General features: G+C 27.2%; 44 protein-coding genes, 1 other RNA gene and 1 riboswitch (2 of these 46 running past the window's edge). Of the genes, 4 read left to right on the plus strand and 41 right to left on the minus strand.

The genetic code is table 11. The features are described from left to right. The 10 genes from potE to KQI36_RS04930 form a co-directional block, all read right to left on the minus strand. A protein-coding gene (gene potE / locus KQI36_RS04885; protein ID WP_010293464.1) for a putrescine-ornithine antiporter crosses the window boundary here: on the minus strand, nt 1-1,248 show its 5' portion. Its footprint begins 87 nt before the window's first position; 1,248 of the gene's 1,335 nt are visible here — the first part of the coding sequence; it begins with the start codon at nt 1,246-1,248; its stop codon lies off the left edge, out of view. Between the two features lie 92 nt (nt 1,249-1,340). Beyond that, nucleotides 1,341-3,596 (minus strand): ornithine decarboxylase, encoded by a 2,256-nt coding sequence (locus KQI36_RS04890; protein ID WP_216449867.1) that lies wholly within the window; start codon nt 3,594-3,596, stop codon nt 1,341-1,343. A 192-nt stretch (nt 3,597-3,788) separates the two neighbouring features. Further along, complete coding sequence (locus KQI36_RS04895) at nt 3,789-4,934, minus strand: PucR family transcriptional regulator (RefSeq protein ID WP_216449868.1); 1,146 nt, start codon at nt 4,932-4,934, stop codon at nt 3,789-3,791. Between the two features lie 818 nt (nt 4,935-5,752). Then, entirely contained in the window at nt 5,753-6,412 is a 660-nt protein-coding gene (locus tag KQI36_RS04900) for a class II aldolase/adducin family protein (protein ID WP_216449869.1), read from the minus strand. Nucleotides 6,413-6,455: 43 nt separating this feature from the next. Continuing rightward, nucleotides 6,456-7,508 carry an S-methyl-5-thioribose-1-phosphate isomerase gene (gene mtnA, locus KQI36_RS04905; protein WP_216449870.1) on the minus strand — a complete coding sequence of 351 codons (1,053 nt, stop codon included), beginning with the start codon at nt 7,506-7,508 and terminating at the stop codon, nt 6,456-6,458. 106 nt (nt 7,509-7,614) lie between these two features. Beyond that, nucleotides 7,615-8,823 carry an S-methyl-5-thioribose kinase gene (gene mtnK, locus KQI36_RS04910; RefSeq protein ID WP_216449871.1) on the minus strand — a complete coding sequence of 403 codons (1,209 nt, stop codon included), beginning with the start codon at nt 8,821-8,823 and terminating at the stop codon, nt 7,615-7,617. 193 nt (nt 8,824-9,016) lie between these two features. Continuing rightward, nucleotides 9,017-9,673 (minus strand): ABC transporter ATP-binding protein, encoded by a 657-nt coding sequence (locus KQI36_RS04915; RefSeq protein WP_216449872.1) that lies wholly within the window; start codon nt 9,671-9,673, stop codon nt 9,017-9,019. A 16-nt stretch (nt 9,674-9,689) separates the two neighbouring features. Continuing rightward, on the minus strand, nt 9,690-12,293 hold the full coding sequence (locus KQI36_RS04920) for an ABC transporter permease (protein WP_216449873.1): 2,604 nt from the start codon (nt 12,291-12,293) through the stop codon (nt 9,690-9,692). Nucleotides 12,294-12,364: 71 nt separating this feature from the next. Further along, the gene (locus KQI36_RS04925; RefSeq protein ID WP_216449874.1) at nt 12,365-13,618 is read right to left on the minus strand and encodes a sensor histidine kinase; all 1,254 of its coding nucleotides are present in this window, start codon (nt 13,616-13,618) and stop codon (nt 12,365-12,367) included. Between the two features lie 8 nt (nt 13,619-13,626). After that, nucleotides 13,627-14,319: a response regulator transcription factor gene (locus KQI36_RS04930; RefSeq protein ID WP_216449875.1), complete on the minus strand. Its 693-nt coding sequence runs from the start codon at nt 14,317-14,319 to the stop codon at nt 13,627-13,629. An 812-nt stretch (nt 14,320-15,131) separates the two neighbouring features. Here KQI36_RS04930 and KQI36_RS04935 point away from each other — a divergent pair. Further along, complete coding sequence (locus tag KQI36_RS04935; protein ID WP_216449943.1) at nt 15,132-16,235, plus strand: DEAD/DEAH box helicase; 1,104 nt, start codon at nt 15,132-15,134, stop codon at nt 16,233-16,235. Nucleotides 16,236-16,583: 348 nt separating this feature from the next. Here KQI36_RS04935 and KQI36_RS04940 read toward each other — a convergent pair whose 3' ends face one another. The 4 genes from KQI36_RS04940 to KQI36_RS04955 all read right to left on the minus strand — a co-directional run bounded on the left by KQI36_RS04940 (nt 16,584) and on the right by KQI36_RS04955 (nt 20,442). Then, nucleotides 16,584-17,765, minus strand: coding sequence for a macrolide family glycosyltransferase (locus tag KQI36_RS04940; protein ID WP_216449876.1), 1,182 nt, complete (start codon nt 17,763-17,765; stop codon nt 16,584-16,586). Between the two features lie 37 nt (nt 17,766-17,802). Further along, nucleotides 17,803-18,228, minus strand: coding sequence for a helix-turn-helix domain-containing protein (locus tag KQI36_RS04945; protein ID WP_010293484.1), 426 nt, complete (start codon nt 18,226-18,228; stop codon nt 17,803-17,805). A 597-nt stretch (nt 18,229-18,825) separates the two neighbouring features. Beyond that, on the minus strand, nt 18,826-18,933 hold the full coding sequence (locus tag KQI36_RS04950; protein ID WP_216449877.1) for a MetS family NSS transporter small subunit: 108 nt from the start codon (nt 18,931-18,933) through the stop codon (nt 18,826-18,828). Nucleotides 18,934-18,960: 27 nt separating this feature from the next. Then, complete coding sequence (locus KQI36_RS04955; RefSeq protein ID WP_216449878.1) at nt 18,961-20,442, minus strand: sodium-dependent transporter; 1,482 nt, start codon at nt 20,440-20,442, stop codon at nt 18,961-18,963. A 554-nt stretch (nt 20,443-20,996) separates the two neighbouring features. Here KQI36_RS04955 and KQI36_RS04960 point away from each other — a divergent pair. After that, the gene (locus KQI36_RS04960; protein WP_216449879.1) at nt 20,997-21,407 is read left to right on the plus strand and encodes an LAGLIDADG family homing endonuclease; all 411 of its coding nucleotides are present in this window, start codon (nt 20,997-20,999) and stop codon (nt 21,405-21,407) included. A gap of 315 nt (nt 21,408-21,722) precedes the next feature. Here KQI36_RS04960 and ssrA read toward each other — a convergent pair. Both ssrA and KQI36_RS04970 read right to left on the minus strand, forming a co-directional pair. Then, nucleotides 21,723-22,054: a transfer-messenger RNA gene (ssrA, locus tag KQI36_RS04965) on the minus strand. 215 nt (nt 22,055-22,269) lie between these two features. Beyond that, entirely contained in the window at nt 22,270-22,710 is a 441-nt protein-coding gene (locus KQI36_RS04970) for a hypothetical protein (RefSeq protein ID WP_216449880.1), read from the minus strand. Nucleotides 22,711-23,629: 919 nt separating this feature from the next. Here KQI36_RS04970 and KQI36_RS04975 point away from each other — a divergent pair. Both KQI36_RS04975 and KQI36_RS04980 read left to right on the plus strand, forming a co-directional pair. Further along, nucleotides 23,630-24,073 carry a MarR family winged helix-turn-helix transcriptional regulator gene (locus tag KQI36_RS04975; protein WP_010293499.1) on the plus strand — a complete coding sequence of 148 codons (444 nt, stop codon included), beginning with the start codon at nt 23,630-23,632 and terminating at the stop codon, nt 24,071-24,073. Between the two features lie 263 nt (nt 24,074-24,336). Beyond that, nucleotides 24,337-25,518 (plus strand): amidase domain-containing protein, encoded by a 1,182-nt coding sequence (locus KQI36_RS04980; RefSeq protein WP_216449881.1) that lies wholly within the window; start codon nt 24,337-24,339, stop codon nt 25,516-25,518. Between the two features lie 72 nt (nt 25,519-25,590). Here KQI36_RS04980 and smpB read toward each other — a convergent pair whose 3' ends face one another. The 25 genes from smpB to KQI36_RS05105 all read right to left on the minus strand — a co-directional run. After that, nucleotides 25,591-26,061 (minus strand): SsrA-binding protein SmpB, encoded by a 471-nt coding sequence (smpB, locus tag KQI36_RS04985; RefSeq protein ID WP_216449882.1) that lies wholly within the window; start codon nt 26,059-26,061, stop codon nt 25,591-25,593. A 143-nt stretch (nt 26,062-26,204) separates the two neighbouring features. Further along, on the minus strand, nt 26,205-26,588 hold the full coding sequence (locus KQI36_RS04990) for a DUF6385 domain-containing protein (RefSeq protein ID WP_216449883.1): 384 nt from the start codon (nt 26,586-26,588) through the stop codon (nt 26,205-26,207). Nucleotides 26,589-26,657: 69 nt separating this feature from the next. Continuing rightward, complete coding sequence (locus tag KQI36_RS04995; protein WP_216449884.1) at nt 26,658-28,430, minus strand: TPR domain-containing glycosyltransferase; 1,773 nt, start codon at nt 28,428-28,430, stop codon at nt 26,658-26,660. A 79-nt stretch (nt 28,431-28,509) separates the two neighbouring features. Continuing rightward, on the minus strand, nt 28,510-29,970 hold the full coding sequence (locus tag KQI36_RS05000; protein ID WP_216449885.1) for a beta strand repeat-containing protein: 1,461 nt from the start codon (nt 29,968-29,970) through the stop codon (nt 28,510-28,512). 404 nt (nt 29,971-30,374) lie between these two features. Next, a complete protein-coding gene (rnr, locus tag KQI36_RS05005; protein WP_216449886.1) occupies nt 30,375-32,513 on the minus strand; it encodes a ribonuclease R in 2,139 nt (712 codons plus the stop codon). A gap of 1,180 nt (nt 32,514-33,693) precedes the next feature. Further along, entirely contained in the window at nt 33,694-34,410 is a 717-nt protein-coding gene (locus tag KQI36_RS05010; RefSeq protein WP_216449887.1) for a pseudouridine synthase, read from the minus strand. Between the two features lie 572 nt (nt 34,411-34,982). Continuing rightward, a complete protein-coding gene (locus tag KQI36_RS05015; RefSeq protein ID WP_244991470.1) occupies nt 34,983-35,675 on the minus strand; it encodes a lytic transglycosylase domain-containing protein in 693 nt (230 codons plus the stop codon). Between the two features lie 283 nt (nt 35,676-35,958). Beyond that, a complete protein-coding gene (locus KQI36_RS05020) occupies nt 35,959-37,965 on the minus strand; it encodes a triple tyrosine motif-containing protein (protein WP_216449888.1) in 2,007 nt (668 codons plus the stop codon). A gap of 397 nt (nt 37,966-38,362) precedes the next feature. Continuing rightward, nucleotides 38,363-38,797, minus strand: a complete 435-nt coding sequence (locus KQI36_RS05025) for a YaiI/YqxD family protein (protein WP_216449889.1) — start codon at nt 38,795-38,797, stop codon at nt 38,363-38,365. Further along, the gene (locus KQI36_RS05030; RefSeq protein ID WP_216449890.1) at nt 38,724-40,154 is read right to left on the minus strand and encodes a glucose-6-phosphate isomerase; all 1,431 of its coding nucleotides are present in this window, start codon (nt 40,152-40,154) and stop codon (nt 38,724-38,726) included. Before KQI36_RS05030 ends, KQI36_RS05025 begins: the two co-directional genes overlap by 74 nt. Nucleotides 40,155-40,297: 143 nt before the next feature. Further along, nucleotides 40,298-42,334: a methyl-accepting chemotaxis protein gene (locus tag KQI36_RS05035; protein WP_216449891.1), complete on the minus strand. Its 2,037-nt coding sequence runs from the start codon at nt 42,332-42,334 to the stop codon at nt 40,298-40,300. Between the two features lie 243 nt (nt 42,335-42,577). Beyond that, a complete protein-coding gene (locus KQI36_RS05040) occupies nt 42,578-43,288 on the minus strand; it encodes a Fic family protein (protein ID WP_216449892.1) in 711 nt (236 codons plus the stop codon). A gap of 339 nt (nt 43,289-43,627) precedes the next feature. Further along, a complete protein-coding gene (guaA, locus tag KQI36_RS05045; protein WP_010293564.1) occupies nt 43,628-45,157 on the minus strand; it encodes a glutamine-hydrolyzing GMP synthase in 1,530 nt (509 codons plus the stop codon). A gap of 406 nt (nt 45,158-45,563) precedes the next feature. Then, nucleotides 45,564-47,015 carry an IMP dehydrogenase gene (gene guaB, locus KQI36_RS05050; protein WP_010293565.1) on the minus strand — a complete coding sequence of 484 codons (1,452 nt, stop codon included), beginning with the start codon at nt 47,013-47,015 and terminating at the stop codon, nt 45,564-45,566. 257 nt (nt 47,016-47,272) lie between these two features. Next, a riboswitch (purine riboswitch) is annotated at nt 47,273-47,370 on the minus strand. A gap of 182 nt (nt 47,371-47,552) precedes the next feature. Further along, on the minus strand, nt 47,553-49,232 hold the full coding sequence (locus KQI36_RS05055) for a hypothetical protein (protein WP_216449893.1): 1,680 nt from the start codon (nt 49,230-49,232) through the stop codon (nt 47,553-47,555). Next, nucleotides 49,229-50,110: a prepilin-type N-terminal cleavage/methylation domain-containing protein gene (locus KQI36_RS05060; RefSeq protein ID WP_216449894.1), complete on the minus strand. Its 882-nt coding sequence runs from the start codon at nt 50,108-50,110 to the stop codon at nt 49,229-49,231. Before KQI36_RS05060 ends, KQI36_RS05055 begins: the two co-directional genes overlap by 4 nt. Before the next feature lie 4 nt (nt 50,111-50,114). Continuing rightward, nucleotides 50,115-50,579, minus strand: coding sequence for a type II secretion system protein (locus KQI36_RS05065; RefSeq protein WP_216449895.1), 465 nt, complete (start codon nt 50,577-50,579; stop codon nt 50,115-50,117). 13 nt (nt 50,580-50,592) lie between these two features. Then, a complete protein-coding gene (locus KQI36_RS05070) occupies nt 50,593-51,315 on the minus strand; it encodes a hypothetical protein (RefSeq protein ID WP_216449896.1) in 723 nt (240 codons plus the stop codon). A 1-nt stretch (nt 51,316) separates the two neighbouring features. Then, a complete protein-coding gene (locus KQI36_RS05075; RefSeq protein ID WP_216449897.1) occupies nt 51,317-51,853 on the minus strand; it encodes a PilN domain-containing protein in 537 nt (178 codons plus the stop codon). Between the two features lie 2 nt (nt 51,854-51,855). Next, nucleotides 51,856-52,944 carry a pilus assembly protein PilM gene (gene pilM, locus KQI36_RS05080; protein ID WP_216449898.1) on the minus strand — a complete coding sequence of 363 codons (1,089 nt, stop codon included), beginning with the start codon at nt 52,942-52,944 and terminating at the stop codon, nt 51,856-51,858. A 12-nt stretch (nt 52,945-52,956) separates the two neighbouring features. Then, the gene (locus KQI36_RS05085) at nt 52,957-53,703 is read right to left on the minus strand and encodes a prepilin peptidase (RefSeq protein ID WP_216449899.1); all 747 of its coding nucleotides are present in this window, start codon (nt 53,701-53,703) and stop codon (nt 52,957-52,959) included. A gap of 58 nt (nt 53,704-53,761) precedes the next feature. Further along, nucleotides 53,762-54,190, minus strand: a complete 429-nt coding sequence (locus KQI36_RS05090) for a prepilin-type N-terminal cleavage/methylation domain-containing protein (RefSeq protein WP_216449900.1) — start codon at nt 54,188-54,190, stop codon at nt 53,762-53,764. 85 nt (nt 54,191-54,275) lie between these two features. Further along, nucleotides 54,276-54,695, minus strand: a complete 420-nt coding sequence (locus KQI36_RS05095) for a type II secretion system protein (RefSeq protein ID WP_216449901.1) — start codon at nt 54,693-54,695, stop codon at nt 54,276-54,278. A 148-nt stretch (nt 54,696-54,843) separates the two neighbouring features. After that, entirely contained in the window at nt 54,844-56,043 is a 1,200-nt protein-coding gene (locus KQI36_RS05100) for a type II secretion system F family protein (RefSeq protein ID WP_216449902.1), read from the minus strand. A 102-nt stretch (nt 56,044-56,145) separates the two neighbouring features. Then, nucleotides 56,146-57,671 carry the 3' portion of a GspE/PulE family protein gene (locus KQI36_RS05105; protein ID WP_216449903.1) on the minus strand. The gene runs 130 nt beyond the window's last position, so 1,526 of the gene's 1,656 nt are visible here — the last part of the coding sequence; the start codon falls outside the window, past its right edge — the gene reads right to left on this strand; its stop codon occupies nt 56,146-56,148.

Raw genomic sequence — 57,671 nt, forward strand, 5'->3', positions numbered from 1 at the left:
TACTATTGATCCATAGAACATAGGTTGAAGTCCTGAAGAATATAATGCATATAAACTATATGCTGAAGCAACTATAGATATAAATGTTGTAATCTTAACTTTTCTATTTGGTACATTTTCTGATTTTAAAATTACATTAACTGCACCCATAGATAATAAATAAGGAATAACATTTGTAACTACTGCTAAATTAACAAGCACATCAAATTGTTTTGATAAAGTTGGACTAATTGTCATTAATGCAAGTAATGATTGAGTTATAGTAATTATAACCATTCCCATTATTGGAGTTCCATTTTTTGTTACTTTTCCAAATACTTTAGGGAAATATCCTTGAATTGCAGATGTTCTAAATACACCAGCAATTGTGAATTGCCATCCTAATAATGAACCAAAACATGATATTACCATCATACCCATTACAATTTTACCGATTGTTGGACTAAACATAGTTGAAAAAGCTAAACCAAATGGTGCATTAGTATTTAATAAGTCTGCATTTGGTACAATACCAGCTATAACATTTGTAGATATAATATATATAATTGCTGCACCTATTGTTCCCCCTAAACAAGCTATTGGAACATTTTTCTTAGGGTTATCAACTGCATCCATATTAGCAGAAGCTGACTCTAATCCTAAAAAGGCCCATAATGTTATTGAAATAGATTTACCTACGCCTTCAAAGAATGAGAAATGGTTAGGATTCCAAGCAGCTGCATAATCTGCTCCACTAAACCAGAACCAACCTACTGTAGAAATTACTAATACAGGGATTATTACTCCCCAAACTGTAAATGAACCAAGTTTACCAGTTATACTTGCACCACCAAAGTTTAATACAGTGGCTAACCATAATGTAAATATAGTCCATACTCCTACAGCTACTGGAGAAAGTTCAACTCCAAGTAATACAGATGCATACCCAACTGCCGAAATTGCTATTGCTATATTTGCTATTACTAAAGATATTCCATATGAATAGTTTGCCATAAAGCTTCCTGATTTACCGTGTGAATACTCAGCATATCCACCCATTCCACCTGAGTTTCTACTAAACATTCCACATTGAGCAAAAGCATAAGCTAATGCCATAGAGCCAAGGCCTGTTACTACCCATGATAGTATAGACATTGTACCTACTTCCGCTAGTTTAGTTGGAAGCATTATTATACCTGATCCCATCATGTTTATTGCAGTTATCATTGTTAACTGAACTACACTCATCTTATTTTTTTCTTTTTTCATAATTCTTCCCCTAATCATCTTTTATTTTAATACGTATACTTAAATTCAAATGAAAATTAGCCCATAGCCTAACTATAGGCTAATTTCAAGAATTAGATAAATTTATTATCTAATACATATCCAAATGCTTTAACTTTACCATCATTTTGCTCTTCAAGATATACACCTTGAATTTCTGGAGCAAATCCTGGGAATTGATTTATTCCGTCTTGTAAAATTGTAAAGTATATTTTAGCAGTTTCACTCCAAACTTCACCTGGAACTACACAGAATACTCCTGGTGGATATGGAAGTGCTCCTTCTAAGGCTATTTCGCCTACTATATCTTCTAATGGAACTAATTTAGCATTATTTCTTATTAAAGCCCATTTAGCATCTTGCGCAGTCATTACTCTACCATTAATTTCATTCTTAGAAGGATGTAATGATGTAGCTGCTACTTCGTCATATGCTACATTTTTATTCTTATCACATACGATTCCTTTGCTTGGTAAATATTCAGCTCTAAACAATCTTTTTTGATATGTTTTAGCATCATTATTTTTATAGAAATCATGCATTTCTTGACATAATTGTCTTATTGTATATCCCTTATAACGATCTATATTTTTATGATATAAGCTTGGTAAAACTTCACTTAATGGAGCATCTTCATTAACTAATTTTTCAAATTTCACAAATTGAGCTACTAAGTTTTGCATTTTAGTTGAAGTTTCTGCTGGAGTTAATAAGAATAATATAGAATTTAAATCATTCTTTTCTGGAATTATTCCTACTTCTCTTAAATAGTTTGCAAGTATAGTTGCAGGTATTCCGAAATCTTCATATTCTCCAGTTTCTGCATTAATTCCTGGTGTTGTTAACATGAATTTATTTGGATCAACAAAATATTGATTCTCTCCGTATCCTTCAAATGAGTGCCATTTTTCTCCTGGTACAAATCTAAAGAAATCAATGTTATTTGCTATTTCTTCTACATCATGATCTTCCCATTTCTTTCCGTTTACTACTGGTGGTATAAATGGTTTTATCATTGAACAATTTTTTAGAACTGATTTTCTTGCTTCAACACCTAATCTTATACAATCAGCCCATAAACGTCTTCCAGCCTCCCCTTCTTGCATTCTAGCATTTACATCTAGAGTTGAATATAAAGGATAGAATGGACTTGTTGATGCATAAAGCATAAATGAGTTATTAAATCTCTTATGATCAACATAACGACGTTGTCCTTTTATATGACTATCTTTTTTATGAATTTGTGATGCTTGTGAAAAACCAGCTTGTTGTTTGTGTATTGATTGTGTTACAAATATTCCTGGATCATTTTCATCTAATTCAAGTAATAATGGTGAACAGTCTCTCATCATTGGGATAAATTGTTCATATCCTACCCAAGCAGAGTCAAATAAAATATAATCACATAGATGTCCTATTTTATCAACTACTTGTCTTGCATTATAAATACTTCCGTCATATGTTCCAAGTTGAATTACTGCTAATCTAAATGGTCTCTTTTCATTTGCTTTATGTGGAGCAACTTTATTTACTTCTGCTCTTATGTATTTTTCATCAAAACAATGAGCATCAATTCCACCAATAAATCCATATGGGTTACGTCCTGTTTCTAAATATACAGGTGTTGCACCATTTTGAACTAAAGCTGAATTGTATATTGATTTATGGTTATTTCTATCAAATAGCACTAAGTCTCCTGGTGAAACTAAAGATCCTACAACAACATTATTTGATGCACTAGTCCCATTCATTACAAAATATGTTTTATCAGCATTGTAAATTCTAGCTGCATTTTGCTCAGCATCAACTGCTGGTCCTTCATGAATTAATAAGTCACCTAAAGCAACGTCTGCATTACATATATCTGCTCTAAAAACATTTTCTCCATAAAACTCATAAAGATATCTACCAGCTGGATGTTTACGGAAATATTGTCCTCCTTGATGTCCTGGACAGTCAAATTGAACGTTTCCTCTATCAACATATTCACTTAAAGCTTTAAAGAAAGGAGGTAATATCTTTTCTTCATATTGCGCTGCTGCACTTTCAATAACTCTAGTATAAAGTTGAGCATCAAAAGCATTTCCATCAATTACACGATATACTTTTTCAGCAAGCTCACTTGATAGCTTGTCTTTGTTTTTTAATACAACAAAGATTGGTGTTCCAAATTTAGTATCATAAGCTGTATTTATTAATTCAATATCTGAATCTGTTAATACTACTGCTGCAACATCTGTAAAATCTGTTTGTTGTGCTAAAACTAATTCTCTTGCAGTCTCAAAATAGTTTCTTGCTTCTTCTGTGTAAGCAATTTTTAATTTTTTCATACTTATTCCTCCGTAAATCTTATTAGTCATACTTGATAATTTCTATGTACCTTTATATTTAAATAATGTTTTTTTCAGTGTTTAAGACACCTAATTTATAAATTCTATTTTTGCTACAGTCATATAATACACCATTATTAATTAGATTGGTTTTGTAATATTTTAAAATAAAAACATAATCCATTGTAAAATTTACAATGGATTATTAAGTAAAGTATATATTCTAACACCTACAGCTAGTTCTTCATAAAAGTGTTCATCTTTGCAATGAGCACTAATTATTTTATTTATTTTATCAATTCTATATCTTACAGTATTACCATGTTGAAATAATTCCTCAGCTGTTGTCTTTATATCTCCGTTATTTTCAATATATTTTATAGCTGTTTTTAGTAGTTCAGTATCATTACTTTTATCATATTTAATTAAAGGATCTATTACTTCATTATAATATTTCTGCACCCATGGGTTGTCCAAAATAGGTATGAAGATTCTATTTAATCCTATTTTTCTAAAAAATGAAACGCCTTTTTTATATGTTTTTGAATGCTTAAATGCATACAAACTTTCTTGTATAGATTTATCTAAATCTGTTAGTTTACTATGTAAATTACTTACCCCTATAATATATTTTTTATGTGAAAAACCTAACCATTCTAACCTTCTTAATATAATATTTTCAATATCATCACTATCTACGTCATTAAATGTATTAATGACTAAATATCCGCCTTTATAATTAATTACCCTACTATAAGGATCTTGCATTTCTTTATGCGAAAATTCACTAAGCCCACTTATTCTACTACTTTTTTTCTTACAATATGCAACAACATTTATTTCTCTAAAATTAACATTTATATTATAAGCAAGTTTTTTTATAGTAACTTCATTTAGGTTATCATATAATATTTTATCTATTTGAAGCGTTAAATTTTGATATTCTTCCTTTATTGTTATAGCTTTATTTACCTCAACTATTATATCTTCAGTAAATGTTTCACTAAATAACATTAAGACAAAATCGTTTTTATTTGCAAGTTCTATTACATCCTCTGGAATATAATCAAAATATATATTCTTAATAGCCAAACAAGTAATACCTATATTAATCATTGTTTTTACACTCTCATATAGTTCACTTATATCATCTTTTATTGCTACTAATGTGCTTAATGCAAAATCTTCTGCTCTAAAATTTTTCTTTATTAAGTCTCCTCTTTCATAATCCCAAACAGCTACATTTTTTATTTCTTTAGACAAACCATTTTTCCCCGCTACTACTTCAAATCCGTCTAGTATCTTAAGTTCTAGGGCTTCTTTAACTGTTATAGCCATAAAACTTTCCCCCCTTTGTTAAATTTTACTTATTATATTGATATAGCTAAACAAACTCCAATTTAAATTTATTCAATAACCTTAAAATATTTTTTACAATATGTAATGTTAAATTCTAAGTTATTCGGAGCATGTCTCACTATTTTGGGTATCCAAGTTTTTGAATGGATAATTTAAAAAGTCAAATTGGAACCCTATATAGATATACAAATTCAAAGTTTAACTTATATATGGAAAAATCCTTATCTATTGACAAACCAACACTTTTTTAAACTGATAATATGTATTAATTTATGAAATTTAAATTAAGAAACTAATAAAAATAATTGCTAAAATTAAAAGAGTATACAGCAAAAACAAAAATACAAATTTAAACTAACATATTGCTCCTTAGTTGTTTATTTTTCACACTAAGTATCAATATGTTATTAATAAATTCTTCCAATTAATAAAGGTATAAGTTAAACTTAGATTTTGGAACACTATAATTAGTTAATATATTTTAGTTAATAATAGTTTTTTTACCAAGTGTATGCTTTACAGTTATAAATTATAAATAAGAAAATTTCTAAAATCAAATAAATGATTTACTTAAGTTAAAAATAAAACTATTCTTTATTTTATTTTTTTTTGAACTATTTAAACTTCTTTTAATATTTTCGTTATTTAGCCGTAAAAATGTATTCAAAATTTTCTTTAATAACTATAATATGAAAAATTATTACATATTATAGTTGTTATAGTTAAAATATAGAAACTCAAAAAAATCCCTAACAACTTTATTAGGGATTTTTATATTTTATAGTAAAGTATATACTTTAATAATTTATTTCATCTGGATATTTCCAAAGTCCCAATTCTTGTTCAGGTATTAATTTTGGTTCCTCTCCCCTATTTATTTGAAGTGCATTATAGTATATTTCTGAAACTTCCTCCACATATGCTGCTTTTAAATACGCATCCTCAATATCTTTAGATGAAACTGTAAGCACACCGTGATTTGCCATTAAACATGCATTATTATTCTTAATTACACCTATAATACTTTTAGCAAGTTCAATTGTACCTGGCCTTTTATAGGGGGATATCTTTATTCTCCCATCTCCACCTATAACATTAACAATTTCATATACTATAGGTGGAATTTCTTTACCTACTACAGAAAAAGCTGTTGCAAATTTTGAATGTGTGTGAACTATAGCTTTTACATCTTGTCTACATTTATATACTTCTATATGCATTAATAATTCACTACTTGGGCTAACTTTTTCATGTACTTCTATTAAATTTAAATCCATATCTACTACACAAATATGATTTTCATTTAATTCTTCCCGTGAAACTGCTGAAGGTGTTATTAAAATATACTCTGATTTTTCATCTTTTATACTAAAATTTCCTGACTTATGTTTGCATAATCCTTGTGAATCTGCATCTTTAGCTATTTTTACTAATCTTTTTTTTAAGTCCTCTAGCATAATACTACTCCTTCATTAATTTATTCAATGTATTTTACAACCATTACTTCTTTAATAATTTTTCTAAGTTTTCTTTAAATGGAGGATATACAATTCCTTTTTCTGTTACAATAGCCGTTATATTTTCATGTTCTGTTACATCAAATGAAGGATTATAAACTTTTACCCCCTTTGGAACTGTCCATAAACCAAATCTGCAGCTAACTTCCTTTGGATCTCTTTCTTCTATAGGAATATCTTTACCTGTAGGTGTATTTAAATCTATACTTGGTGTTGGAGCTGCAATATACATTGGAATTTTAAAATACTTAGCTAAAATAGACACACCATATGTCCCTATTTTATTTGCAGTATCTCCATTAGCTGCTATTCTATCGCATCCCACTATAACAGCGTCTATTTTTCCTTGAGCCATAACTACTGCTGCCATATTATCTGTAATAGTTGTCACATCTATTCCTGCCATATTAAGTTCTAATGCTGTTAACGTAGAACCTTGAAGCCTTGGCCTTGTTTCATCAGAATATATTTTTAAATTCAATCCTTTTTCCTTTGCAAGATACATAGGAGCTGTTGCTGTACCATATTTTGAAGTTGCAAGTTGACCAGCATTACAGTGAGTTAATATTCCCATTCCATCTTTTAATAATGTAAGTAAGTTTTCTCCAATAGTTTTACATATTTCTATATCCTCTTCATGTATAATCCTTGCTTCACTTTTTAATGCTTTCTTTATTTCATTAATAGGTAAACTTTTTAAAGTTTTTGCTTTTTTAAGCATTCTATTTACTGCCCATGAAAGGTTTACTGCTGTTGGTCTACTTGAATTTAAATAATATCCCTGTTTTTCAATTTCCTTGTAGAATTCTTTGAAAGAAGCTTCTGTTGCTTTTTTTGCTGCAAAATACATTCCATAACCAGCAGTAACACCTATAGCCGGTGCCCCTCTAACTACCATTGTTTTTATTGAATCATAAACACCCTCTACCGAATCATACCTTATATATTCTATTGAATTTGGAAGTTTTGTTTGATCTAATAAAACTATATTATCTTTATCATCATCCCACTTAATAGCTAATAATTCTTTTTTCATATAAATTCCTCCTAATATTTTAATCACTATACTTACCAAACTAAATTTTACTTTTTTTACTTTATATAAATTGTAAAACTCTATCTGCAACTATACTTTTATTTATTTAGAAATTTATCTCTTCTATGCATTTTATAAATTCACTAAAATCATTAATTTTATTTCTACTAAGTATTAATTTTTTAGCTATTTTAATTCCTAATATTTGTGCTTTAGCTCTAAGTTTTAAATCTTCTATTTCATCTAAATCTGGAACATGTGCCATTCCTATAATTCTTCTCATAACCTCACATGAACAGAATCCAATAGTTTCATGTAATAATTTTTTTATATATGCATCTTTAGTTCCTTCAATTTCTGTCGTTATATCCTTAGATTCATTTCTCCACAAATAATCAAAATTTTCTAAAAATTCTTTCCATATTTCATTACATAATTCTAGTAAATATTTTCTATAATCCTCTATTTCCTTTTTAGACTTGTCCACTCTTCCTTCCCAAGATATATAATTTAATATTATATTGGCAAACAACAATCCTATATCATAGCTATATGGACCATAAAATGCAAATTCAGCATCAAATATAATCGACTTCTCATCATCTATAAAAATTGAGCCAGTATGCAAATCCCCATGAAGTAATGCTTCTGCTTTAGTCAAAAATATTGTTTTTAACTTAGCTGTTTCTAACCTAAGTTCTTTTGAATTCCATATTTCACTTTCAACAAATTCTTTAATATTTTCATTGATTACATTGTCATCTGCATTCATATACGGATTAGTTAATACTAACCTTTCAGTTATATCACAAAGCTCAGGGTTTATAAATTTTGTCATATTATTCTTCTTTTCTATAGGTCCCATTCCAAAATCAGATGTTAAAAATAAATTTCTAGCCATAAACTTACCTATTTGTTTTGGAAAGTTATTATATTTTTTCATATTCATAAGTCCTTTTCTTAAAATGTTCATATCCCCTAAGTCTTCCATAACAGTTAATGCATATATATCATCATGATGATATACTTTAGGAACATATCCAGGGCACACAGAATTTTGACACTTCATAGCTTCTGCTTCAATTCTGTTCCTATCCAATGTTAATTTCCATCCATCTCCTGCTATTTTTAGATAAGGCAATGCCTGTTTAACTATAATTGTCTTATTCGTATTTACATCCTTTACTCTAAAAACATAATTTAAATTTCCATCTCCAATTTCTTCACTAATAAGTTTATGATTCTTAGGAAAAATTTCAAGTTCTTTAATATACTGTACAATTGATTCATTGTTCATTTCTTTATAAATTTTCATGAAAACCTCCCATTTATCTTAACTTTAAACATCTTATACATATATTAACTCTAACATCCATTACTTTCAATAATTTACATAAAAACAAATATAATATTGTCCCCTAGCAATTTACTATATGTTTCTCTTGACTTTTACTATATCCTAAGATGAATTTTTAACTTATGCATTTATTACAAGTTTCTAAGGTGTATCACCTAATTTCTCCATCTGAAAGAGTAATTATCCTATCTGCTCTTGAAGCTATTTCTAAATTATGAGTTACAACCACTAGTGTTTGTTTATATTTTTTAGACGATACTTTAAGTAAATCCATTACTTCCTTTGAATTGTTTATATCAAGATTTCCTGTAGGTTCATCTGCAAATATAATTGAGGGCTTGTATATTAATGCCCTAGCTATAGCTGCTCTCTGTTGTTGTCCTCCAGATAACTGCGATGGAAGATGACCTTTTCTATCTTTTAACCCTAATAATTCTAACAATTCATTTAGATAATCTTTATCTATTTTTTGATGATCTAGTAATACAGGTAACTGTATGTTTTCCTCTAAGTTTAACACTGGAATTAAATTAAATGACTGAAACACAAATCCTATTTTTCTTCTTCTAAAAACTGCGCGATTATCTTCATCTAGAGTATATATATCCTCATTATCAATAATTACATTACCTTCTGTGGGCTTATCAAGTCCAGCCATAGCATGAAGAAGAGTACTTTTTCCTGAACCACTAGCCCCTACTATAGCTACAAATTCCCCCTGATTAATAGTTATATTTATATTTTTTAGAGCATCTACCTTTGTTTCTTCATTTCCATATGTTCTACAAAGATTTTTTATTATTAACATTAAGCTCCCCCCCAATTTAATTCTCATTATATTGCAATAAATTTTCCTTTTTGATTTTTTTTAATGGAAAATATATTGCTACTATTCCAACCACTATGAAAAACACTATACTTATTAAAGTTTCCTTATAAGGATACACATATGCTATATCATGCCCCATTCTAAACATTGCACTTATTAGTATAGAATTTATTCCACCAATAATAGTTCCATATATTATTCCTATAATTGAATATAACATTCCTTCTAAATACATTATTTTCTTTATACTCTTTCTAGAAGCACCAACCACACTCAAAAGTGATAATTCTTTACTTCTTAAAGTTACATTAGTATTTACTATATTAAATACATTTGCCATACTTATAATAGTTATAAATGCTATAACGCTAAAATAAAAGAGCTTACCAAAATTAATATATTTATCACTTTCATCAGTAAAAATTGTACTTCTTTCAAATTTTTCATTATTATTATCAATATATTTATTCCATTGCTGTGATAGTTCTTTTCCAATATTTACTCTTTTCTTATTACCTAAATTCTCCTTGTAACTTACAACCATGCCTTTAACTTGTGCAGACTGTAATTTATCTAATTCCATTTTTTTATTAACATCATTTTCATTATTTTTAGATAAATTCATATATTTCTTTTCAATTAAATCATTATAAAGCTTCGTAGGCATATATATTGTTGGATACATATCTTCAATACTATCCTTATCAAAGAGAATCACCCTAACTATACCCAAAATTTTCACCTTCATAGCTGATTTTACTGTATTATCATTACTTTTAAATTTATTAGTATATATTAAATTGGATGTGTCAATTAGTATTTCATCTCCTACCTTTAAGTTTGCAATATCCTTCTTCTTGTATCTCACATCACCTAGGTTTTCCCTATCTTGCTCATAACCTATTTGAGTTATATAAACACCTTTTTCTTTTTTCATTTTTTCTTTATTATTGAATGTATTTAAAAGATATGGTGAAATCTGATCAATAGTGTTTAAATCAATTGGTATTATTTCAGATTTCATATTAGTATATTTTTCACCATTAATACTTATTGAATCCCCCTTTATCATTGCTTTATTTTCAGGTATAAAAGTATAAGATTTTACGCCCTGATATATTTTATATATATCTTTTACACCATCAACTTTTTTAGCATTATCTACAAGTAATTTTATTTGTTCACTATTGTTTGTTATTATTTCTTTACTGTTTTGCTCATTATATATATTAGTGAAATAATGATTATACAAACACATATGTTTGTCCATCGGTAATGCTTTGTAAGGTAACTTTTCTATGTTACAAACTAAGCTACTAAATGTAATAAAAAGCGTTATTGAAATTACAATTGAAACTACTGTTGTTCTAAATCTTCCTTTATTAGCTCTTATATTTCTATTTGCAATAATTCCCTCAATACTGAAAAGCTTACTAGTGAAATCAAATTTTTGTGGACTTAATTTCTTAACCTCATAATTTCTATTAGTAAAACAATCTAATGGTGATATTTCTTTTACCTTTCTTACTATAGAAATTATTGATAAATATAATGTAATAATAGTAATTACTACTGTTCCCACAATACTATATATAGAATAATAAGTTTTTATATCAACTTCTTTATTTAAAATCAAATTATTAAATGTTCTAAATAATAATGGCCCTACTGCCATTCCTAAAAGTATTCCTATTGGTATAGCTATTAACCCAATTATAAGAACTTCCTTAAAAATAATTTTTTTTATCTGTTTATTAGTTCCACCTATGGCCTTTATCAGTCCATATTCTTTCATTCTTTCCATAGTAGATATATTAAATGAATTGTATATAAAAATTAATGTTGCAATCATTACAATAATAGCCACCATCAAAAAAGTAATATAATCTATAATAGCACTTTTGCTTCTACCTTCCCCCATCGCAGTTAAAAGTGCTTCATTTTTTTCAACTTTATTAGAATTTATATTAAAATCCTTAACTAAACTGTCTATTTTATTATTTAATTTCCCTACTTCCTTTAGTTTTAAATATACCATTGCATTATCAATTACTATATTATTACTAACAGCATATCCATTAAATATCTTTAAAAAAGCATTATTAGTGGATTGTGAAAAACCTACAATAGTATAAACTCTGTCTCTGTCATCATATAGTTTAACAGCTATTTCATCTCCTATCTTTTTATGCTCTTTATCTTTAAAGTCTGAATTTAAAATTATTTCATTAGCTTGCTTTGGGAATCTTCCTTCCTTTACTTGTACCCCTAACAAACTAAATCCATCATTATTTATTTCATTAATCACTAATGTTTTTTCCCCTAATTGTACATTCCCAAGCTTTTGACAAAATGTTGCCTTATCAACCACTGAATGTACTTTAATCTTTTGAAATTTTTCCTTTTGATTCAATTCAAAATTAACATGATAATCCCCATCTTCTCTAAGCATATTGATAATATTTTGCTGTGAAGAATAAATCATATGACCTGTCCCACTTATAAACATAATAGCTAATATTATTGCAATTATATTAAGAATACTTCTTTTTTTGTTTTGTCTAAAATACTTATTAGATATATCTATATACCTATTCATATTATCCCCCTCACCTTCCTCTATATTTATCAATATACTCCTTAATTCTTACTGTAATATAAATACCTTTCTTACAAATTAGTAAGAAAGGTAACTGTAAATTTACTTCCTTTTTCTTTTATACTTTCAACTTCTAGGAATCCTCCTTGACCTTCTATTATACTTTTAGAAAGTGCTAAGCCTATTCCTATAGAATCTGTCTTCTTCGTCTCTTTTCTACCTTTTCCTTTATAAAATCGTTCAAAAATATGTGGTAAATCTTCTTTTTCAATACCTTCTCCATTATCACTTATGGTAATTTTATGATAAATGGAATTATTTTTATAACAAATAGAAATTTTACCATATTGCTTTGTATGCTCAATTGAATTTTTAAGTATATTGGTTAAAGCCTCACTTGTCCATCCTTTATCATGAATACATGAGCCCTCTTCAAGGTTCATCTTTAAATTTATTTCTTTTTCTTCTATACTTATTAATAATGGCTCTACAGCTTTTTCTATAGTTTCTTTAAAATCATTATTTATTTTATTGTATTCCACTATCCCACCTTCAATTTTAGCAAGCTTTAATAATTTTTTTATAAGCCATTCCATACGGTATACTGAACTTCTCATTTTGCACCCTATCTTTTCTACCTCATCTTTACCTATAGATGAATTATTAGTCAATGCTTCGGTAAATAAACTCATAGATGTTATTGGTGTTTTAAGCTGATGAGATATATTTACTAAAGTATCCTTTAAGAAAACTTTTTCCCTGTTAAGATCCTTTAATGCATTTTCCAATCTTTCTGCCATTTGATTAAAATTGTGTGCTAGTACACTAAATGTTCCTTCTCCCATAAATGAAAACCTCAAAGAAAAATCCCCTTCAACTACTTTTTTTATTCCCTGATTTAGCATTTCAACATACACAACAATTTTCTTATAAAAAAAGAATATAATTAAATATAATGACAACATAAAAATAAGCAACAAAATATTAATATGTAATTTCAACCTTTCATAGGATTCATTTATATTAGGGATTAATTTGATGTCCATGTCTTCCTTATAGCCATAAGACTTCAAAATTTGTTTTCCCTTTTCATAATCCTTATTTTTTACACCTTGTGTAAAAATTGCAGTGACTTTATCTTCATCAATAGCTTGAAAATTTGAAAACAAACCTATTAAAGAATAACTTTCATTAATATAATTCTTTTTAATTTTTTCAAAGCTTATATTAATAATGATATTTAATGTAATTATTAAAACTGTTATGGCTATAACCCATATTAAGCTAAATTGCTTTAAAAAGTTATCTTTATACATACCCTTCATTTTACCTCTTACTCCTCTATAACATTTTTGTTCCACTTGTACCCAAGTCCTCTTAGATTCACTAAATAAGTTGGTTTTGATGGTTCATCCTCAAGCTTTTTCCTAAGTCTTCTTACATACACAGCAGGTGTATTTTCATCCACAAAATCTCCCTGAATATCCCACAGTCTATGGAGAATTTCTTCCTTAGAAACAACCTTATATGGATAACTCATAAAATATAAAAGCAACTTATATTCAACTGCTGTTAAAATAATTTCTTTTTTGTTTTTATGAACTTTTGCGTTCAATGTATTTACTTCTATATCTCCTGAAATTAGCTTTGTTTTTTGAGAATTGTTTGTCCTTCTAAGTACTGCTTTAATTCTTGATAAAAGTTCCTTTACCCTAAATGGTTTCACAACATAATCGTCTCCACCAAGATCAAACCCTAAAACTACATTAACTTCCTCGTCTAATGCTGTTAAAAATATTATTGGTACTTTACTCTTTTCTCTTACATACTTACAAAATTCATATCCATTACCATCCGGTAATCCAATATCTAAAAGAATAAGTTTAAATTCTTCATTAAATAGCTGTTTTGCACTAGACATGTCTCTAGCTCTTACTACTTTTAAACCATCATTTTCTAAATTATACTCAATACCTAATGCAACAGCTTCATCATCCTCTACTAGTAAAATTTTAATATTATCCATACCATCCTCCTATTTTAATAAATATTACTGGCATATTTAGTCTGCAAAATTAATCATAATTTTCTGAAGTTTTATAAGTTAGTTCTCTAAATATTTCTCCTATATTAAATTCATTAATCTTTACTTATCTTAATAGTTTAAATTCCTATCGTCTTTCTTAATGCATTAATTTAATAATTTAAATTTAGATTTTAAATTCAAATCCTCAAATATATTATACAATTTTTGAAATTCATTTGCCTTTAAAACAATAAAAATATATAGGGTTCCAAGTTTGCTTTTAAAACTTTTTATTTCAAAATTTGGATACCCCAAATAGTGATGCTAGCTCGTAACCACCTAAACTTAACACTTAATTATGTATAAAAATATTTTTTTTTAAGCTTTTACTACATTATGTAATAATAAAGATTTTAAATAAGCTATTAATTAAAAATATATTTAGAGTTTCTTTGAAATTTTCACAGACTAGCATTTTAAATTTTTTCATTATTACTTTTTAACCCTATAAATTTGAAATTTTTAGGCTTAGCTTTACGCCTATGCTTGTATCCCTATAACTTTAACCAGTAATTTACTAAAATTGACCTTCTAATTAATAAATAATATTAGTCTTAATTATAAGCTTGTGATATTATTAATAGATGGTTCTAAGATGAATTTTAAAACAAAAATTTCGGTGAATAAATTTAAATTAAAAATTGTATACTTATAGGTATATAAATAAAAAACTTAGACATGTCAAAAATGTAAATAACATTAAGACCTCTAAAAATGTTTTGCCATGTCTTATAAACGAAAGGTATGAAGTGATGAATTTTAAAGAATTAGGAATTAATGATGATATTATAAATATATTAAAAAAATCTGGTATTACAAAACCAACACCTATCCAAGAAGAAAGTATTTCATTCATAAAAGAAGGAAGAGATGTTATAGCTGAAGCTCAAACTGGTACAGGAAAAACTCTAGCATTTTTACTACCAATGTTTGAAAACATATCCCCTAGTCTAAATGCAGTTCAAGGACTTATTGTAACTCCTACAAGAGAACTTGCAATACAAATAACAGAAGAAGCTATGAAATTAAAATCTGCTAAAGATATAAATATATTAGCTCTATATGGCGGAAAAGACATAGGTTCCCAACTAAAAAAACTTAAAGGAAACACTCATTTAATTATTGCAACTCCTGGTAGACTTCTAGATCATCTTGATAAGAAAACTGTAGACCTTTCTAAATTAAAAACCTTAGTTTTAGATGAAGCTGATCAAATGCTATTTATGGGATTTAAAAATGAAGTGGAAAAAATCATAAAAGAGTGTTCTAAAAAACATCAAACATTATGTTTTTCTGCAACTATGGATTCTGCTGTAAAAAAACTTGCATATAGATATATGGATGATCCAATAGTTGTTGCTGTAAAAAAAGAAGAGGTTACTCTTACTAACATTAAACAAAATGTAGTTGAAACTACAGACAGAGAAAAATTAAATTCACTATGTGCTGTATTAAAAGAAGATAATCCTTTTATGTCAATAATATTCTGTAGAACTAAAAGAAGAGCAGATGATCTTGAATTATCTCTTGCTAAAAATGGTTTCCGCTGTGAGAAACTTCATAGTGATGTACCTCAATCTAAACGTGAAAGAATAATGAAAGCTTTTAGAAATGCAGATATTCAATATTTAATAGCTACAGATGTTGCATCTAGAGGATTAGATGTTAGTGGCGTAACTCATATTTACAACTATGATATTCCAGAAAGCGTTGAATCATATATTCATCGTATTGGTAGAACTGGAAGAGCCGGTGAAAGTGGTTATACATGTCTTTTTGTAGATCCTAAGAATGAAAGAATGCTTCAAGAAATAGAAGAAGCTATAGAATTTAAAATTGAAAGACGAGAAATATAAAAAACATATATTTGAAATTAAAAGACCACCTTATTATGTGGTCTTTTTTGATTATATAAAATCTTCATATATCTAAACTATTTTTTACTTAAGGCATATGAAAAAAATAATAATTTAAAGATTCTAAGCATATTTGTCACGAGACAAGCAAATAAAATTAGTCATAGTAGGGCTATCTCTGGATTTTACCTGCTAAGTATTCATTGTAAATAAGTAATACTACTAGCTTATTATTCATTTGATTATGCCTAAACTTTATAGATTTTTATTTGATTTTTTACATTATTAGTATTTTATAACTATTAGTTATTCAAAATAGTTCCATTTTAATATACCCAATACCTATAACTAATTTTGACTGCTCTCATATATAACCTTTAATATCGCATCAGCCCCTCCTTTGGGACCTTCTGAATTCTGAAAGCTACTTGCTATTTTATTTGCATTTTTTTTATATTCATTATTATTTATAACTTGCATCACTGCATCTTTAATATATTTAGATTTATTCCTTTTCAACATAACTCCTGCACCTAAGTAAGCAACTCTCTCTGCTACCATTCTTTGTTCTGAATGCTGTGGAAATAATACCATAGGGACTCCATAATACAAGCTTTCATTAGCGCTATTCATACCACAATGACTAATAAATACATCTGTTTTTTGAAGTACTATAATCTGCTTAACATTATTTTTAACCTTAAAATTATTTGGTATATGTCCTAAATCTTTAATATTAGTACCATTACCAACAGACATAATTACATCAACATCACAATTTTCAAATGCATTTATACAGTTCTTATAGAAATTAATATTTTTATTATTAATTGTGCCAAGTGAAATATATATTAACTTCCTATCCATTTCTTTAGATTCTACAATCACCTTAGGTACTGATGGTCCTATAAAAGAATACTTATCAGAAAAAGTCTCCACCATTGGTTGAAATTCCTTTGATGTATATACGATAGTATTTGTATCATTATCATTTGCAATCATGGAAATGATATTCTTAACATCATATCCACTATTTTGCAAAAGCTTTATTTTTTTATTAATACGATTCATACCTAAAATCATAATTATAAATTCTTTTAAACCTTTTTTCATCAGCTTTGCTGTATTCTCATTAAATGCAAAAGTTGTTGTAGAACATACATATGGAATATTAAGTTTTTTTGCAAATAGCTTTCCCCAAAAGCTTAACGAATCTGATACAATGCAATCTGGATTAAAAACTTTAAGCTCTCTACAAATTTTTTCATCTAAAGCTAAAGTAGTATTTGCAACCATCTCAATTAGTGCCGAGAAATCCTTACCAATTTTTTTTTCATCACTAGGGTGCAATTTGGGAAGATACTCATCACAGCAAATACATTTTGCTCCAGCGCCTTCGATTTTATCTTTGAATTCATTAAAAGAGTAATATAATACTTCATTTCCTCTATCTACTAACTCACGAACTACTTCAATTGTAGGATTAGTGTGTCCATGTGCTGGAATATTGAAAAACACTATTTTACTCATATTTTAACCATCCTTTTTATAAATTTTCACTTTAAAATTATTCTTCCTTCCTTGCTATTCCTATGCTACCTACAAAATTTATCAGATCACGTTGATGAACAATTCCAATTCCTCTTTCCTCATCTCCTAATATCAATAATTTATCTCCTACTTTTATATTAAATATCTCTCTTGCTTCCTTTGGAATAACAATCTGACCACGTTCCCCAACTACAGCAGCTCCAAAAAAATGCTTTCCTTTAGGAGGTACTACAATCCCTGATTCTTCTTCCGAATGATTAACTAAATCATCTATCTTGACATTATACAATTTTGCAAGTTTAACACAACTATCTATATCCGGTGTAGATTCACCATTTTCCCATTTTGCTACTGACTGTCTAGAAACATTAATTTTTTCAGCCACGTCTTCTTGTGTATATTGGTGATTTTTTCTTAACCTCTTTAAATTCGTACTAATCATACTTTTCATACCTCCTATATTTATTGTATTCAAAATATAGCTTAAATTCTATCAACTAAACTTAACATTCACGTATATACTTATATATATTGATTTTTTATTTATCATTCCTAGCTGATTAAATTATACGCTTCTATTACTTCCACCACCTTATGCTTACATAACCCTCTTAGCATTTATTTTTCTTCTATGGTTTAGATTTACTACCATCATTCCATAAGTGTTATTTTCTCTACTCCATTATGTCCTAAAAGCGCTATATACCAGGCTTGAAATTCAAATTCACATCTTTTATAATCTTTAAATTTTTTGTTACTTTATCAATTTTTAATTTCATATTATATATCCTTAAAATAAATAAACCTTTGCCCTATCACTAGTTTATCAATAATGGAATAAAGGTTTATTTATGATTTATTTAGAGTTTATAAAATTTGCAGAAACAGGTACATTAAATGCCTTAGAATATAAAAACTCAAATTCTATTTGTCCACTTGTTCAACAAATCTTACATACTCATTTTGTAATTCTATTGATGGAATGTAAACATATATATTATAAAGACATTATTGAAATCCGTTATAACTAATATATTACTTAATTTGTTTTTCTCTCATTCTTAATAGTTATGGCTAAAGTTACCATAAACCCGCCCCAAAGAATTATTGCTCCTAATATAAAAAATCCTATTGATACACTTGTCATTTACATCATCTCCTTACTACTTATATTCTATAACTTACTATTCTTCCAAGGTTTTTTACTAATTAATAATCCACCTATAATTCCAAGAGCTATAATAGCCCAGCCATACAATAATAAAGATATTAATTCATAACCTCCATAAGGATTTTTAAACTCATTTATAATACTTTGAACTAAGATTATTGTTAATAAAGTAGGTGTTACATATTTTATAATTACATCCCACCACTTACCGATTTTAAAATAAGATATTTTATTTGTATGTTCTCTTATAACCTTAGGCTTAATTACCCATCCTATAACAAAAGCTTCTAATAATCCAACTACAACTATTCCATAATTGTTTATAAAATTATCCATAATATCTAGTAAATATAACCCTGCATTACTTGCAAATACTATGGTTGCAACAAATCCTATTAAACACATGCATGTAACAACTTTTTTACGTGATCCACCAAACTTATCTATTATAGCTGAAGATATTGCTTCTACTAAAGAAACTGATGATGTTATACCAGCAAACACTAGACAAGAAAAAAATAAAACTCCTAATATATTTCCCCATATACCCATTATTGTAAATACCTTAGGGAAAGCTATAAATGCTAATCCTATTCCATCTGTAACAACTTCTTCCATAGGTACCCCTTGACTTGTAGCCATTACACCAAGTATTGAAAATACTCCTATAGCCGATAAAAACTCAAATCCACAGTTAGCAAATGCAGTCATAAATGCACTATTATTTATATCAGTCTTTTTAGGTAAGTAACTTGAATATGTCATCATTATACCGGTACCTATACTTAATGAAAAAAATACTTGTCCATATGCAGATATCCAAACTTGAGGATTTTTTACCTTATTCCAATCTGGTGTAAATAATGTATTTAACCCAACACTTGCACCTTCTAAAGTAACGCCTCTTATAACAATTATTATCATTACTATTAATAGGGCTGGTAATAATATCTTGCTAGCTTTTTCTATCCCTGATTTTATTCCTTTATAACATATAAACCAATTTATAATCCATATTATCCCAATACCTATTAATATAGGCCAAACTATTCCTCCAAAATTAAGCGGTGAATTTGATAAATTTAAGAAATCATTATAAAAAAACGAATTAGAATCCTCACCCCAACCTTTAGTGAAACTCATAGTCATATATTTAACAGCCCAACTTAGTATCATTGAGTAATAGCATAGTATAACTGATGAGCTAATTATTGGCCACCAACCTATCCATTCAAATTTTTTGTTTGCTCTTGCTAAAGAAAGTGGTGTTGAACCTTTAAACTTGTGTCCCATTCCATATTCTAATATTAGAAGTGGTATCCCTGCTGTAAATATGGCACATAAATAAGGTATTAAAAATGCTCCTCCTCCATTTGAATATACTACATAAGGAAATCTCCATATATTACCTAAACCTACTGCTGATCCAATTGCAGCAAGTATAAATCCAATTTTAGTTCCCCATTGCTCTCTATTTTCTTGCATTTCATTTCCTCCTAAGTTAAATTTATTTATTTCGCATCACTATTAGGTCAACAGCCTATTTAGGTCTATTGCTAAAGTTTTGCTATAATATAAAACAAAAGCCCCATAGTTATATATAGAGCTTTTACACCTAGGATATAATTAAAGCCCCATATCAATCTATGAGGCTTTAATTATCAAAAAATATAATAATAGCCTCATAATAATTCTATGAGGCTTACTTTATGTAAAATAAAAATTAGCCGTCATAGATACAATCATCTAGTGTAGCAATTGCATCTATGACAGTAATAAATCTAAATTTATATATCAATAAACACAATTGCTAAATTAATTCGGCTACTAATAAGAGTACTCTATTAAATTTTGATGTTATTGTTGTATTCCAGCTTGTAATTTTCATAATATTTCCTCCGTTCTTTAAATTATTTTTTATTATATTCCTACTATTTATATTTGTCAATATATTTTTATTGACAAATACAAAATAATGAATTTTAAAATACAAATAGTTTAAACTATACTTAAGTAATTATATTATTGGAGTGATTTTAATGAATGAAGTAGAAAAATCTTATATTGCTGGAATTATAGATGGCGAAGGAAGTATTTTATTAGAAAAATTTCATAAGAATCAATTACCTTCTCCAGCTGTAAGTATTGCTTCTACTAGTTTAGAGCTTTTACAATGGATTAAAGATACTTTCGGCAAAGGCACTATAAAAAGAAAGAAAAATTATAACAAGGATTTACATAAAGACTGTTATACTTATTTACTACGATATAATGATGCCTTAATTTTTATAGAAGAAATTTATCCTTATTTAATTATTAATACTAAAAGGAAAAGAGCTCAACTGCTTTTAGATGATTATAAAAGGCTCACACCTAGGAATGGTAGATATTCTGAAGAAATGTTAGATTTAAAACTTAAATTTTATAATGAATTTTTAAGCATAAAATAAAACCCTATCAAAAGATAGGGTTTTATTTTATGGTGGAGGCGAGGGGTCAGCGGCATCCATACTTATCATATGGTCTTGACTATATCTTCCAGTTAAAATTTTCCAACTGGCTTGGCGTATTATAGAAGCTTAGTATAGTTTATATCTTCTATCCTAGTATTCCGTAGTGCAAGCACTTTAGGAACCTATAAGTCGATACAAGGCTGTTGAGTTTCCTCACATACCTCTCGGTATTGCCGTCACCGTCACGTGTTACGGTTTCACCGATAAAGCCAAGTTTTCACTTTGAAATCACTTCCAAAGGCAACTCTTTAACGAATCGAACCCCTGTCCGAAAGTAGACCAATTTGAGCATCTCCGAGTGCAGTCTGCATTTTAACATTCCCTCCAGATAACGCCTGCAGACAGGCTTTACCTTTTAGTAGCTTCATAAATTCCGTCCATAGCTCAAAGCTTTGCTAAGTTCGGTTCCCCACTATTTGACGCCCTATCCTAAGCCGTGGGACTCAAAGGTAGGACGAGCAGCTAACTAGGCTGCTAATGCAAAATTATCTTCTGCGTTTACATTTAGTGCATATTTTATTAACGAGGCCACATGCGTCCCTCGACTCGCTTCTCAAATCCATCTTACCCCCGTCGAAGCCATAACGCCCCCATGTTGTAATTAGATTTAAACGCTTTTTGCATATATTCAATTGTATTATTATTTTAATCCTTTATTTCACTATTGTCAACTGATATGATTTGCCATAATTTTTTCTAATTATATCTATATAGTTTAGAAAAATAAAACTATACATATACTTATTTATTAATTTATATGCATAGTTTTATTTAATATTATATCCTATATTAAAATTTTTTATTTTATATTATTTATCTTTTGTAATTCTAAAATATCCTGAAACTTTTTTACTGTTTTATGAGGATACTTATGAAAAATTACTATTAAACTTGATACTGTTGGCAATAAGTATATAACTATTTCAATTTGACCTAAACAATACCTATTGAAAAAAATATATATCAAATTCCAAATCACTATTTGTAGTGTGTTAAATAAAATTGATATTTTTCTATAACTTTTATACCATTGTTTGTTACGAATTTTTTTTTCAATTTCTATAAATGTAAATATTTTCAAAAGAGCTATGCTGACTATAAAGGTTAAGCTAACTTTATTAATCATCTGAATATTAACTAGTGAGTCTGTTAAAATATAACTTGCTAATTCAGTAAAATTTAAAGTTATTGTTAACAATGTAAGCATAATCAAATTTAACCTATAGATACTTCTCTCCATATAACTCTCCCCTTCTTTCAAACAATAGTACTTATTATACTATCATGCTTTAATTAATTTATGTACTAAACTAAGTATCTATATCTACATAATAATTTTTAATAAGACATATGCAAATAAATAAGATTAAAAGATTGAAAATATATGTAGTTTCTTATTTATTTAACTATGTATAAATTCAATGGCATTTTATGTTTATCATTAATATCTATTTTAATCTATAAAATAGATATTTTTTGTTTCACTATATTATAACAACTTTCAAATAAAATTTATACATTATTTCTTCATTTTTTGTTAAAAATTGTATACGTTACCTTTAAATAGTTTTTAATACAAATCTTTAAAATTACTTAAAAGGTTCCAAGTTAAATTTTAAACTTGTTTACTTATAAAATAATAAAGTTTTAAGTTAATAATTTAAGTTTATTGAGTAAACTTAAATTAAAAATTGTTTACCTATAACTATAGTTATTTCTCTCTCCAAATATTCCCTTATTTATATTTCGTTTGTTATAATTTTTTTTTAATACTTTATATATGAGTTTTTTATTTTTTTAAATAAATTAACTGAATATACTTAAGTTAAAACTTAATCTATTAAAACACTTATCTATATGTTAAAATAATCTTGAATATGGACAATATTAATTTAATTTTTGCTTTTCTTATTTTTAAATAAGCTTGAATTAATATTAATACCATTAACTTTTATATGTATAATGCGAAAAATACTTTACACTATACATATTGCACTTATAAAACTTTATATTTTTATTACCACTATTCAAATTTAAAGCATATGAAATAAAGTAATAATAAATAACTTTATTTATTATTTAATTGAATATGTGTAACTAAAATTCACTTGTTATATTAATTAATCCAACGTAAATATTGTTGTAAAAGGAGAATTACTATGTTTACACAAACTGGAGCAAAATGGCCTGAAAAAACATTAAGTATTAATATATCTATTTTTTATAAAGATTTTCAAAAATACTGTGAAGAAAAATTGAAACCTTTTAAATTAACACCAGGATTATATAATTATCTTTTATTTATATATTATAATCCTGGATGTAATTTAAATGAGATTAGCACTCATTTAAAAGTAGATAAAGCACTTACCACAAAAACTATTAAGAAACTTTTAACATTAGGATATGTAGACAAACTTATTAATGAATACGATAACAGAGCCTTTAAAGTATATCCTACCAAAAACTCTATTAATATGATGGAATATTTAGTTACTATATTCGGACAATGGGAAGAAAAAATAACAGCAAATCTTTCAACTCATGAAGTTAATAACTTCAATGAATTTTTTCTTAAAACTCTTCCTAACTTAAATAGATAATGCTTTTAGTACATATTTAAAATAAAAAAGAGATTAATTTTTTAATTAGTCTCTTTTTTTATTTAGACTATTAAATTTTTATAAATAATAATAAATTCTTTACTTCTTTCAAATACTATAATGAAACCACATACAAATTTTATTGATGATAATAAATTAGGCATATTAAAAAAATTCCCAATAAAAGATTGAAAACATATTTAATAGCAATATTGTCTTATTCTTTACTTGATTATGCCTTAAATAAAAGGAGATTTTTATTTATGAATTTTAAATTTAAAAATAAATTTTCATATGTAGTCTTTATAGTATTTTTAATCTACATATTTTCAAGTAGTACCTGTTATGCTCATTCCCTTTTAGATTCTAATGACGATATAAAAAGCTATATAGAAACACACTTTAAAAATAGAAATAATTCCATACTAGATGGTGACATAAGTTTGGTTAAAAACAATTATGATACATCATCAAATAATGGTAAATATGCTCTTGACCATGAGATACGTAGAATAAAATATCTTAGAGATTGGGCAGGTGAACGTGGAATAAAATTTACAGATATACAATCAAATTGTCATTTTAAAAATTTAAATTGTAATAGTGACTCTTGTGATTTTAGAGTTGATGAAGAATGGATTTTCAAATATGTTTATGAAGATGATATAAATTTAACTGAAAACTTATTTGGAGTAAATTTGTTTCATATGATGAACTTAAAAAAATCAAATAATAATTATATTATTTCTAAAGAGTGGTATTTAGATTGTTTTGAAGATGCATTAAAATCATATGACGGTTGCTACGAAGGTACAACATTAGATAATCCTAAAGATAAAGTTTTCAACTTTGAAAACATAAGAAATAATGATGATATTAATACAAATAGTTCTTCTAAAAATTATAATAAATTTAAAGCTGTAGAATATTCCGACAAATACTGTGGAGTTCCTTCTTTGAGCAATAACCCTGAAAAGTACAATAAAAAATATATTAATTTTACTGGTTCAGGAGGAAATTGTACTAACTTTATATCTCAATGTCTAGGCGACATAGAAGGTGGTAATTTATCTCAAGATTATACTTGGTATACTACTAATAAAACTCATACTCACAAAGATTATTCACCTGCATGGGTTAATGCAGATGCTTTTAAAAATTATCTCTTATATAGTGGTAAAGGTTCATTAATAAAAAAGGGGGCATTTGAAGAATGTTTAAAACTTAATGAATCTACTGGCAAAAAATACATTGATTCTTTAGAACTTGGAGATGTAATTGCATACTCTAAAAAAAATGATATAGATCATAATGCTATAGTTACAGGTTTTGATAGTAAAGGCTATCCTCTCATAAATTCACATACTGTAGATAGATATCATGTTCCTTTTGATCTAGGTTGGGGCGATAAAGATATATTTTTCTTATTAATTCACATAAAATAAAAACTTATTTTACAAAAAATAGATATGTCACCTACAATGATTGATTATATTGTAAGTGTGACATATCTATTTCTAGTACCTCGATCTTTCTTTTAATTGTCTATCAATTTCTCGTTTGTGAGCCTTTTCAAGCATAGAATCTCTCTTGTCATAGCTCTTTTTACCTTTACAAATTCCTAAATTGACTTTAACTTTTCCATCTTTTAAATACAGTGCCAATGGAATTAAAGTATGCCCTTCTTGTTGAAGTAACCCTATAAGTCTTCTTATTTGCTCTTTATGAAGTAACAGCTTTTTCTCTCTAAGTGGGTCAACATTAAATATATTACCTTGCTCATACGGACTTATATGCATTCCAACTATAAAAACTTCTCCGTTTCTAATTTCAGCATAGCTTTCTTTTATATTTGCTTTTCCAGCCCTTATAGATTTCACCTCTGTACCAACAAGAACAATTCCAGCTTCCATACCTTCTTCAACAAAATAGTCATGTCTAGCTTTTCTATTTTCTACTAAGGTTTTAGTCCCTACTCTTTTAGCCATATAAACACCTACTCTCAACTGTTATAAAAATTTACGACTCTTTATTATTTTATGGTATCATAGATTATTTTACATTTCTACTAATTTAATAAATTCTAAATACAATTAATAAATAAAGTAACTAATTGTAATTTTATATCATACTAACCAATTATCTGTTGTTGAATATGAATTCTAAACTTTATATCTCCATCACTTTTTCCTTGAATTCTTATATATTTAGAGTAGTACCTTGGAACAACAATTTCTGTTTCATTTGGGTGAACAGAAATAACAGGTTCATTTATTATATAGTTTTCCCCATCAGGACTAACATAAACAAAAAATTCTTGGCAAGTATCACTTTCATTTGTTATAAAAATACTTGTCTGTTGTGCAAATGCAACTTTTATATTTGGAGTAATTATACATTCATATCCTTCCAACAACAATAATACTTCATAAAATACTGTTTTAAAAAAACATTCTATTTTAACTATTGCTAAACCACATGGAATTTTTAATTTTAAAAAATTATTTTTATCCATATCAACACCCCTAATATTTTATTAAATAAGGAATTTAATAAGATTAAATTCCTTATTTAAATTTAAAATTTATATGAATAAATTTTTGTAAAAAATATCTAATGTTACTTCATCTATAACTTCAAATTCTTTAAAAGATCTTGTAATTTCTTGTACTGCAAGTGAGTTGTATCCATATCTATGGTATAGCTTAGCTAATTCTAATAATACCTTATTGGAGTTTATATAGTTTAAACTATTAAGCATTTTTTCAAATAACTGAAAATTATTAGTTGATAATATTATGTCCAATATATTAATTATTTCACTTAAATACTCTTCTGGTAAATCATCTATTGTTATTTCTTCATTTTTAGCTATTGAATTTATAAGCATTATAGATTTTCTTTTAACATCATTAGTTATTTTATTGAAATCTTCTTCATATATCTCTTTATTAGTTAATATTTTTATAATTATGATATATATAATACCAATCTCATAGTATGGAGATTCTTTCGGAAGCCTTATAAATTGATAATAAGCTTTAATATATTCTTTAGTATTAAATAATGATTTAGCTAAAGAATATACAGCTTGGTCTGTACCAATTTTATTAACTCTACCACTTAAAATTTCTATTACCCCATTATAAAGTTCAGCCTCAAGTAGTATCAAAGATAAAATTATAACCTCACCATTATCATCTAAATTAAAATACACTTTCAACTTATCTACTGTTTCTTTTTCATCCTTTAATAACTTAAAATATGATTTTGCTAAACCAGTATATTCTGGCCAAAAAGATTTATCACATAAAATAGCTTTTTTATAATTTATTATAGCTTCTTCATAATCACCTAAACTATAATATATTTCTGCAATATTATAGTAAGCTCTAAATGTGGCACAACCATTTAAAAATGTTAGATATATAGGTGATTCTCCTTGCTCAATAGCTTTTTCATAAGTTTTTATTGCCATAGTATATTTTTTCTGTTTTTCATAAACTTCAGCTTTATAATATATAAGTTCTGTAAAATCAGGAAAAAGTTTTATACCTTCTTCTATTGCTTCTAATGCTAAATTATATCTTTTTAAAGTAATTAACGCTAAAATCCTTCTTAATATCAATTTATTCCCATATCCTTGAGAAGGATCCATAGCTTTATACCCAGTATTAAAATGTTCCAAAGCCTTTTCTATATTACCTAATGCAAAATATTCATTTCCCATGTTAAAATTAACAAATCCATTAAATGGATCCTTTTTAAGTTCTTCTCTTATTATAGTCATATTACGTTCTCGTTTATTTTGCTCCTGTACAACTGAAGCTATATATCCCCTATGATATATTCTAACCTCCTCTAATGGAAATCTTCCATAATCCATAGGTTTTACTTTATTAGTTATCTGTTCATGTATTGCACCTACATATTCATATTCCCCTGTATTTCTTATAAGTCTTAAATTTAAATTACAAGTATAATTTTTTAAATCTGCTTCTGAGTTTAAACTTAAAGTTTTAAAGAAATGCCCATCATTTTCTGAACTATTAACTATCTCTGTAAATAATTCACCATCTTTTCTTTCAAATTCATCATCACCGTCAAGTATTAAAATCCAATCTTTTGTTGCTTTAGACAATGAAAAATTTCTAGCATTAGCAAAACTATTATCCCACTTATAATAATAAACTTTTGCACCAAAGCTTTTTGCAATTTCTACAGTTTTATCTTTTGAACCAGTATCTACTACTATAATTTCATCTACTAAATCCTTAACACTTTCAAGACATTTTCCTAAAAACCGCTCTTCATTCTTCACTATCATACAAACACTAACAGTTTTTTCTCTTTTCATTTTTCATATCCCCACCTTTAAGGAGCGTGTAGCTTAAAACTACACGCAAACATATTATTTAAATTATGCCTTTAAAACACTATGCTCTTCCAACAAAGGAAACAGTTACTGATAAATCTGTTCCTGAATAACTTAATCTAGCATTATTAGCATATTTAGATGGTACAACTATTGCAGATCCTGATGGTCCTACTGTTACTGTTCCTGCTACCGAATCTGTAACATATACTCCACCAACTGTTGGTGCTAATTGAATTCCTATATAAGCAGTGTTTGTAGCACCATTCTCAATATAATATGCATATTCAGTAAGACTGTTTACAGTTTCAGTTAATACGACACCTGTTCCAGTTCCTGTTATATTGCTAGTAGTATAAGTTGTATAATATCCACTTACTGTTACTGTTCCGGCTGCTACTGTTATAGCATTGGCTACTGTTACTGTTCCACCTGATACTGTTACTGTTCCGGCTGCCACTGTTACTGCATTTCCTACTGTTACTGTTCCAGCTACATCTACTGTTCCATCCACTACTGCCGTTACTGTATTTCCTACATTTACTGTTCCTGTTACAGTTACATCTCCATCTATAACTGCCGTTACTGTATTGGCTACTGTTATTGCATTAGCTACTGTTACGGTTCCTGCTGCCACTGTTATTGCATTTCCTACTGTTACTGTTCCAGCTACATCTACAGTTCCATCCACTACTGCCGTTACTGTATTTCCTACATCTACTGTTCCTGTTACAGTTACATCTCCATCTATAACTGCCGTTACTGTATTGGCTACTGTTATTGCATTAGCTACTGTTACGGTTCCTGCTGCCACTGTTATTGCATTTCCTACTGTTACTGTTCCAGCTACATCTACAGTTCCATCTACTACTGCTGTTACTGTATTTCCTACATCTACTGTTCCTGTTACAGTTACATCTCCATCTATAACTGCCGTTACTGTATTGGCTACTGTTATTGCATTAGCTACTGTTACGGTTCCTGCTGCCACTGTTATTGCATTAGCTACTGTTACGGTTCCTGCTGCCACTGTTATTGCATTTCCTACTGTTACTGTTCCAGCTACATCTACTGTTCCATCTACTACTGCTGTTACTGTATTTCCTACATCTACTGTTCCTGTTACAGTTACATCTCCATCTATAACTGCTGTTACTGTTCCGGCTGCCACTGTTACTGCATTGGCTACTGTTACTGTTCCACCTGATACTGTTACTGTTCCGGCTGCCACTGTTACTGCATTTCCTACTGTTACTGTTCCAGCTACATCTACAGTTCCATCTACTACCGCTGTTACTGTATTTCCTACATTTACTGTTCCTGTTACAGTTACATCTCCATCTATAACTGCCGTTACTGTATTGGCTACTGTTACTGAACCATCTATAGTTACTGTACCAAGCTGAATTATACCATTGGCATCAACTTGAATTGGATGAGTTTGCTGAGTATTAGGATCTACACCATTTGCTAAAACTAGCAACTGTGATGCTACATTATTAAAAACTAAATTATTGGCCATTTATACTCCCCCCGTGCTACATGATTAACATAACTTAACATTTTTACTGCTAAGTTTTGTGATTGCTTTTCTTTCGTTCAGTTTATAATATTCTCTTTATATCAAATTGGTTCATAAACCGAGTTGTTTTTACATCATTTTATTTATATATTTAAATATAGTCTATAAACTTCTACATTTCGCTACATATACATATATGGGAATACAAATTTTTGAATGGATAATTTTTAAAGTTAGCTTTGAACCCTATGTAATAAAATAAGCTAAATAACTAATCTATAAACTTATCAACTAAAAATTTTGTCATTAATTAATTGCTTATGAACATAAAAAAGTCTTAAAATAGATTTTTTCCATTTCAAGACTTTTTTTATTTATATACAGTTTTTCAAATAATTTTTTACTTATTCACTTTTTTCTTCTTCATCTTCTTGCTCTACAATTTCAAAGAAAATTTCATGAGCATCTAAATTTACTCTTGAACAAACAATCCTAACTTCATCACCTAATTTATAAATATTTTTAGTTCTCTCACCTATAAGTTGAAGATTTTTATCATCAAACACATAATAATCATCCTTTAGGTCAGTTATGTGAACTAATCCTTCAACAGTATTTGGAAGCTCTACAAATATTCCAAAGTTAGTTACTGATGATACTATTCCATCAAACTGCTCACCAATTTTTCCACCCATATACTCAGCTTTCTTTAAATCATCTACATCTCTTTCTGCATCAATAGCAATTTTTTCTGTGTCTGACGCTTGTTTAGATGCAACTTCCACTGATTTTCTTAATTTTTTCTCTCGCTTATCATTTATTCCACCATTTAAATATTCCTTTATTATTCTATGAATTATTAAATCTGGATATCTTCTAATTGGTGAAGTAAAGTGACAATAATACTTGGCTGCAAGACCAAAGTGACCTAAACACTCTGGTGAATATTTGGCTTTCATCATAGAACGAAGCAATAATCTACTAACAACGTGTTCTTCCTTTTTGCCTTTAACTTTCTCTAATATGTCTTGAAGCATTCTTGGATGAACTTCTGATGTATTTCTTATGAAATATCCTAAATTATATACAAATTCATTAAAATTCATTAATTTCTCTTCATCTGGATCTTCATGGACTCTATATACAAAAGGAGTATTTAGCCAGAACATGTGCTCCGCTACAGTTTCATTAGCAACTAACATAAATTCCTCTATTATTCTATTTGAAACTGCTCTTTCGTAAGGCTTTATATCTATAGGTTTTCCATTTTCATCTAATATTATCTTAGCTTCGTCAAACTCAAAATCTATAGAACCTCTTCTAGTTCTTCTTGAGCTTAAAATTTCATAAAGCTTTTCCATATTTTTAAAATCTTCATATAGATAATCATATCTTTCTATAGTTTCTTTATCATTGTCTCTTAAAATTTTTGTTACGTCTGTATAAGTCATTCTCTCATTAGTCTTTATTATAGATTCACAAATTTCATGATCAACAACTTTTCCCTCATTATTTATTTCCATAAAACAAGATAGTGTTAGTCTATCAACTTTTGGATTCAAACTACATACTCCATTAGAAAGTTTTTTAGGTAGCATAGGAATAACCCTATCTATTAAGTATACAGAATTTCCTCTTTTTAATGCTTCTTTATCTAAATTTGATTTTTCAGTTACATAGTGAGATACATCTGCTATATGAACACCTAATTTAAAGTTTCCATTTCTTAAAACTTCAACTGATACTGCATCATCTAAGTCTTTAGCATCTTCCCCATCAATTGTAACCATTTTTAAATCTCTTAAATCTTTTCTTCTTTTATACTCATTTTCTGGTATATTTTCATCTATATCTGCCGCTTCTTGTTCTACTTCATAAGGGAATTCTTCTGGAAGATTGTGTTTTCTTATTATAGTTAATATATCCACACCTTTTTCCTCTTTGTAACCTAGTACTTCAACAACTATACCCTCAGCTTTTCTATTATCTTCTGGCCATTTAGTTATTTCAACAACCACCATTTGACCTGTTTTAGCTCCATTCCTTTTTGCCTTTGGTATAAATATATCCTTATTAACTTTATTATCTTTTGGAACAACAAAACCAAAACTTTTACTGTCCTCATATAAACCTACAACAGTTTTGTTTTTTCTTTCTATTACACGCTCTATAAATCCTTCACACTTTTTACCATGATTTTCGTTTTTCAGTATTTTAACTAAAACTCTATCTCCGTTCATAGCTGTATTAACATTATCTGCTGGTATAAATACATCTGGTCTATCATCATCTAATATTACAAATCCAAACCCTCTTTGGTGTGCTTGAAATTTACCTACTTCCATACCCATTTTATCTACCACACCATATCTATCTTTATCATTTTTTATTATTTGCCCATCTTGTTCCATACTATCTAATATTTTTTGAAAATCTTTTATTTCTCTTTTGCCTATTCCAAAAATTTTTCCAAGTTCTTGAGATGTCATAGGCTTATATGCTTCTTCTGCCATAAAACTAAGCAAAACTTCTCTTATATTCATTTTATACCTCCTTAATTTATGATATCTATTTAGAAAATTACATATTTACTTCGCTAAAATTTTATCTATATATTAATTATACACATAAAGCAGCCTAATTATTGATATAAGAAAAAATTTTATATTCTCTCTTTTTAAATTATAGGGTTCCAAATTAAATTTTAAACTTATTTATCAAATGATAAAACTCAAATTAATATTTTATTAATAACTAACAGATTATTTTAGTTAAGAGTTAATAGTGACCAGTTATATTTATTACTATTCACTTTGCTTCTAGTAATTCTAAACGTATTTTTATACTTTAAGAAACTTATGCTCAGTTTCATAAATAATTTTTAATTCTTAACTAACTATATTTGTACTTATTTTTCTCAACTGATAACAAAAATTTGATGTATAAATTTAAGTTCTAGATTGTTTCCCTATACAAGGCTCCAATTTCACCTCTAAAGTTATTATTCTAAAACTTGGATACCTAAATTAATGAGATATGCTCGAAAATATTTTAAATTCAACATTACACTTTGTATAAAAATATTTTAAATATCATTTATTTATATTATCACACTTTTCATCTATTAATATGTTAATTATTTATATTAAGCATTATCAAGTAAATAACACCCTAGTATTCTCACCTATTTCATAAATACTTCTCTAGTAAAATTTATACATAAAAACCTACTATGAATACATTTTATATTATTATTTTGCAACAAATATCCTTAAAATCTTTAATATTTCTTTATTCATCCTATACTTTGTATTTTTATCTTTAAATATTGGAATTTAAACTTTTAAATTTTGTTAATAAAATATGTATTTGTTTACAAAATAAAAATCTTCTAGCTTAAACTAGAAGATTTCTATTTCAAATTATATGATTAAATAATTTGACATATAATAAATACATAACATCCCTTGGGGTTGGGCTGTTATAAATAAATAAAAAGGGGGCTATATATCTCTTTATTTATTTTGCAATTATATTATAGTCTTTTTTAATATTTTATTCAAGTAAATTTGTAAAAAAATTTGAAAAAATCACTTTTTTTATTTATTTCCACATTTTTTTTAAAATTTTACTGTTTATTACATTATTAATTTTCTTTCTATGTATTTTTTGTTAATGTTTTATTAATTCATATGACATATTATTACATATTTTTCTTGCAATTTAAAGGTTCTTTAATATAGCTATTTCTTCTTCAGTTAATTCTCTATATTCTCCTTCTTCTATACTTTCATCTATTTTTAATGGTCCAAAACTTATTCTTCTTAAGTAAATTACAGATTTACCTACAGCCTCAAACATCCTTTTTACTTGATGAAACTTTCCTTCTTGAATTGTAATCTCTACACAAGAACCATCTTCACCAGCTTCTAATATATTTAACTTAGCAGGCATACATAGATAACCATCATCTAAAGTTATTCTATTTTCAAATTTTTTTATATCCTCATCGGTTACTTCCTTATCAATTTCAGCGTAATAAACTTTATCCACGTGATTTTTAGGAGCTATAAGCTTGTGATTTAATTCTCCATCATTTGTTATAAGTAGTAATCCTACAGTATCTTTATCAAGTCTTCCAACTGGGAATGGTTCAAATGCCTTATATTCTTCATCTAGCAAATCTATAACTGTTTCATCATAATTATCAAAGGTAGCACTAACAACACCATCTGGCTTGTTCATTAATAAATATACAAATTCTCTATAGTTTAAAGTTTCTCCACTAACTTGTATAATGTCTTTATCTGGATCTACCTTTAACCCACTATCTTTTACAAGCTCACCATTAACTAATACTTCTCCTTTTTTACAAAGAATTTTCACCTCTTTTCTTGTTCCATATCCTAAATTTGCTATTATTTTATCTAATCTTTCCATAAACTTATCACCTTTCTTTATTGTGTACTAAAACTTCAATTTTAATTATTCCTATATATGATTCCAAGTTGACTCTTAATTTAACTCTACCATAATCTAGAATAATTAAAATAAATTATTATCCTTAATTTTAAATCTAAATTCTTTAATTAAATAGTCTTTTATAAAAATTCATCACTAAGTTTAGATTCTACCAATTTATATAACTAATTTCAAATTATATTTACTAACTCTTAATTTTTAACTATTAACTATCTTAAGGACCGGCTTTGATTGCTTTAGATTTTATTGATAATCTTTCGATTTCACTGTAAAAATAGCTTATAGAAAATATACTTTGGTACGCCTGTCCTTCTTGTTACGGCTGTAAACCTTAAATTTAGCTTTGGTTAGTTTTATAAAACCTAACCTAGAATTTCCCCCCTTAAATTTAAAGAAACTGTCAGTCCAGTTTCAACCTGAATTATTAACTTTTAACTCTTAACTAACCAAGCTCCAATTTCCTCCTCAATTCTTAACTATAGTTAAAATAAAAAAAGACTAATACTTTTAAATATTAGTCTAAAATTTACTTATAAATATTTACCAACTTTATTTATGTAATTTTGAGTTTCTAATGGCAAATTATTAAAATCAGACATGCTACTTACCCCTCTTTTTTGCATAGTTCCAGGTCCACAGTTATATGCTGCCAATGCCATTTTAAGATTCCCATCATACATATTTAAATAATCTTTTATGTGTCGAGTTCCTGCATCAATATTTTCACTTATATCATATGGATTTGTAACACCATAATGACTAACATTTTCTGGCATTAATTGCATAAGTCCCATAGCACCAGCCCAAGATTTAACATTAGGATCAAAGTTAGATTCTATTTTTATTATTGTTCTTATGAGTTTTTCATCTACTCCATATTTTTTAGAAGCAGTTTTTATAGCGTTCTCAATTTCTGGATTATCACTAATAAGCTCCTCACTTACCTTTACATTACTAGTTGTGCTACTATTAATATTATTCATTGCTAAATCTGGTCTTAATATCATCTCTGTTATATTTGTAAAGTCATTATTAATTTGATTTTGATAACTATTTTCTCTTGCACTTTTTTCTGCCATAGCATTTAAAAGACTTGCAAATACCATATTATAGCTTTGACCACCTTCTTCTCCACTACCCTGCATCATTTTTGTCATCATCATCACTTGTAACATATTATCCATGTTTTGTTGTTGAACACCGCCAACTCCATTCGTTGCCAAATTATTCACCCCACTAACTTAAAAAATTTTAATTTAAACATTCTCTATACTTTAAATTATCGTGTATACTATCAACTTAATTAAGCTTTTCCTATAAAATACTTTTTAATTTTAGTTTTTTTCTATAACATCTTAACTTCTTTCATACTACTTGTATTTCTTCATTATTATAAATTTTACTTCATTAAAAATTAAAGAAACTGGTCGTCCAGTTTCTTCTATAATTATCAATCAAATAAATTTTTCACTAAAATATCCTTGTTGTTAAAAATCATTTTTATTTTCAACCGTTAACTTTAAATTCTATTAAATCATAATCTTCATAAGAAATTTTTTTATTACTGCTTTTCACTAATGCTAACACCTTATAAAATCCTTTTTTAAAAGGTATAAAAGTATAATAATCTTTTTTACTATATCTTTGAATTAAGTTCCATTCACCTTGTTCCATTAAATAAAATTCATATATTCTATCTTTTCCACCTTCACAATTAACTTTAAAATTTATACTTTCATTACATCGCAATGTTTCTTTTTCTTGATAAATTTTACAGTTTGTAATTGGTTTACTATCTAAAACATTAAATACAACAGTTTTCTTATGGTCATATTCTTCTTTACTAGATTTATTTTTCGCCATAATATCAACTACATATTTACCCTCACAACGAGGAGTAAATTTAAATTTCTTTTCTTCTATATAATCACTTTTTTCAACCTCATGATTATTTATTTTTATTTCATATTTTATTAGCGTATTTAAAGTATTCTCACATATACATTCTAAAAATATAGGTTGTCCAATTAAATAAAATTCTTTTATTTCAGCTAAGACATAATCTATTTTTGCTGGAATATATTCATAACAATCCACATAAAATATAGAATGAGCATCATACTCTCTTTTTGATTTAGCATCTTTTATTCTAACTTCTATTTCATATTGGCCTATTTGTTCTGGTGCAAAATAAGCAGTATTTTCATTACTATAGTCTATTTTTTCTGTTATTTTATCATTTAATTTAACTATAAAACTATATTTTAAATTAACTCCACCTGTTGCAATAACCCTAATATTTATAGGTTCATGTATCAACAATTGCCTTTTTCTATCAAGTATAACTTCTTCTATTTTTATATTATCTAAATAATCCTCTTCTATTTCAAAATATATACTATCATTTATTTCATATTCCTCATTAAAAGACCTATCTTTAATATATACTTCTAACTTATATTTTCCTGATTTAGTAGGTTGCCACAAGAAACTATTTTCCTTAGTAAACTTGCTTGTCTTACTTTCATTTCCGTCAATAACAAATTTATACAATAAATCTTTTCCTCCAGCTGCAACTGCTTTTAAGGTTATATTACTCTTTGTAACCTGCGGAGAACTTACATCTGTTGTAAAACTAAGTAATTTTATTGTTTCATATGGATAAACTTTATAATGTATAATCGCCCTATCATCAAATTCATTAGGGGAATACATATCTTTTGCCAGGCATAGTATTTTATAATTTCCATGCTTAACTTCTTTATAACTAAGTAATCTTTTAGTTGAATAATCTTGTAGACAAAATACTTCGCCTTCCTCATCTATACGTAAAAATTTAAATAGAACAACTCTACTTTCATCTTGATTTGCTTCAACTTCAAAAATAAGTTCTTCATCTTGCAATAAACTTTCATTTAAACATTTCAAATTGGTTATTTCTAGCTTAGATATTGGATTTACTTGAAATTTTATTGATTTAAAATCATCAAATAAATTACTTGAATATATACTTTTACATTCTACAAGTAATTCCATATCGCCTTGAAATTTAGGAGTATATGTTAAACTATTATCTACCGTATAATCCTTAACTAAAGTCCATTTAGAATTATCTTTAATCCAATATCTGTATAATACTGATGCTGAATCACTTTCTGCTGTAACAGTAATTTTTTCCCCTACTTTTACATCATCTTTATCTAGGTATATATTTTTAATAAGTTTTTCTTCACATTTTCCAATAATAAAGTCTGTTCTTGAGATATAATCAAAAGATTTTTTGCTGCCTTGAACTTTTATCTGAACCATAATTATATATTTTCCATCTACTATAGGTTTCCAAACAACATAATTATCTAAACTAAAATCTTTAATAGTTTCCCAAGTTCCATCACTACCAATTAAAAATTTATACATTAAGTTTTTTTCTATTTGATTTTCTACTCTAATAGTAATTTCTTTGCCTTTTTCTTGAGGACTTTCTAAGTTTGTAATAATATTCATTTCGTTCATTATAGCAGCTTTCCTCCTCAACCCTTATACTTTAACATTCTCCTCTAAAATAGTATTGTTTAAAAATTTAGAAAAGTTATCTTATTTAATTTGCATATAAAAACCCATAGCAGTGAGTTTAAAACTTTATCTGAATACAACATTAAGATTTTACATATTATATTTTATTATACTATAATTCCAAAAAATAGAAAAGGGCTATATAAGGTTAATATATTAAATTTAATGCTTCAAATAAACCTTATAAATTATTACCCCTTATAACTCTATGATAACAAAAGGGATGTCTGCATAACTGGACAATTTGCTATGCTTATCCCTTAGTGCTTTTATTAATTTCAACTTGTTTAATAGTTATTTTCCTATGCAATATTGAAAGTCACTCTTAAAATATCTACTATGAATTAGCTACTAATTTTTTTAAGTTTTTATATAATCTTTCATCATCTTCTGCTTTTCTTTTCTTTGGATTAGAAGTTTTTCCACCACCTCTTCTTACTTTTCCACTTATATGTCTTTCAAATAGTAATTTATCTATATTATCATTTGAATATATGTGACCTTTGGGACTTATAGCAAAAGCTCTCTTGCCTAAAACCATAGCTGCTACACCATAATCCTGTGTTACAACTATATCCATATCACTTACTTCATTTACAATTTTCATATCTACACTTTGAAATCCACTATCCATATACTTTACTTCTCCATAACTTACCGTTAGAACATGATTTATATCACAATAAAAAATTAATTCTTTACCATATTCTTTTGCTACATTCTCTATGATTTGTTTTGCAGGACATGCATCTGCATCTACTAAAATTTTCATTATTCATTTCCTCTAATTTCATCTCTAATTCTATTTTTTTATCTTCATATCCAGGCTTACCTAAAAGTGCGAACATATTACTTTTATAATTTTCAACACCTTGTTGGTCAAAAGGATTAACACCAATTAAGTATCCACACACTGAACATGCCTTTTCAAAAAAGTATATCATATAACCTACATAATATGGAGATAATTCTGGTATTGTTATTGTTATGTTTGGTACTTCACCTTGATTATGAGCAAGCTCTGTTCCTTCCATAGCTCTTTTATTTATATAATCAATAGTTTTTCCTTCTAGAAAATTAAGCTCATCTATATTTTTTTCATCATTAAATATAACAAGTTCTCTTTTAGTTTCTTTTATATTTATCGTAGTTTCAAAAAATATTCTTAATCCCTCTTGTATATATTGTCCCATAGAATGTAGATCAGTAGAAAAATTAACGGTAGCCGGAAATATACCTGTATGGTTTTTTCCTAAACTTTCCCCAAATAATTGCTTCCACCATTCACCAAAATAACTCATACAAGGTTCATATGTTGCCATAATTTCTATAAATTTTCCTTTCATATATAATAGATGCCTTGCAATTGCATATCTATAACAACTATTTTCTTCTAAATCATAATTATTATATTCAACACTTGCATCCTCTGCACCTTTTAAAAGTTCTTCTATATCAATTCCGGCAACTGCAATAGGTAGTAATCCAACTGATGTAAGAACAGAGTATCTTCCACCAATATCATCTGGTATTACAAAATTTTCATAACCTTCTTCATCACAAAGTTTTCTCATAGCACCTTTATTTTTATCAGTAGTTATAAATATTCTTTCTCTTGCTCCATCTTTTCCATATTTTTTTTCTAATACATCTTTTAGAAATCTAAAGGCTATAGCTGGTTCTGTAGTTGTTCCTGATTTCGATATAACATTTATAGAAAAATCTACATGCTCCACCATATCTAATATTTCTGAAAGATATGTTGAGCTAATATTATTACCTGCAAAATAAATTTTAGGTGCCGTTCTTTCACTCTTAGGTAAACTGTTATGAAATGTATGAGTTAATCCTTCAATAACTGCTCTAGCCCCTAAATAAGAGCCGCCTATTCCCACTATGATAAAAGCATCTGAATGTTTTTTTATATTTTCAGCTACATTCTTTATTTTTTTTATTTCATCTTTTGGAAAATCACTAGGTAAATTTAGCCAACCTAAGTATTCACTTCCTATACAATTTTTATTATGCATCATTTTATGAATTTCTCTTGTCATATTATCAAAAATTAAAATTTCTTCGCTCTTTAGATAAGGATAACATTTTGAAAAATCTACCTCTATATTATTCATAAATCCTCCAACTAAATTAATTACTTTTAAAATTTGTATATTTTTATATACTTTATTAATTTATGTTGAAAAATTAAATATTATACTTTTACATAAAAAAGCTAAGGTACAAAATTTTGTATCTTAGCTTTTTTGCTATATTTCTATATTTTGAATTCTAATAAATTATTTTTAATAGTTCTAGTCATTTCAGTTAAATCTTCTGCAGCTTTAGCTACTTCTTGTGATGATGACATGGCCTCTTCCGAAATAGCAGAAATTTCTTCTGCAGCTGCTGAAACTTCTTGTGATACTGATGATGCACTTTGTATTTTATTTATCACTACTTCTTTATTGTCTATAATCTTAGCACCTAATTCTTTACTTTTCTCAATTTTAGGTTTCATATTTTCTACAGCTCCTGTTATATCACTAAAATTATTTACAGCATTTAATATAACTCCCTTTTGGTTAAACACTTCCTCTTTAACAGCATTAGTGTTTTTTACCATAATACCTGCTTCATCAAATATATTATTTAAAAGATTAGTTATATCTGAAACAGAAATTCTGCTTTGCTCTGCAAGTTTCCTTATTTCTTCTGCTACAACTGCAAAACCTTTTCCTGCATCTCCTACTCTTGCTGCTTCTATAGCTGCATTTAGTGCTAGTAAATTAGTTCTTTCTGAAATAGTATTTACTACTGTAATTATATTATTTACTTTACTTATATTCTCTCCAACAAATTCTACCTGTTTTACTAATCCCTCAAAAGCTGTTGTAACGTTATCAACTGAATTTATCACTTGATTCATATCTTTATTACTTTTATCAGATAAATTATATATTACATCATTATTTGATTTTATTTCATCAATAGCATTTAATACTTTTTCAATAACTTCATTAAACATTTCCATATTATACACTACATTTACCATATCAGATGATTGTCCTTCCGCACCTTTTGCTACATCCTGAACTGATTCTGATACAGTATCTGCTGCACTAGATAATTCCTCCGAAACACTTGCCAAATTTTGAGAAGAGACATCTAACCCTTGTACGTTCTCTTGTAGATTGCTTAAAGTATCCCTTAGTTTAATTTGCATATTGTTCATAGCTTGTCCCATAATTCCAAGCTCATCACTTCTATTTATTAACTTAATGTTTATTGGATTAGTAAAATCCCCTTTTGATATATAATTTAAGCTTTTAGTTGTGTAACCTATACTTTTAGATATGCCTTTAATTTGTATATATACAATACTTACACTTATTAATATAGTTATTACTGCTAAAACCAACATTAATTTTTTTCCTAAATTAATACTTTCAAAAAGTTCATCTTCATCTATTTGTACTATAAGTGTCCAATCTGTTCCTTTAACTGGTGCATTAGTTATAACCATTTTTTTATCATTAACTTTTACCCTAGAAACTGTTTTTTCAGAACTCATCATAGTTTTGATTGTTGATGACATATCCTTAAAATCTTTATTTTTCTCTCCTTCTGTAAATATATTAAGCTTTCCAATATAATCTGTATTAGCATGAGCTATAATATTTCCAGTACCATCTATCATAAATGCTTTTCCAGTATTACCAATCTTAACATCATTAACTATACTAGTAAGTTCATCCACTTTTATATCCGCAATTATTGTAGATGTGATTTTATTATCACTATCATGTATAGGAGCACAGAAAGTAAGTACTACAGCTCCATTATGTGCTTTATTAGAGCTAACCATTGGTGATGATACAGTTATCTTATTATCTTTTATCGTACTTTGAAAGTACTCTCTATGATCTACTTTAGCTGTACTGTTTTTAAATTGAACATTTCCATTTAAATCTGCTATTCCTATCTCCAATAAATTATCAGCTTTTACAATGTCAGTTATATAATCTATTTTTTTATTTAAATCTATATTTGAATCTTTAACTGATGCAGTTTGAGATATTACCTCATACATTTTTTTATTACCTTCTAATTTATTCAAAATGGCATCACTAGTTTTCGCTGCTATTTCACATAAACTTGCAGAACCTAAGTTAAATATTGACTGACTTGAAATTATAGTAGAAATCCCCCCTAAGGAACCAGCTATTATTAATGCAACTAAAACAAAAGTTACCATTAATTTTCCACCGACGGTGTTTATTCTCCGATCTACGCCTTTTTTAGCGAATGTCATTACATATCCCTTCCTTTATTGTTTTATTAGCTTACCCCAGTTATACATTCGATGGCATATTGTAAAACTTTACTTTCTAAAGTAAAATATTGTATAAATATAACAAATTGTATGTTTAAACTAATAAAAAAACCTGTTTTATAAGTTATTTATTAAATAAACATTATAAAACAGGCTTTATTACTTAAACTAATATTTGTTTATTATTCAATATAAAATTAAAAATATTTATACTCTATTTGACTAAAACATTCTTTCGTTTTCTTTAATAAAATTCTTTTGCTTTTCTAAATAATCAACTAATGGTTTAATATTATTCGAGGACGATTCTTCCAAAGCTCTTTTGTATTCATCTGCTGATTCTCCATTCATATATTTTAAATCTAATCTATTATCTAATAATTGCTTTAAATATATAAACCTACCTATTCTGCCATTCCCATCTTGAAATGGATGTATACGCTCAAATTCAAAATGGAATCTTGCTATATCATAAATTATAATTTCCTTTAAACTATAAAATTTCTCTATAATTTCCTTTAATCTATCTTCTACTTCCCATAGATTTGATGTATCAAATTCAGCACCAAGTATTTTATTTTGATACTTTTTAAATACTCCTGCTAAACCCATATCATATAATCTTGTTCTATACATTAAACTTGCATGCCATTCTTTTATCATTTCTAAAGTAAGTTTTTTATCTATTTTATCTAATACCATATCAAAAGTATAAAAAGAATTAACTGTTTCCTGAACATCATCTAATGTATGAGTTCCCATTACTATATTTTTTTCAAATAAAAATTGAAGTGTTTCTGTTGTAAATGTACTTCCTTCTATTTTATTTGAATTATATATAAAATCGTATTTTAAAATCTCATTTAGGGAATTATGAATTCCCTTTGTTACATTTAATGATTTTAAAAACTTATCATAATATTCTTTATCCATACTATTCTTTACACTCCAATTAATTTAAATTTTTATATCTTCTATTTTTAAATTTTTAATATACTAAGTAATATTTGCACTGTACTTATATAATATATTTCTATTCTATACTAAACGCTTTTCTAAATACATATTATAATTTTTGTCCTTCAATCTTTAATTTAATACATTAAAATATAAAAAGTTTTACCAACCTTCAATATCATTATTAACCCACTTTTTAAAAATTTTGATGAGGAGTTTAAGTGAAACTTATATAAAAATAAGCCTATTTTATAGGTTATTAATTAAAATAAACACTGTAAAATAGGCTTTATCACTTTTAATTACTTATATATTTTATTCCCACTCAATAGTTGATGGTGGTTTAGAAGTTACATCATAAACAATTCTGTTTATTCCTTTAACTTCATTTACTATTCTTCTAGATACTTTATCTAAAACTTCATATGGTATTCTTGCCCAATCAGAAGTCATTCCATCTGAAGATGTTACAGCTCTTAATGCTACTGTATGACAGTAAGTTCTCTCATCACCCATAACTCCAACTGATTGGATATTTGGAAGACAAGCAAAATATTGCCATATCTTACTTTCTAATCCATTTAATGCAACTTCTTCTCTGAATATCGCATCAGCTTCTCTTACTATAGATAATTTTTCTTCAGTAACTTCACCAAGAACTCTTATAGCAAGTCCTGGACCTGGGAATGGCTGTCTCCATACTAAATTATGAGGAATTCCTATTTCTTCTCCAACTGCTCTAACTTCATCTTTAAATAATTCTCTTAATGGCTCAATTAATTTAAATGTAATATCTTCTGGAAGTCCTCCAACATTGTGATGACTTTTTATTGTAGCTGAAGTGTTAGTTCCACTTTCTACTACATCTGCATATATTGTTCCTTGAACTAAGAAATCTATTTCTCCAAGTTTATTTGATTCTTCTTCAAATACTCTTATAAACTCTTCACCAATTATTTTTCTTTTTCTTTCTGGATCACTTACACCTTTAAGTTTGCCTAAGAATCTATCTTGTGCATTAACTCTTATTAGGTTCATATCAAAACCTTTTCTAAATACTTCTTCTACTTGATCCCCTTCATCTTTTCTTAAAAGACCGTGATCAACAAATACACAAGTTAACTGCTTTCCTATTGCTTTATGTACAAGAACTGCAGCTACTGATGAATCTACTCCACCAGATAAAGCGCATAAAACTTTTTTATCGCCAACTAATTCTTTTATTTCTTTTATTTTTTCTTCTGCAAAAGAAGACATTGACCAATCGCCTTTAACTTCACAAACATTGTATAAGAAGTTTGTTAACATTTTTGCGCCAAATAAAGTATGTTCAACTTCTGGATGGAATTGTACTCCATAAAGTTTTTTGTCTTCATTGCATATAGCAGCCACTGGACATTGATTACTATATCCTATAATATCAAAGCCTGTTGGTGCTTTTTCTATGTAATCTGTATGACTCATCCAACATTGTTTTTCTGTTATTCCATCAAATAACTTATTGTTAGTTGTAAGTTCTACATCTGTTTTTCCATATTCTCTTATAGTTGCAGTTTTAACACATCCACCTAACATATGAGACATAAGTTGAGCACCGTAACATATTCCTAATATAGGTATGTTAAGCTCAAATAGCTCTTTATCTACCTGTGGAGAATCCTCACCATAAACACTGTTTGGACCACCTGTAAAAATTATTCCTTTTGGATTTAATTCCTTAACTTTTTCAGCAGAAATTGTATATGGAACTATTTCACAATATACTTTATTTTCTCTTACTCTTCTTGCGATAAGTTGATTATATTGACCGCCAAAGTCAACAACTAAAACTAGTTCTCTGCTCATCATAGGCCTCCCTTTTCTAATTTCTTATGAAACTATAGTTTATTTATATTTAAATTACTTGTATCCATTTTTAACTGAATATAGGGTTACAAGCCGACTCTTTAAGTTATTCATTATTTAATGATAATATTTTATTATTTCATGAATAACCTTAAAGACGCACTTATTTCCCTATATATAGTTTGAAACTTATATTTTAACTTATACATTGAAAATTTCATATATTCATATCAGTGATGTTATTCTTAAAATTTCTTAAACTCAAAAGTAAATATATATTAGTACTTATATATATTTAACAAATAAATTTTAATTCCAACTTAACTCACTATATTTATTAAATAGCATATCATATTTTTCTTACTATTTAAACCTCTTCTCAGCTTAATATCCATCCTCTACTAAACTATAAACTATAGTTTGGTGCTTCTTTTGTTATTGATATGTCATGTGGATGACTTTCTTTTAGTCCTGCTGATGTTTGAACAACAAATCTAGCTGTTTCAAACAATTGTTGTAAAGTTGGTGCTCCTAAATATCCCATTCCTGAACGTATTCCGCCCATTAATTGGAATATTGTATCAACAACAGCTCCTTTAAATGGAAGTCTTCCCTCAACACCTTCTGGTACTAATTTTTTGCTATCTTCTTGGAAATATCTATCTTTACTTCCTGCTGCCATAGCTCCTAATGAGCCCATTCCTCTATAAACTTTATATTTTCTTCCTTGGTATATTTCAGTTTCACCTGGAGCTTCTTCACAACCAGCGAACATAGAACCCATCATACAAACTTTAGCTCCTGCTGCTAATGCTTTTACTATATCTCCTGAGTATTTTAAACCACCATCTGCTATAACAGGCACTCCATATTTATTAGCTTCTTCTACACAATCCATTACTGCAGTTAATTGAGGAACTCCAACACCTGCAACAACTCTTGTTGTACATATTGAACCTGGTCCTATACCAACTTTTACACAGTCAGCACCAGCTTCAATTAATTCTTTTGTAGCTTCTGGTGTAGCAACGTTACCAGCTATAATTTGAAGTTCTGGATATTTAACTTTTACAGTTCTTACTGCATCTATAACACCCTTTGAATGACCATGAGCTGTATCAATAGTTATTACATCAACTTCTGCTTCAACTAAAGCATCTACTCTTTCCATCATATCTTTTGTTACTCCAACAGCTGCACCACATAAAAGTCTACCTTTTCCATCTTTAGCTGCATTTGGATAAATTCTAACTTTTTCTATATCTTTTATTGTTATTAAACCTTTTAGTTTAAAGTTTTCATCTACTAATGGCAGTTTTTCTATTTTGTGTGTTTTAAGTATTTCTTTAGCTTCATCTAAAGTTGTATCTTCTTTTGCTGTTATTAAATTTTCTTTTGTCATAACTTCTTCAATTTTTCTTGAAAAATCTTTTTCAAACAGCATATCTCTATTAGTGATTATTCCAACTAATGTATTATCTTCTTTAACTACTGGCACTCCTGATATTCTGTATCTTGCCATTACTTTATCAGCTTCTTCTAAAGTATTGCTTGGATATAAATAAAATGGATTTGTTATTACTCCATTTTCTTGTCTTTTTACAGTATCAACTTCTGCCGCTTGTTCTTCTATTGACATATTTTTATGTATAATACCTATTCCACCTTCACGAGCCATAGCTATAGCCATTTTAGCTTCTGTAACAGTATCCATTCCTGCACTCATAAGTGGCATATTTAACTTTATAGTTTTTGTAAGGTTAGTTTTTAAAGTAACATCCTTTGGTAAAACCTCTGATTTATTTGGAACTAATAATACATCATCAAATGTATATGCTTGTTTTAAAATAACTGCCATTTAAAATCACTCCTCATTCTTAATTTTTATCCATTATATCTCTTTAAATCAACTGTTAGTCTTAATTGGAAAGAATTTTTAAAAGATTTAGTGTATAAATTCTTTTTAAAATTTACACACTATTAGTAACCTCTCCTATAATATATAAATTATAAATTCTTCCTCCCAAATTATCTTCTAAAAAAAGACTAGTTTTACTATATTATAAGTAAAACTAGTCTTGCCTATTTATATAGAAATTTAATTATTTCTAAAATAGGTTCTCTAATTTTACTCATAGTCAGAAATTTTTGGTTTCCGGTAGATACTCCTTGCCATATTCAAGGGATATATGAGTTAGTATGTTCAATTTTGTTTGCGCTTAACTATTGTTAATTATTTTATTTAATAATTAACAATTTGTCAACAACCAAATTGATATTTTTTTTATTTAATTTAGATTAAAGAAAATATAAGACCAAATTTTAAACCTATATTTCTCCATAATTATTGAAAATATTAATATCATAGGATTTAATAATACACACTTCACCTATGTTAAAATTTCTCTGTTTTTATAACATTAAACTCTAACGCTTCTTTATATCCATCTAGTGAATTTATTAAGTTTTTATGAATAAAACCTTTAAATTCTGGAGTGAAATCTGTTAATTTTTCACTTAATTCATTGACAATATGCTCTTTAGATTTATAGCTATTTACACCATTAAAATTTATCATATTATATTTATTACTTTCCAAATTGTTATCTTGATTTAAAATTATATTTTTTGCAAATATAGATGAATTGTAAAATTCACTTATTCCTTCAAAGGTAACAGTTCCAGTACAATAAATTATATAATTTATAAAATTTTCTTTACTGTTGTTAGGAATTACTAAATCACCATCTATTATTATAAGTTTATAAACATTTCCATAAGTTTGTAGATAATTGTCTTTATACTTATCTACTTTTCTTAATTCTTCAACAGCATGCTCATATATACCGTCATTATTTTTAGGGTTATCATCTATTACTCCTGCAAAATCTTTATATGGATTTTTAGCATTTCCTCCATTTATTAGTTTATTAAAATCTATTTTTTCACCATTTTTTGTTCTTCCTTTAAATTCTATAAGTAGTTGGCTATTGTCACTATTACTTTTTATATTCACAAACTCTTGCCCTACATATGGATTTTGTAAATATGGCTCTTCTTTTTTTATATCCTTTTTTTCCTTTTTTAACAAGTTTTCATATTTCATCAATATATCTTCATAGGAAATAAACTTATATTTTTCATCAAAAACTTGAATATCACCGCCACCAACTTTTAAATGTGGCTTATTCAAATCTTCTAAGGTTAACTTATCAAAATCTTTATATTCTATATTACCTTCTTTTAACCTTTTTTTAAAACCTAAATTCTTTAACTCCTTTAATTTTAATTGCTTCCAATATTTTTGATTTTCCTCTATTTTGCCATTATCTTCATAAGGTAATCCACCATTTAAAGTTGCAATTACATTTTCACTATCATCAATTTCTATATTTTCACCTTTTAAGTATAAATTCGTATCCTCAAAAAAATTTATATTTCCACTAGGCTTAAATACTATATTATTTTTTTGTATAAATACATCTCCAGATATATTTAGCTTACCTTTAAATAAATCAAAGTAATTATCTATATTATTTAAACTTCCATTAATAGCTTTTGTATTTTTTTCTTTTAACGGAGATATAACAGAAAAAGCACTATTAAACATTCTATTAAAATAAGGATTTAATATTTCACTTCTGTCTATATACTGAACTAAAGTGACAGTTTCATTAGTTTTTTTATTTTTAGCCATAGATTTAACTTTAATATAATAATATTCTTTTCCTGTTTTTACATCTGTTATTTTATCTTCATAAGAACTTTTCAACGTAACTTTATTTTCTATATTATCATCTTCAAATAAAAGTACTCCATTATCACCAATAACTACAGGATCAAAACTTTTAGGTTCTAATAGAATATCAGTTTTATCAACTATATAATTTTTCATTTCATTATAGGCTTTGTCTATTTCTGATTCTGCTGTTAGCTTTAATTTTTTGCTTTGTTCTATATAAGTGGAAGCTTTATAACTAGATAAACTAAAAGATAATAGTGTAGATGCTAAAACAAATATAACAATTATAGTAATTAAAGCAGTAACTAATGCTGAGCCTTTTTTCTTCATCATATAGCCCCCCTCATTCTATCTATAACAACCTTATCTTTAACTTCTACTTTTTCATCTTTTTCTCTGCAACCACCATCTATTTCTATAGTCACTTGTAGTCCATTATTTTTAATTTTTATACTTTTTATATTGTAAGCTATGATTTTTTCACCCTGCGACTGTTCTTTTATCTTATTATAATTCTCATATTCATTTAAGGGAATTTCCTTTACAGAAATTATTTTAAGTATATTATTTGTATCAAAATAAATAGCCATAACAACATTGCTTTTATATGGTTGAAATATTATATATTCATCGTAAACACTACTTTTATCTATTACTTTAGTTAAACTTCCATTAATATAGGCTGAATTTTTTTCATTTAATTGCAATCTGTTTTTTTCACTATTTATTAAGTAATTCTTTTTCTCCACATCCGTTAAATATCTACTATTTCCCATTGGTTTAAATATTTTATTTTCTATTGGCATGTACTCATATCTATATAAATTAGTTATATCTTCATTATTTTTATCTTGCCTTAAAGTATATAAAAATCGTCTTTGATTTCCCTTTTCTTTATTAGGATTTTCTTTTTCTATATTGCTACCTTCTATATAAAAAACAACCTTTTCTTTACTATTATTGTTTAAAAACTTCAAATTTGGATTATTATTAATTTCATCACTACTTATAATTTTATCCCCATATTTTATAATGTTTGAAATATGATTACAGGCTATTTTGCAATTATTATTAACATTATATTTATTAGACAACTTATCAAAAACCTTTAAATTGCTTTTTAATATTAGAAAAAACATACCAACAGATATCATTAAAATTCCCATTGTTACAATTAACTCAATAAGAGTTATTCCTTTATTTTTCCTCATAAAACTACCTACCTATATCAAAAGTCACAGATGATTTTCCATTATAAAATTCTTTACCTTTAATTTTCCATGTAGCAACTTTCACATTGTAACTACAAAAGGCGTTTTCTTTTTTATTTATATTTTTATTTATTTTAATATTTACAGTAAAATTATCTTTATCACATATATCATTTTTTTCTGTTTCATAATTTTCTATTTCCTCTATAGACTTTGTCAGTTCCTCATAGTTATTAAAATATATTGTTACATCTTTTCCATCTAACATTTCAATATCTTCTATGCTCTTACTTTTTAACATCTCCACTGCTGTATTTGTATAATTAAAAGTTTTTTTTCTAACCTCATAGATTTTTAAGTTTTTATTTATACTACTATATATTGATGACACAATAGCAAAAATCACAACCACTATAGCCATTGATATAACTACCTCAAGTAATGTGAACCCTTTTTTAACACCTTTCAAACTATTCACCAACTTACTTAAACATATTTTCTTTTCCATACTGGCCTTTATTAAAATCGTACTTATATTTGCCTAATTCACCCTCTAATTCATTAAAGAAAAATTCCATTCTAACACTAGTTTTAGTGGGATTATTCCCTGTCATTGCTACTGCATTTATTTCACAAATTCTTTGACTATTTTCAACATTAGATAAAAAATTTAAAGTTTGCTTATAATCTCCTATAACAGTGAAATTCACATATATGCTTTCTACTTTAACCTCAGTATTTTTCTTAGTTGTATCATTTTTTTTATTTTCTTTTTTTTCATTTTTTGTAACATCATTTATTAAATCTGCTGCTTTTTCAACTGTATTTTCTTCTTCCTCACCTTCTATAATCCCACCATTATTTTCTATGTTTTCAAAATTTATATCTACCAGATTTATTAAATTTTTTTCAGCTAATTCCTGTATTTCCCTAGCTATATCTGGTGTTTGCTTTCCTGCAGGTAACCTTTTAATTGAACTATTAAGTTCTTTTTTTAATTTATTTAAACTCCCTACCTTCTCTTCCAATTGTTCCTGTATTCTTACAGCGTAATCAAGTTTTTTTCTTTTTTCTTCCACCTGATTTTTTAAAGATATAGCATTTAATCTATATGGAAATATAGCTAACTTAGATACTACAAGTATCAAAAGTAAAGATATAAGAATAGATATTAACACCTTCTCTGATTTTTTTAATTCTCTCACCCTAATTTTCCTCCACTATTTCTATGACTGCATTAAACCTATAACTTTTATCACTATTTTCACTAATAGCAGGTAACTCTATCCCTTTATAAATATGATTATTTTCTATATTTGCCCAAAATTCTAATACTGAATTATAACTTTTACTTGATGCAGAAATTGATATTGTTTTACCACTATAATTAAAATTTTCTATAATCACATCTTTTGGAATTTCCTTTTGAAAATCCTTTATTATTTTTGATATTATATTATTTTTTTCACTTTCTAACATATTAACTTTTTCAATATGATTTATTATCTCTTTTGTTTCCTTTGATATTTTTTCATCTTCATTTAATACTTCTTCATATTTTTCTAAAGTTATGTTTAAATCACTATTTTGCTTTTTGAATCTTTGAAATTCTATAAAATAAAATAAGTTTATTCCTATAAAAATAACTACTATAAAAGCTATAATTCTATTAATTAAACTCTTCTTTTTTCCTTTTTTCTGGTTTTCTATAATTGCTTTAGGTACTAAATTTAATTCTTTCATTTTTAATCCTCCCTAAGTAACAAACCATAGCAATTAACATAATCTATTAAGTTAACCACATTTTCCTTATCTATATTAATATTCAAATCATCAATAAACACAATTTCATTTTCAAAATAGTTTTCAAAATAGTTTTTTATTCCTTTTATATGATTTAAATCTCCTAATACGTACATTCTATTTAGATTATTTTCAGCCCTTCCAGAAAAATAAAATTTTATAACTCCGTTTAAAACAGTACTTAAAGTATCTACTAATCCTTTAACCTGTTCCCCCTCATAATCTAGAGGTTTTATGCTATTAAAATCTATATTACTTAGTTTTTCTTTTACTTCCTTATCATTTAATTCTAAAATTCGTTTTATATTTGATACCCCAAAGTTTATTCTTTTTTCCATTTGAAGCAAGTTGTCATTTATTATAGCTAATGTAGTTTCGTTATTTTGTATACTGAGAATTCCTATATAATTTAAATTTTTAGTGTATTTACTACTGCTTATAACTCTTTTAAGAGAATTACTTGATAAATCAATACATTTGAGATTCAACTTAAGGATTTCTGAAAGTTCCACATACTTGTCTATTTTACTTCGTTTACACATTACTACCATATATTTACCAATACTAGCCTTTTCCTCATTTACACTTTCAGTTAGTTGATAACTATAATAATATAAACTTTCTTTATCTGGATAACTTTTACGTATTTCAATCTTAACAGCAGTATCCATAGCCTTATCTCCAAGTATAGGAAGTTCTAAATATCTTGTTATTATGTCATCACCATGAACAATGAAATATACATCCTTAGCTCTAATATGAGCCATTTTAAAATATTCTTTTATAGTTTCTCCTATTTTAACTACATCAGTTATAAATCCATTTTCAAAAGTATCACTAGGAGTTTTTAATTTTTTCCAACTTACTATATCTTCTTTAGTTCCCACTAAAATATCTATAGTGTCTTCATTTATATCTATAGTTACCCTTTGTTTCCTATTTTTTTTTACTTCCTCATTCTCCTTTTTATGCATATTTATTTTAAATATATTTTTAATATCCTTTTGCCATATACTCTCATTTTTCTCCAATACCTCTCACCCCTAAATAATCAAATTAAAATACCAATTAATTATATTTTCTCCATATAACATAACTATTAAAGTTGCTATAGTTATATATTGACCAAAGGGTATATAGTCTTTTTTTGTTTTCTTTTTTGTTAAAATAAGTGCAATTCCAAAACTCCCACCAATTATAATAGATAAAAGTAAAACTAATATAGAATTCTTTAATCCCATATATAATGGTACAAGCAAATACATTTCTAAATCTCCAACCGCCATTCCTTTAGTTATTAAAATCAAACCTCCAATTATAAAAAGCATAAGTACTATTCCTATAATATTTCCTGATATAGAAAGGCCTATATAATATTCATATATTAAAAATATAATTCCTATAACTGCTGGAGTTAATATTGTTATGTCATATATGTCTGTAGTTTTTAAATCTATAATTCCAATAACTATGAAAAATGAAGCTAAAATTATGTATTTAAACATATTTAAAGTTGCTCCGTAGTGAATGTATATTAATAAATATATAATTCCAGTAAAAAGCTCAATAACAGGATATTGAATAGATATTTTCACTTTGCAATATCTACATTTTCCTTTTAAAAATATATAACTAACTATTGGAAATAAATCATACCATTTCAAGTTTTTATTACAGTTATAACAATGTGATGGTGGGTAAGCTACAGATTCGCCCCTTGGAATTCTATATATACAAACATTTAAAAAGCTGCCTATTACAACGCCTAAAATAAAAATTAATAAACTCATAATAACCCTCCTTTTAAGAAAGTAACTCCTTTTTAAAGGAGTTACAAATTCATCACACTTATTTGCCTAATACTATTTTTCCATCTTTAAATATAATATTTTCTGAAGTTCCATTTTCTGAAACAAAAGTTCTTAAATCTTTAACTGTTACATCATTACTTATTAACTTTCTTAATTTACCTTGTTCTTGTTCACTAATATAACTGTCAACATAAGTGTGAGATTCCTCTAATATTGTTGATAGTTTATAGTCTTCTTTTATTGTGTCTGCTACATTTCCATTCTTTCCAACTTCTCCTGCATATGCTGCATTGTAAGTGTCTACAGCATTAACTAACACTTTAGATGATGCAACTGCTTGAGATACATTAGCTCTTTCTTTATAGCCTTTTAAACTAGGTAGAGCTATTAAAGCTAGAATTAAAATTATAGCAACCACTGCTAAAAGCTCAATTAAGGTAAACCCTTTTTTCTTTTTATTTTTCATCCATTCACATCCCCTTTAAAATTATTTTTATTGAAATTTTAGGTAAGTAAAAAACTTCCCTAAAAAACAATCGAAACTATAAATTTTATTTTTTATTACAACTAAAATTATTTTCTAGTCTTTCGTGATTTTCACAATAAAATTCTTCATTGTTATCATTGGAAAATTCTTTTAATACTTTAATAGTTACATCAGAATCTATATATTTCTCTATTTGCTTTATATCTTCATCTCTTAATAATGGTGATAAGTACCCCTTAACATCACTTATAGTCATATCACTGGTTATTTCATCATCTGAGAATTTCATTGCACTTTCAGAATTATAAAGTTCTACAGCATTTAAAATAATTTTTGAAGTTCCATCTATAGCTTTCTTATTTGCATAATGTCTGTATCCCATAACACTAGGTACAATCACTAAAGTTAAAATTAGAATTATAGCAACAGTTAAAATTAACTCTATTAAGGTAAATCCTTTTGCCCTTTTCTTATATACAATCATAGTTAACCTACAACTCCTATTTTTAAAGAAATTAACTAATCCAGTTTTATATATCATTTTCAATTGCCAACTATAACATTATTAATTTTTTATCCTGAATTAGCCAAATGACAACTTAAAATACAGTTACATTCCCTATATTTTTCTATTACACAGCGTTATACATACTAAACAGCGGCAAATACATAGATATTGCAATAATAGCTATTAGCCCACCTAAAAAAATTATTATTAATGGCTCTATTACAGATGATAATTGTGTTGCTAATATCTCAACATCATTTTCATAAAAAACAGCTGTTTTAGCCAATATCTCATCTAAATTTCCGCCCCTTTCTCCAACCACTATTGATTGAATAAGAATTGGCGGTAATACATCAATATTTCTTATACTATTTCCTATTGCTTCCCCTTTTTCTACTTTTTCTTTAACTATTTCCATTCTATTTTCAATGTATTTATTTCCAACAACTTTGCCACATAAATCTAAAGCTTCTATTATCCCAATTCCTGATACTAAAAGGGTACCTAAAGTCCTTGAAAATTTAGCAGCAATAACCATTCTATTTAATTTTCCAAATATAGGTCTATCTAATTTTTTTCTATCTAATTTTATTGCCATAGCCCTATTGTTTTTTAGTTTTTCTTTAAACTTATATATTAAAAATCCACCTATGACCATAATAAATATTCCATAATTTATTATTATGTTACTTATATTCATAAAAATTAAAGTAATAAATGGTATTTTGCCACCACCATCTATAACATTTTCAATGAACCTTGGTAATATAAAAATTATTATAAAAGACACTATTAAAAGAGATGCTCCAAATACTATCATTGGATAAGTCATTGCAGATGCAATCTTTTTCTTTATTTTATATTGAGTGTTATAATACTCTGCTAACCTATCTAATATTTCGCCTAGATTTCCTGAGGTTTCTGCGGATTTTACCATGTTTACATATAAATCAGGAAACTCATCATATTTTTCTAATTCTCCACCTAAAGAACCACCCTTTTCAACACCTCTATATACTTGATGCAATATTTCTTTTAGTTTTTCATTTTTCATCTGTTCCCTTACTACAGTTATTCCATCTAAAAGTGGAAAACCAGAATTTATTATAAAAGCAAATTGTCTTGAAAAAACAACTATATCCTTAAAAGTAACCTTATGAAAATGCTTTTTTATATCAAGTCCTTGCCTATATTTACTTATCTCTTTAGGAAAAATATTATTTTCAATAAGTTTTTCCATAGCATCATCTTTACTAGATGCATCTATGGTGCCATTAAGCTCTACACCATATCCATTAACTGCAACATATCTAAACTTTGACAAACTCTCACCTCTCTTTCTGTCCTTTATATAATTTTTCTTATATCTAAAAAAACAATTGTAAATTACTTATTATCAATTCTATAAATAGCTTCATATTACTAATTAGTTGTTTTCTAAATATGCTATTCTTATTAGCTCCTCTATTGTGGTTGTCTTATCTAACACTTTAGATATGCAGGCATCTCTTATGGTTGTCATACCCTTTTCTATTGCTAATTTTGTTATAGCATCTATACTTTTTTCACTTGTTATATACTCTCTAATTTCTTGGTCTATCTCCATAATTTCAAAAACACCAACTCGTCCCTTATATCCAGTCTTATTACATTTATTACACCCTATTTTTCTTTTAATAATAACTTTTTCATTAACATCTATATTTAGTAACTTTTTTTCATAACTAGTAGCTTCGTAACTTTCTGAACAATGGGGACAAACTATTCTTATGAGCCTCTGAGATATAACCCCTACAATAGATGTAGCTATTAAATATGGTTCTATTCCCATGTCTATAAGCCTTATTATTGTTGATGGAGCATCGTTAGTGTGCAATGTACTTAAAACTAAATGTCCTGTTATAGCCGCTCTCATTGCAATTTTAGACGTCTCTGCATCTCTAATTTCTCCAACCATAATAACGTCTGGGTCCTGCCTTAATATGGATTTTAGCCCATAACTAAAGGTAAGACCTGTTTTGTAATTAACATTTACTTGATTTATTCCTTCTATAGAAAATTCCACTGGATCTTCTATTGTAATTATGTTTCTACTTTCATCATTTAACTCTTTCAATATAGAATAAAGAGTGGTTGATTTACCACTTCCTGTAGGGCCTGTTGAAAGAATTATTCCATGTGGTTTTGAAATTATTCTTTTTAATTTTTCTTCATCACTTTTATCTAATCCTAAATTATTTCTTGATATATTATTAGCACTTTTATCTAAAACTCTTATAACAATCTTCTCTCCATTTACAGTTGGAAGAGTTGACACTCTAAGGTCAATGTCTACACCATTAACTTTAGTTAATATACGACCATCTTGTGGCACTCTCTTTTTTGCAATATCTAAAGATGAAAGTATTTTAATTCTAGCAACTATTGCATTTAAATCCTTTTTTTCTAAGGACATTATTTCCTTTAACTGCCCATCTAGTCTAAATCTAACTTTTACCCTACCTTCTAATGGTTCTATATGAATATCTGATGCCTTAGCATTTATAGCATTTTCAATAATCCAATTAACAGTTTTAACTATAGGCGAATCCATAATTTCACTATTGAATAAATCAACGTCTCCTTTACTACTAGAACTGTATTCCACTATATTGCTATAAACCTTATTTATAGCTCTTTCAACTTCACTTTTAGGAGAGCTTAAAAGTCGTACCTCTTTTCCTGTTATTATTTTAATATCTTCTATTGCAAATATATTAAGTGGGTCTGAAGTAGCTGCAATAATTTCTGTTTCATCTGCATCTATAGCTATCACATTATATTTTTTAGCTATATTTTCAGGAATTATAGACACTATCTTTTCTTCAAGATTAATAGAATCTAAGTAAACTCTTTCTATACCTAATTGCTTTTCTAAAATATTAAATATCTCATCTTCAGATATTGCTCCAA

The organism is Clostridium senegalense (assembly GCF_018916625.1).
Taxonomy (GTDB): domain Bacteria; phylum Bacillota; class Clostridia; order Clostridiales; family Clostridiaceae; genus Clostridium_J; species Clostridium_J senegalense.

Excerpts from the sequence above, each read along its gene's own strand:
- KQI36_RS05020 (WP_216449888.1), bottom strand. The coding sequence starts at position 37,965 with ATGAACGAAATGAATATTATTACAAACTTAGAAAGTCCTCAAGAAAAA.
- rnr (WP_216449886.1), bottom strand. The coding sequence starts at position 32,513 with ATGAATATAAGAGAAGTTTTGCTTAGTTTTATGGCAGAAGAAGCATAT.
- KQI36_RS04975 (WP_010293499.1), top strand. The coding sequence starts at position 23,630 with ATGTTTACACAAACTGGAGCAAAATGGCCTGAAAAAACATTAAGTATT.
- KQI36_RS05085 (WP_216449899.1), bottom strand. The coding sequence starts at position 53,703 with ATGAGTTTATTAATTTTTATTTTAGGCGTTGTAATAGGCAGCTTTTTA.
- KQI36_RS04920 (WP_216449873.1), bottom strand. The coding sequence starts at position 12,293 with ATGAATAGGTATATAGATATATCTAATAAGTATTTTAGACAAAACAAA.
- KQI36_RS05000 (WP_216449885.1), bottom strand. The coding sequence starts at position 29,970 with ATGGCCAATAATTTAGTTTTTAATAATGTAGCATCACAGTTGCTAGTT.
- KQI36_RS04930 (WP_216449875.1), bottom strand. The coding sequence starts at position 14,319 with ATGGATAATATTAAAATTTTACTAGTAGAGGATGATGAAGCTGTTGCA.
- KQI36_RS04980 (WP_216449881.1), top strand. The coding sequence starts at position 24,337 with ATGAATTTTAAATTTAAAAATAAATTTTCATATGTAGTCTTTATAGTA.
- KQI36_RS05055 (WP_216449893.1), bottom strand. The coding sequence starts at position 49,232 with ATGATGAAGAAAAAAGGCTCAGCATTAGTTACTGCTTTAATTACTATA.
- KQI36_RS04895 (WP_216449868.1), bottom strand. The coding sequence starts at position 4,934 with ATGGCTATAACAGTTAAAGAAGCCCTAGAACTTAAGATACTAGACGGA.
- KQI36_RS05035 (WP_216449891.1), bottom strand. The coding sequence starts at position 42,334 with ATGACATTCGCTAAAAAAGGCGTAGATCGGAGAATAAACACCGTCGGT.
- KQI36_RS04890 (WP_216449867.1), bottom strand. The coding sequence starts at position 3,596 with ATGAAAAAATTAAAAATTGCTTACACAGAAGAAGCAAGAAACTATTTT.
- KQI36_RS05030 (WP_216449890.1), bottom strand. The coding sequence starts at position 40,154 with ATGAATAATATAGAGGTAGATTTTTCAAAATGTTATCCTTATCTAAAG.
- smpB (WP_216449882.1), bottom strand. The coding sequence starts at position 26,061 with ATGGCTAAAAGAGTAGGGACTAAAACCTTAGTAGAAAATAGAAAAGCT.
- KQI36_RS04940 (WP_216449876.1), bottom strand. The coding sequence starts at position 17,765 with ATGAGTAAAATAGTGTTTTTCAATATTCCAGCACATGGACACACTAAT.
- KQI36_RS04915 (WP_216449872.1), bottom strand. The coding sequence starts at position 9,673 with ATGTTAATAATAAAAAATCTTTGTAGAACATATGGAAATGAAGAAACA.
- mtnA (WP_216449870.1), bottom strand. The coding sequence starts at position 7,508 with ATGAAAAAAGAATTATTAGCTATTAAGTGGGATGATGATAAAGATAAT.
- KQI36_RS05010 (WP_216449887.1), bottom strand. The coding sequence starts at position 34,410 with ATGGAAAGATTAGATAAAATAATAGCAAATTTAGGATATGGAACAAGA.
- guaA (WP_010293564.1), bottom strand. The coding sequence starts at position 45,157 with ATGAGCAGAGAACTAGTTTTAGTTGTTGACTTTGGCGGTCAATATAAT.
- KQI36_RS04990 (WP_216449883.1), bottom strand. The coding sequence starts at position 26,588 with ATGGATAAAAATAATTTTTTAAAATTAAAAATTCCATGTGGTTTAGCA.
- KQI36_RS04960 (WP_216449879.1), top strand. The coding sequence starts at position 20,997 with ATGAATGAAGTAGAAAAATCTTATATTGCTGGAATTATAGATGGCGAA.
- KQI36_RS05025 (WP_216449889.1), bottom strand. The coding sequence starts at position 38,797 with ATGAAAATTTTAGTAGATGCAGATGCATGTCCTGCAAAACAAATCATA.
- KQI36_RS05090 (WP_216449900.1), bottom strand. The coding sequence starts at position 54,190 with ATGAAAAATAAAAAGAAAAAAGGGTTTACCTTAATTGAGCTTTTAGCA.
- KQI36_RS05075 (WP_216449897.1), bottom strand. The coding sequence starts at position 51,853 with ATGAAAGAATTAAATTTAGTACCTAAAGCAATTATAGAAAACCAGAAA.
- guaB (WP_010293565.1), bottom strand. The coding sequence starts at position 47,015 with ATGGCAGTTATTTTAAAACAAGCATATACATTTGATGATGTATTATTA.
- KQI36_RS05040 (WP_216449892.1), bottom strand. The coding sequence starts at position 43,288 with ATGGATAAAGAATATTATGATAAGTTTTTAAAATCATTAAATGTAACA.
- mtnK (WP_216449871.1), bottom strand. The coding sequence starts at position 8,823 with ATGAAAATTTATAAAGAAATGAACAATGAATCAATTGTACAGTATATT.
- KQI36_RS04900 (WP_216449869.1), bottom strand. The coding sequence starts at position 6,412 with ATGCTAGAGGACTTAAAAAAAAGATTAGTAAAAATAGCTAAAGATGCA.
- KQI36_RS04995 (WP_216449884.1), bottom strand. The coding sequence starts at position 28,430 with ATGAAAAGAGAAAAAACTGTTAGTGTTTGTATGATAGTGAAGAATGAA.
- KQI36_RS04955 (WP_216449878.1), bottom strand. The coding sequence starts at position 20,442 with ATGCAAGAAAATAGAGAGCAATGGGGAACTAAAATTGGATTTATACTT.
- KQI36_RS05095 (WP_216449901.1), bottom strand. The coding sequence starts at position 54,695 with ATGATTGTATATAAGAAAAGGGCAAAAGGATTTACCTTAATAGAGTTA.
- KQI36_RS04970 (WP_216449880.1), bottom strand. The coding sequence starts at position 22,710 with ATGGAGAGAAGTATCTATAGGTTAAATTTGATTATGCTTACATTGTTA.
- KQI36_RS05060 (WP_216449894.1), bottom strand. The coding sequence starts at position 50,110 with ATGAGGAAAAATAAAGGAATAACTCTTATTGAGTTAATTGTAACAATG.
- KQI36_RS04925 (WP_216449874.1), bottom strand. The coding sequence starts at position 13,618 with ATGAAGGGTATGTATAAAGATAACTTTTTAAAGCAATTTAGCTTAATA.
- KQI36_RS04935 (WP_216449943.1), top strand. The coding sequence starts at position 15,132 with ATGAATTTTAAAGAATTAGGAATTAATGATGATATTATAAATATATTA.
- KQI36_RS04945 (WP_010293484.1), bottom strand. The coding sequence starts at position 18,228 with ATGATTAGTACGAATTTAAAGAGGTTAAGAAAAAATCACCAATATACA.
- KQI36_RS04950 (WP_216449877.1), bottom strand. The coding sequence starts at position 18,933 with ATGACAAGTGTATCAATAGGATTTTTTATATTAGGAGCAATAATTCTT.